Origin of the sequence: Acidovorax sp. Root219, from assembly GCF_001428665.1 — a bacterium.
In the GTDB taxonomy this organism is placed as follows: Bacteria; Pseudomonadota; Gammaproteobacteria; order Burkholderiales; family Burkholderiaceae_C; genus Acidovorax.
Genome location: NZ_LMIJ01000030.1, coordinates 1 through 55,808, shown reverse-complemented (window position 1 = coordinate 55,808; position 55,808 = coordinate 1). Strand labels below are relative to the sequence as shown.

General features: G+C 68.7%; 51 protein-coding genes and 1 tRNA gene (1 of these 52 running past the window's edge). 31 read left to right on the top strand and 21 right to left on the bottom strand.

Features of this window, described 5'->3' with window-relative positions; genetic code table 11:
• On the bottom strand, window positions 1-1,165 hold the 5' portion of the coding sequence (locus ASE28_RS25555; RefSeq protein ID WP_057269013.1) for a deoxyribodipyrimidine photo-lyase. Its footprint begins 308 nt before the window's first position; 1,165 of the gene's 1,473 nt are visible here — the first part of the coding sequence; its start codon is at window positions 1,163-1,165; its stop codon lies off the left edge, out of view.
• A gap of 23 nt (window positions 1,166-1,188) precedes the next feature.
• On the opposite strand from ASE28_RS25555, the gene ASE28_RS25550 reads away from it, so the two are divergent.
• The 10 genes from ASE28_RS25550 (at window position 1,189) to ASE28_RS25510 (ending at window position 8,750) form a co-directional block, all read left to right on the top strand.
• Window positions 1,189-1,788, top strand: coding sequence for a YqgE/AlgH family protein (locus tag ASE28_RS25550; RefSeq protein WP_057201751.1), 600 nt, complete (start codon window positions 1,189-1,191; stop codon window positions 1,786-1,788).
• Entirely contained in the window at window positions 1,785-2,204 is a 420-nt protein-coding gene (gene ruvX / locus ASE28_RS25545) for a Holliday junction resolvase RuvX (RefSeq protein WP_057269012.1), read from the top strand. The genes ASE28_RS25550 and ruvX overlap by 4 nt, the downstream gene beginning before the upstream one ends.
• The gene (pyrR, locus tag ASE28_RS25540) at window positions 2,201-2,752 is read left to right on the top strand and encodes a bifunctional pyr operon transcriptional regulator/uracil phosphoribosyltransferase PyrR (protein ID WP_057201753.1); all 552 of its coding nucleotides are present in this window, start codon (window positions 2,201-2,203) and stop codon (window positions 2,750-2,752) included. The genes ruvX and pyrR overlap by 4 nt, the downstream gene beginning before the upstream one ends.
• A gap of 2 nt (window positions 2,753-2,754) precedes the next feature.
• Complete coding sequence (locus ASE28_RS25535; protein ID WP_057201754.1) at window positions 2,755-3,717, top strand: aspartate carbamoyltransferase catalytic subunit; 963 nt, start codon at window positions 2,755-2,757, stop codon at window positions 3,715-3,717.
• On the top strand, window positions 3,714-5,012 hold the full coding sequence (locus ASE28_RS25530; RefSeq protein ID WP_057269011.1) for a dihydroorotase: 1,299 nt from the start codon (window positions 3,714-3,716) through the stop codon (window positions 5,010-5,012). The genes ASE28_RS25535 and ASE28_RS25530 overlap by 4 nt, the downstream gene beginning before the upstream one ends.
• Window positions 5,013-5,049: 37 nt before the next feature.
• Window positions 5,050-5,787, top strand: a complete 738-nt coding sequence (locus ASE28_RS25525) for a 1-acyl-sn-glycerol-3-phosphate acyltransferase (RefSeq protein WP_057269010.1) — start codon at window positions 5,050-5,052, stop codon at window positions 5,785-5,787.
• 82 nt (window positions 5,788-5,869) lie between these two features.
• Window positions 5,870-6,154, top strand: coding sequence for a hypothetical protein (locus tag ASE28_RS32325; RefSeq protein ID WP_157422129.1), 285 nt, complete (start codon window positions 5,870-5,872; stop codon window positions 6,152-6,154).
• A 242-nt stretch (window positions 6,155-6,396) separates the two neighbouring features.
• Window positions 6,397-7,629, top strand: coding sequence for a Yip1 family protein (locus ASE28_RS25520; protein ID WP_057269009.1), 1,233 nt, complete (start codon window positions 6,397-6,399; stop codon window positions 7,627-7,629).
• Between the two features lie 115 nt (window positions 7,630-7,744).
• Complete coding sequence (locus ASE28_RS25515) at window positions 7,745-8,323, top strand: DUF4166 domain-containing protein (protein WP_057269178.1); 579 nt, start codon at window positions 7,745-7,747, stop codon at window positions 8,321-8,323.
• 25 nt (window positions 8,324-8,348) lie between these two features.
• A complete protein-coding gene (locus tag ASE28_RS25510) occupies window positions 8,349-8,750 on the top strand; it encodes a thiol-disulfide oxidoreductase DCC family protein (RefSeq protein ID WP_057201760.1) in 402 nt (133 codons plus the stop codon).
• 16 nt (window positions 8,751-8,766) lie between these two features.
• On the opposite strand, the gene ASE28_RS25505 is transcribed toward ASE28_RS25510, so the two are convergent.
• On the bottom strand, window positions 8,767-9,387 hold the full coding sequence (locus ASE28_RS25505; protein WP_057269008.1) for a DUF6272 family protein: 621 nt from the start codon (window positions 9,385-9,387) through the stop codon (window positions 8,767-8,769).
• 193 nt (window positions 9,388-9,580) lie between these two features.
• Complete coding sequence (locus tag ASE28_RS25500) at window positions 9,581-10,663, bottom strand: ABC transporter ATP-binding protein (protein ID WP_057269007.1); 1,083 nt, start codon at window positions 10,661-10,663, stop codon at window positions 9,581-9,583.
• Between the two features lie 119 nt (window positions 10,664-10,782).
• On the opposite strand from ASE28_RS25500, the gene ASE28_RS25495 reads away from it, so the two are divergent.
• From ASE28_RS25495 to ASE28_RS25480, 4 genes are all read left to right on the top strand, one after another.
• Window positions 10,783-12,414 (top strand): iron ABC transporter permease, encoded by a 1,632-nt coding sequence (locus tag ASE28_RS25495; protein ID WP_057269006.1) that lies wholly within the window; start codon window positions 10,783-10,785, stop codon window positions 12,412-12,414.
• A gap of 163 nt (window positions 12,415-12,577) precedes the next feature.
• Window positions 12,578-13,486, top strand: coding sequence for a LysR family transcriptional regulator (locus ASE28_RS25490; protein ID WP_057269177.1), 909 nt, complete (start codon window positions 12,578-12,580; stop codon window positions 13,484-13,486).
• Window positions 13,487-13,609: 123 nt separating this feature from the next.
• Window positions 13,610-15,001 (top strand): 8-oxoguanine deaminase, encoded by a 1,392-nt coding sequence (locus ASE28_RS25485; RefSeq protein ID WP_057269005.1) that lies wholly within the window; start codon window positions 13,610-13,612, stop codon window positions 14,999-15,001.
• A gap of 181 nt (window positions 15,002-15,182) precedes the next feature.
• A complete protein-coding gene (locus ASE28_RS25480; RefSeq protein WP_057269004.1) occupies window positions 15,183-16,505 on the top strand; it encodes a uracil-xanthine permease family protein in 1,323 nt (440 codons plus the stop codon).
• A gap of 10 nt (window positions 16,506-16,515) precedes the next feature.
• Here ASE28_RS25480 and ASE28_RS25475 read toward each other — a convergent pair whose 3' ends face one another.
• Entirely contained in the window at window positions 16,516-17,322 is an 807-nt protein-coding gene (locus ASE28_RS25475) for a helix-turn-helix domain-containing protein (protein ID WP_157422133.1), read from the bottom strand.
• A 157-nt stretch (window positions 17,323-17,479) separates the two neighbouring features.
• Between ASE28_RS25475 and ASE28_RS25470 the strand changes: the two genes are divergently transcribed.
• Window positions 17,480-18,907: an MFS transporter gene (locus ASE28_RS25470; RefSeq protein WP_057269003.1), complete on the top strand. Its 1,428-nt coding sequence runs from the start codon at window positions 17,480-17,482 to the stop codon at window positions 18,905-18,907.
• 128 nt (window positions 18,908-19,035) lie between these two features.
• Here the strand turns inward: ASE28_RS25470 and ASE28_RS25465 are convergent, their stop codons facing one another.
• From ASE28_RS25465 to ASE28_RS25435, 7 genes are all read right to left on the bottom strand, one after another.
• A complete protein-coding gene (locus tag ASE28_RS25465; RefSeq protein ID WP_057201766.1) occupies window positions 19,036-19,356 on the bottom strand; it encodes a hypothetical protein in 321 nt (106 codons plus the stop codon).
• A 123-nt stretch (window positions 19,357-19,479) separates the two neighbouring features.
• Window positions 19,480-21,015 carry a PepSY-associated TM helix domain-containing protein gene (locus ASE28_RS25460; protein WP_057269002.1) on the bottom strand — a complete coding sequence of 512 codons (1,536 nt, stop codon included), beginning with the start codon at window positions 21,013-21,015 and terminating at the stop codon, window positions 19,480-19,482.
• Between the two features lie 13 nt (window positions 21,016-21,028).
• A complete protein-coding gene (locus ASE28_RS25455) occupies window positions 21,029-23,227 on the bottom strand; it encodes a TonB-dependent siderophore receptor (protein ID WP_057269001.1) in 2,199 nt (732 codons plus the stop codon).
• A 131-nt stretch (window positions 23,228-23,358) separates the two neighbouring features.
• A complete protein-coding gene (locus ASE28_RS25450) occupies window positions 23,359-23,715 on the bottom strand; it encodes a DUF2946 family protein (protein WP_057269000.1) in 357 nt (118 codons plus the stop codon).
• Between the two features lie 108 nt (window positions 23,716-23,823).
• Window positions 23,824-25,263 carry an aldehyde dehydrogenase family protein gene (locus ASE28_RS25445; protein ID WP_057269175.1) on the bottom strand — a complete coding sequence of 480 codons (1,440 nt, stop codon included), beginning with the start codon at window positions 25,261-25,263 and terminating at the stop codon, window positions 23,824-23,826.
• Between the two features lie 151 nt (window positions 25,264-25,414).
• Window positions 25,415-26,515: a porin gene (locus tag ASE28_RS25440; protein WP_057268999.1), complete on the bottom strand. Its 1,101-nt coding sequence runs from the start codon at window positions 26,513-26,515 to the stop codon at window positions 25,415-25,417.
• 519 nt (window positions 26,516-27,034) lie between these two features.
• The gene (locus tag ASE28_RS25435; protein ID WP_007853081.1) at window positions 27,035-27,760 is read right to left on the bottom strand and encodes a FadR/GntR family transcriptional regulator; all 726 of its coding nucleotides are present in this window, start codon (window positions 27,758-27,760) and stop codon (window positions 27,035-27,037) included.
• Window positions 27,761-27,882: 122 nt separating this feature from the next.
• Here ASE28_RS25435 and ASE28_RS25430 point away from each other — a divergent pair, with 122 nt between their 5' ends.
• The 12 genes from ASE28_RS25430 (at window position 27,883) to ASE28_RS32320 (ending at window position 40,548) form a co-directional block, all read left to right on the top strand.
• On the top strand, window positions 27,883-28,701 hold the full coding sequence (locus ASE28_RS25430) for an NAD(P)-dependent oxidoreductase (RefSeq protein WP_057268998.1): 819 nt from the start codon (window positions 27,883-27,885) through the stop codon (window positions 28,699-28,701).
• 11 nt (window positions 28,702-28,712) lie between these two features.
• Complete coding sequence (locus ASE28_RS25425) at window positions 28,713-29,594, top strand: SMP-30/gluconolactonase/LRE family protein (protein WP_057268997.1); 882 nt, start codon at window positions 28,713-28,715, stop codon at window positions 29,592-29,594.
• Window positions 29,595-29,635: 41 nt separating this feature from the next.
• Window positions 29,636-30,613 (top strand): TRAP transporter substrate-binding protein, encoded by a 978-nt coding sequence (locus tag ASE28_RS25420; RefSeq protein ID WP_057268996.1) that lies wholly within the window; start codon window positions 29,636-29,638, stop codon window positions 30,611-30,613.
• A gap of 82 nt (window positions 30,614-30,695) precedes the next feature.
• Window positions 30,696-31,184 (top strand): TRAP transporter small permease, encoded by a 489-nt coding sequence (locus ASE28_RS25415; protein WP_007853074.1) that lies wholly within the window; start codon window positions 30,696-30,698, stop codon window positions 31,182-31,184.
• Window positions 31,185-31,246: 62 nt separating this feature from the next.
• Window positions 31,247-32,539: a TRAP transporter large permease gene (locus tag ASE28_RS25410; RefSeq protein WP_057268995.1), complete on the top strand. Its 1,293-nt coding sequence runs from the start codon at window positions 31,247-31,249 to the stop codon at window positions 32,537-32,539.
• 149 nt (window positions 32,540-32,688) lie between these two features.
• Window positions 32,689-33,624: a DMT family transporter gene (locus ASE28_RS25405; RefSeq protein ID WP_057268994.1), complete on the top strand. Its 936-nt coding sequence runs from the start codon at window positions 32,689-32,691 to the stop codon at window positions 33,622-33,624.
• Between the two features lie 9 nt (window positions 33,625-33,633).
• On the top strand, window positions 33,634-34,743 hold the full coding sequence (locus tag ASE28_RS25400; RefSeq protein WP_057268993.1) for an aldose epimerase family protein: 1,110 nt from the start codon (window positions 33,634-33,636) through the stop codon (window positions 34,741-34,743).
• A 107-nt stretch (window positions 34,744-34,850) separates the two neighbouring features.
• Window positions 34,851-36,386 (top strand): DegQ family serine endoprotease, encoded by a 1,536-nt coding sequence (locus ASE28_RS25395; protein ID WP_057268992.1) that lies wholly within the window; start codon window positions 34,851-34,853, stop codon window positions 36,384-36,386.
• A 174-nt stretch (window positions 36,387-36,560) separates the two neighbouring features.
• The gene (locus ASE28_RS25390; protein ID WP_057269174.1) at window positions 36,561-37,220 is read left to right on the top strand and encodes a response regulator transcription factor; all 660 of its coding nucleotides are present in this window, start codon (window positions 36,561-36,563) and stop codon (window positions 37,218-37,220) included.
• Window positions 37,217-38,605, top strand: coding sequence for an ATP-binding protein (locus ASE28_RS25385; RefSeq protein WP_057268991.1), 1,389 nt, complete (start codon window positions 37,217-37,219; stop codon window positions 38,603-38,605). Before ASE28_RS25390 ends, ASE28_RS25385 begins: the two co-directional genes overlap by 4 nt.
• Before the next feature lie 61 nt (window positions 38,606-38,666).
• The gene (locus ASE28_RS25380; RefSeq protein WP_057269173.1) at window positions 38,667-39,662 is read left to right on the top strand and encodes a 2-dehydropantoate 2-reductase; all 996 of its coding nucleotides are present in this window, start codon (window positions 38,667-38,669) and stop codon (window positions 39,660-39,662) included.
• A 94-nt stretch (window positions 39,663-39,756) separates the two neighbouring features.
• On the top strand, window positions 39,757-40,548 hold the full coding sequence (locus tag ASE28_RS32320) for a hypothetical protein (protein ID WP_157422128.1): 792 nt from the start codon (window positions 39,757-39,759) through the stop codon (window positions 40,546-40,548).
• 16 nt (window positions 40,549-40,564) lie between these two features.
• On the opposite strand, the gene ASE28_RS33245 is transcribed toward ASE28_RS32320, so the two are convergent.
• Window positions 40,565-40,846, bottom strand: a complete 282-nt coding sequence (locus ASE28_RS33245; protein WP_235516217.1) for a hypothetical protein — start codon at window positions 40,844-40,846, stop codon at window positions 40,565-40,567.
• A gap of 497 nt (window positions 40,847-41,343) precedes the next feature.
• Between ASE28_RS33245 and ASE28_RS25365 the strand changes: the two genes are divergently transcribed.
• A complete protein-coding gene (locus ASE28_RS25365; RefSeq protein ID WP_057268989.1) occupies window positions 41,344-41,574 on the top strand; it encodes a DUF4287 domain-containing protein in 231 nt (76 codons plus the stop codon).
• Window positions 41,575-41,933: 359 nt separating this feature from the next.
• Entirely contained in the window at window positions 41,934-42,539 is a 606-nt protein-coding gene (locus tag ASE28_RS25360) for a hypothetical protein (protein WP_057268988.1), read from the top strand.
• Between the two features lie 199 nt (window positions 42,540-42,738).
• On the opposite strand, the gene ASE28_RS25355 is transcribed toward ASE28_RS25360, so the two are convergent.
• The 3 genes from ASE28_RS25355 to ASE28_RS25345 all read right to left on the bottom strand — a co-directional run bounded on the left by ASE28_RS25355 (window position 42,739) and on the right by ASE28_RS25345 (window position 44,337).
• Window positions 42,739-43,125 carry a hypothetical protein gene (locus ASE28_RS25355; RefSeq protein WP_057201785.1) on the bottom strand — a complete coding sequence of 129 codons (387 nt, stop codon included), beginning with the start codon at window positions 43,123-43,125 and terminating at the stop codon, window positions 42,739-42,741.
• 121 nt (window positions 43,126-43,246) lie between these two features.
• Entirely contained in the window at window positions 43,247-43,684 is a 438-nt protein-coding gene (locus ASE28_RS25350; RefSeq protein ID WP_057268987.1) for a zinc-ribbon domain containing protein, read from the bottom strand.
• 158 nt (window positions 43,685-43,842) lie between these two features.
• Window positions 43,843-44,337, bottom strand: a complete 495-nt coding sequence (locus ASE28_RS25345; RefSeq protein ID WP_057268986.1) for an Lrp/AsnC family transcriptional regulator — start codon at window positions 44,335-44,337, stop codon at window positions 43,843-43,845.
• A 94-nt stretch (window positions 44,338-44,431) separates the two neighbouring features.
• Here ASE28_RS25345 and ASE28_RS25340 point away from each other — a divergent pair, with 94 nt between their 5' ends.
• Window positions 44,432-45,319, top strand: coding sequence for a DMT family transporter (locus ASE28_RS25340; RefSeq protein WP_057268985.1), 888 nt, complete (start codon window positions 44,432-44,434; stop codon window positions 45,317-45,319).
• A 510-nt stretch (window positions 45,320-45,829) separates the two neighbouring features.
• Here ASE28_RS25340 and ASE28_RS25335 read toward each other — a convergent pair.
• The 6 genes from ASE28_RS25335 to ASE28_RS25310 all read right to left on the bottom strand — a co-directional run bounded on the left by ASE28_RS25335 (window position 45,830) and on the right by ASE28_RS25310 (window position 54,718).
• Window positions 45,830-45,904: transfer RNA gene (locus tag ASE28_RS25335), tRNA-Arg, on the bottom strand.
• Between the two features lie 182 nt (window positions 45,905-46,086).
• Window positions 46,087-50,559, bottom strand: a complete 4,473-nt coding sequence (locus tag ASE28_RS25330) for a translocation/assembly module TamB domain-containing protein (RefSeq protein WP_057268984.1) — start codon at window positions 50,557-50,559, stop codon at window positions 46,087-46,089.
• 59 nt (window positions 50,560-50,618) lie between these two features.
• Window positions 50,619-52,541 (bottom strand): autotransporter assembly complex family protein, encoded by a 1,923-nt coding sequence (locus ASE28_RS25325; protein ID WP_057268983.1) that lies wholly within the window; start codon window positions 52,539-52,541, stop codon window positions 50,619-50,621.
• A 277-nt stretch (window positions 52,542-52,818) separates the two neighbouring features.
• Entirely contained in the window at window positions 52,819-53,412 is a 594-nt protein-coding gene (locus ASE28_RS25320) for a hypothetical protein (RefSeq protein ID WP_057268982.1), read from the bottom strand.
• A gap of 139 nt (window positions 53,413-53,551) precedes the next feature.
• The gene (locus ASE28_RS25315; RefSeq protein ID WP_235516216.1) at window positions 53,552-54,097 is read right to left on the bottom strand and encodes a 2OG-Fe(II) oxygenase; all 546 of its coding nucleotides are present in this window, start codon (window positions 54,095-54,097) and stop codon (window positions 53,552-53,554) included.
• 84 nt (window positions 54,098-54,181) lie between these two features.
• Entirely contained in the window at window positions 54,182-54,718 is a 537-nt protein-coding gene (locus tag ASE28_RS25310; protein ID WP_057268981.1) for a hypothetical protein, read from the bottom strand.
• A gap of 264 nt (window positions 54,719-54,982) precedes the next feature.
• Here ASE28_RS25310 and ASE28_RS25305 point away from each other — a divergent pair, with 264 nt between their 5' ends.
• Entirely contained in the window at window positions 54,983-55,540 is a 558-nt protein-coding gene (locus ASE28_RS25305; protein ID WP_057268980.1) for a dihydrofolate reductase family protein, read from the top strand.
• Window positions 55,541-55,808: the final 268 nt, after the last annotated feature.

Here is a 55,808-nt window from a genome sequence, read left to right as displayed (position 1 = left end):
CCGCCAGGTCGAAGTCGTTGAGGTGGGTGGCAAAGTAGCCCTCGCCCCAGCGCCAGTCGATGCCCAGGTCCTTCACCAGAAAGCTGGCCACCACCATGCGCAGGCGGTTGTGCATGTAGCCCGTCTGGTTGATCTGGGCCATGGCCGCATCCACCAGCGGGTAGCCGGTGCGGCCCTCGCACCATGCGGCAAAAAGTTCTTTGGCCTCCGGGCCGCTCTCCCAGCGAATAGCGTCATAGGCCGGCTTGAAGCTGTGCTCCACCACCTGCGGGTGGTGCGCCAGGATCTGGTGGTAGAAGTCGCGCCAGATCAGCTCGCTGAGCCACGTCGCGGCGCCCTGGTTGCCCTGCACCATCAGCGCATGGGCCGTGCGGGCCAGCAGGCGCGGGGAGATGGTGCCAAAGCGCAGGTGCACGCTCAGGTAGCTCGGCCCCTTGACGGCCGGAAAGTTGCGTGTGTCCTCATAGCGCGCGACGCGCTGGCGAAAATCCTCGAACAGGCGCTGCGCGCCGCTGGCCCCCGCAGGCAGGGCCAGTTGCGACAGCCCTGCCGGCTCGAATCCCAGGGCCTGCAAACCGGGTACCGCCCTGCGGTGTGCCTCGGGCCGGGGTGCCAGGCGGCCCGCATGGCGTTCCACGGGGTAGCTCTTCAGGTAGAAGGCGTCGATCTTGCGGAGCCAGGCGTTCTTGTAGGGCGTGAACACGCTGTAGGGCTTGCCGGTCTGGGTGAGCACCTCGCTGCGCTCGAACAGCGTGTGGTCCTTGTAGGTGTGAAACGCCCGCCCGGCCGCCGCCAGCCGGGTGCGCACCCGGCTGTCGCGTGCCAGGGCCTGGGGCTCGTCATCGTGGTTGGTGTAGACGGCATCCACCTTCAGTTCCTCGGCCAGGGCGGGCAGGGCATCGCTGGCCACCGCGTGCAGCACGATCAGTCCCCCGCTGGAGTGGCCCGACAGGGTGCGCAGGTGTTCGTCCAGCTCCACCAGCGACTCGCGGATGAACTCCACGCGCCGGTCCTTTCTGGGCAGGGGGTCGAGGATTTCCGTGTCGAAAACGAAGGCGCAGTGCACCTTCTGGCATGCGGTCAGGGCGTGGTAGAGGGCGGCGTGATCGGTCGCTCGCAGGTCGCGGCGGAACCAGACGAGTCCGGTGGAATAAGAGGGCTCCATGTTCACCGTTAAAATTGGCACATATGTCTATCGATTCTGCGCCCATCAACCTGACGCATCACTTCCTGATCGCGATGCCCGGTCTGGAGGATGAGTCTTTCGCGCGCAGTGTGGTCTACCTGTGCGAGCACAGCGAGCGTGGCGCGCTGGGGCTCATCATCAACAAGCCCACCGACATCACCCTCAAGGGCCTGTTCGACAAGGTCGACCTGTCCCTGCGCCGGGAAGACCTGCGCACGGCGCCCGTCTTCTCCGGCGGCCCGGTGCAGACCGAGCGCGGCTTCGTGCTGCACGAACCCATGCTCATGGACCGGGCAGAGACCGACGAATCGGCCTACGCCTCCACCATGACCATTCCCGGCGGCCTGGAGATGACCACCTCCAAGGACGTGCTCGAAGCCCTGTCCACGGGCGCAGGCCCGCGCCGGGTGCTCATCACCCTGGGCTATTCGTCCTGGGGAGAAGGGCAGCTCGAGTCCGAATTGGGCGAAAACGCCTGGCTCACCGTGGCGGCCGACCTGTCGGTGATTTTCGATACCCCCGTGGCCGAGCGTTACGACCGTGCACTGGCCCTGCTGGGCCTGCAGGCCTGGATGCTCTCGCCCGAGGCGGGGCACGCATGACCGGCTTGCCCGCCCAGCCGGCCGTGCCTGCGCATTTCCAGACCTTTCTAGCTTTCGATTTTGGCCTCAAGCGCACGGGCGTGGCCACTGGCAACCGCCTGCTGCGCAGCGCCAGCCCGCAAGAGACCATCAAGGCCGAGGGCGACGCCCGCTTTGTGCAGGTGGCCCAGCGCATCAAGGAGTGGCAGCCCGACGCCCTGGTGATCGGCGTGCCCTTCCACCCCGACGGCGCCAGCCACGATAACACCGAGCGTGCCCTCAAGTTCGGGCGCCAGCTGCGCGGCCGCTTTGGCTTGCAGGTGTTCGAGGTGGACGAGCGCTATAGCACCACCGAAGCCCTTGCCGGCGGCGCCAAGGATGCCGATGCCGCCTCTGCCTGCATCATCCTGGAACAGTTTTTGAGGAATCTTCCATGACGACGACGACCCCCTCATCGGGCGCACCTGCCGCATCCGGCGGCAGCTTGGTGCTCGACGCCGAGGCCTTGTACCGCGAGCTGCTGCGCGGCGTGCGCAGCATGATGAGCCCCGGCAGCACGCGCCTGGCGGGCATCGCCTCGGGCGGCGCCTGGCTGGCCGAGCGCCTGCAGAAAGACCTGGGCCTCGAAGGCGCCCCCGGCGTGCTCTCGTCGGTGATGCATCGCGACGATTTTGCCCAGCGCGGCCTGTCGGCCGGCGCGCAGACCACACTGCCCTTCGACGTCAACGGCGCCGACATCATCGTGCTCGACGACGTGCTGTACACCGGCCGCACCATCCGCGCCGTGCTCAACGAGCTGTTCGACTACGGCCGCCCCGCCAGTGTGCGCCTGGCCGTGCTGGTCGACCGCGGCGGGCGCGAGCTGCCGGTGCATGCCGAGTTTGCCGCCGCCCGCGTGGCGCTGCCGGCCACCCAATCGCTGGCCTTGGCGCGCGACGAGCAGGGTGTCTTCCAATTCCAAGTCCATCCCGTCCAAGAGGCCTGACCGTGCTGCACAAGCGCAACCCCCAACTCAACGGCCACGGCGAACTCGTCCACCTGCTGTCCATTGAAGGCCTGCCGCGCGACATCGTCACGCACATCCTCGACACCGCCGCCAACTTCGTGAGCGTCAACGACCGCGAGGTCAAGAAGGTGCCCCTCTTGCGCGGCAAGAGCGTGTTCAACCTGTTCTTCGAGAACAGCACGCGCACACGCACCACCTTCGAGATCGCGGCCAAGCGCCTGTCGGCCGACGTGATCAACCTCGACATCGCGCGCAGCTCCGCCAGCAAGGGCGAATCGCTGCTCGACACCATCGCCAACCTCTCGGCCATGGCGGCCGATCTGTTCGTGGTGCGGCACAGCGAATCGGGTGCACCCTACCTCATCGCCCAGCACGTGGCCCCCCACGTGCACGTGATCAACGCAGGCGACGGCCGGCATGCCCACCCCACGCAAGGGCTGCTGGACATGTACACCATCCGCCATTACAAGAAGGACTTCAGCAACCTCACGGTGGCCATCGTGGGCGATGTGCTGCACTCGCGCGTGGCGCGCTCCGACATCCACGGCCTGACCACCCTGGGCTGCGCCGAGGTGCGCGTGGTGGGCCCGCGCACCCTGGTGCCGTCCGACATGTCGCAGATGGGGGTGCGCGTGTGCCACACCCTCGAAGAAGGCATCAAGGACGCCGACGTGGTCATCACCCTGCGCCTGCAGAACGAGCGCATGAGCGGCGCGCTGCTGCCATCGAGCCAGGAGTATTTCAAGAGCTTCGGCCTCACGCAGGAAAAGCTGCAGCTGGCCAAGCCCGACGCCATCGTCATGCACCCCGGCCCCATCAACCGCGGCGTGGAGATCGACTCTGCCGTGGTCGACGGCCAGCAGAGCGTGATCCTGCCGCAGGTGACCTTCGGCATTGCAGTGCGCATGGCCGTCATGTCCATCGTTGCAGGAAATGAAGCATGAAGATACTGATCCAGAACGGTCGGGTGATCGACCCCGCATCCGGTTTTGACCAGACCTGCAGCATCGCCCTGGCGGCAGGCCGCATCGTTGGCATCAACCGCGTGCCGCCTGACTTTGCGCCCAACCGCGTGATCGATGCCGCCGGCTGCTACGTGCTGCCCGGCCTGGTGGACCTGGCCGCGCGCCTGCGAGAGCCTGGCCATGAGCACGAAGGCATGCTCGAATCCGAGATGGCCGCCGCCGTGGCCGGTGGCGTGACCAGCCTGGTCTGCCCGCCCGACACCGACCCTGTGCTCGACGAGCCCGGCCTGGTGGAGATGCTCAAGTTCCGCGCCGAAAAACTGCACCAAAGCCGCCTGTTCCCCCTGGGCGCGCTCACCCGCAACCTGGCCGGCGAGGTGCTGACCGAAATGGCCGAACTCACCGAGTCCGGCTGCGTCGGCTTCAGCCAGGCCGAGGTGCCGCTGGCCAGCACCCAGGTCACGCAGCGCGCGCTGCAGTACGCCGCCACCTTCGGCTACACCGTGTGGCTGCGCCCGCAAGAGCTGCACCTGGGCAAGGGCGTGGCCGCCAGCGGCCCGCTGGCCACGCGCCTGGGCCTGTCGGGCGTGCCCGTGGCGGCCGAGACCATTGCCCTGCACACTATCTTCGAGCTGCAGCGCAGCACCGGTGCGCACGTGCACCTGTGCCGCATCAGCAGTGCCGCCGGCGTGGAGCTGATCCGCCGCGCCAAGGCCGATGGCCTGAAGGTCACGGCCGACGTCAGCATCAACTCGCTGCACCTCACCGACGTGGACATCGGCTTCTTCGACAGCCGCGCCCGCCTGTCGCCCCCGCTGCGCCAGCAGCGCGACCGCGACGCGCTCAGCGCCGCGCTGGCCGACGGCACCATCGACGTGCTGGTGTCCGACCACACCCCCGTGGACGAAGACGCCAAGACCCTGCCATTCGCCGAGGCCGAGCCTGGCGCCACCGGCCTGGAGCTGCTGCTGAGCCTGGCCTTCAAGTGGTCGCAAGACAGCGGCATTCCCCTGCGCCGCGCCCTCTCGGCCGTCACGGCCGACCCGGCCCGCGTGCTGGGCAGTGCCCTGGGTACGCTGCAGGCCAGCGTGGGCCAGATCGTCGAAGGCGGCGTGGGCGACCTGTGCATCTTCGACCCCGCCGCCGCGTGGACGGTGCATGGCGACGCACTGCGCAGCCAGGGCAAGCACACCCCCTTCCTTGGCTACGAGCTGCCGGGTCGTGTGCGCACCACCCTGGTCGGCGGGCAGGTCGCCTTCGACCGCGGCGGCTGAGCGGTCCGGTCGGTACCATGCTGTTCACAACCGCGCGATGAAGGCCCTGCGCGCCCTGTGGCGCCTTCTGCGCATGCTGGGCCACATCGCCAAGGGCCTGGCCATCGTGGCGCTGCGCTTTCCCGCGCTCTCGCCCGACCAGCAGCACGCCCGTGTGCAGGCCTGGTCCATGGAGCTGCTGGCCAAGATCGGCATCTCGCTGCGCTTGCAGGGCCAGCCCCCCGTGGCCGGCCCGGTCATGCTGGTGGCCAACCACATCTCCTGGCTCGACATCCCCGTGATGCACGCGGCCCGCCACTGCCGCTTCGTTTCCAAGTCCGACGTCAAGGCCTGGCCTGTCATCGGCGGCCTGGCCACTGCTGCCGGCACCCTGTACATCGAGCGCGCCTCCCGCCGCGACGCCCTGCGCATGGTGCGCACCATGCAGGAGTCGCTCGAGCGCGGCGAGGTGCTCGCCGTCTTCCCTGAAGGCACCACCGGCGATGGGCGCGACATCCTGCCCTTCCACGCCAATCTCATCCAGGCCGCGATCGCCGCCAACGCCCCCGTGCAACCCGTGGGCCTGCGCTTCGTCGACCGCACCACCGGCGACCTGAGCTTCGCCCCCAGCTACATCGGCGACGAAACCCTGGTCGGCTCCATCTGGCGCACCCTGAGCGCCCCGGCCATCGAGGCCGTGGTGCACTATGGCGAGCCGGAGCTGCCTGCGGGGCGGGATCGGCGGGTGTTTACGCAGGATTTGCAGGGGGTAGTGGATCGGTTGCGGCGAAGCTAGGCAGCCGATTGGGCAGTTGTCCGACTTGGCGCCCAGGCGGCACGCGCGATACTGGCCTCTATCCTTGATGGAGGCAGCAGCTATGCGATTCATTCAACAGCTCAGCGTGTGGATGGTTCTGGTCTTCAGTTCCATGGCCGCCGTGGCACAGGGCGTCAACACGCCCGCCATTGTGCCCGGGCTACGGCCGGCCATGCCAGCATCGTCCCCGTACCAGCCCCCTGTGCCCACGACCAGCAGTACGCCGCAGCAGACCCCTGCGCCAGCGCCCAGCCTGACCCCGGCCCAGACGCCAGAGCCACCGCCTTCCCAGTCACCCTCCGAGACACCGCGCGAGCCGGTTGCCGCGCCGCCCGTGCAGGGCTGAGCGCATACCCGCCGGGGGGGGCATCCCGGCATCAACCTTTCCCGTTCACGTTGCCTGCTGCACGACAGCCGGAGTAGCCTGCCCGCCCGAAACCGTGCATATTCCACATTTGCGGCGCCACGGGCTTTTGCACCTGCGTGCAAGTGCTCCCAATTGCCTTATCGTCCGCACCAGTTGACAACAGGCCTGCATCCCATGTCGGGGGCGCAGGGCTCCATTCACACTGCCGGGAGGGCACCGCCATGAACCTGATCGAACGCGTCAAGAGCATTCTTCTCAAACCCAAGGAGACCTGGGTCACCATCGAGTCCGAGCCGGCCGATGTGGCGGGGCTCTACACCCAGTACCTGATGATCCTCGCGATCATCCCGGCGGTCTGTGGTTTCATCGGCATGTCGCTGATCGGCTTTGGCGGCTTTGGCTTCACCATGCGGGTGCCCATCTTCTCGGGCCTGATCAACATGGTGGTCTCGTACGTGCTGAGCCTGGTGGGCGTGTTCGTGCTGGGCCTCATCATCGATGCGCTGGCGCCCACCTTTGGCGGGCAGAAGAATTCCATCCAGGCGCTCAAGGTCGCGGTCTACGGCAGCACGGCGGCCCTGCTGGGCGGCATCTTCAGCCTGCTGCCGGCCCTGGCCATGCTGGGCTTGGTCGCAGCCCTGTACTCCATCTACCTGGTCTACCTGGGCCTGCCGGTGCTGATGCGCAGCAACCCCGAAAAGTCCATCGCCTACACGGCCGTGGTGATCGTCGCGGGCATCGTGGTGGGCGTCATCATCGGCGCCGTGAGTTCGCTCTTCATGCCCCGTGGCGGCGCCATGTTCAGCGGTGCCGATGCCCCTGCGATCTCGGTGAACACCCCCGGCGGCAAGGTCACCATCGACACTGCGGGCCTTGAAGCCGCCAGCAAGAAGATGGAAGAGGCTGCACGCCAGATGGAAAAGGCCCAGAAGAGCCAGGACCCCGCCGCCATTGCTGCGGCCAACAGCGGTGCCGTGGCGGCAGCCGCCGGCATGATGGGGGGCGGGCAGGCCGTGGCGGCCCAGTCGCTCAAGGCCGCGCTGCCCGAGCAGCTCGGCGGCATGCCACGCACGGGCTTCGATGTGCAGGACGGCGCGGCCCTGGGCCTGCCCACCAGCCAGGCCAGCGCCTCTTACGGCAGCGGCGACAAGCGCGTGCGCATCGAGATCATCGACATCGGCGGTCTGGGCCAGATGGCGGCCCTGGCCATGGGCATGGGCCAGGGCGAGAAGGAAGACCAGAGCAGCGCCGAAAAGACCTGGCAGGAAAACGGCCGCACCCTGCACCAGAGCTACCAGAAGGACGGCAGCCGCGCCGAGTTCAAGACCGTGCTCAAGAACGGACTGGTGGTCGGCATCGAAGGCGACCGTGTGGGCGTGCAGGACCTGCGTGGCATGCTCTCGCAGGTGGACCTCAATGCCCTGGAAGGCTTGCAGCGCAAGCCCAAGGGCTGAGATCGTTCACCTGGTTTAGGTGCGGGCCACGGCCCGCTTTTTTTGCCCGCTGCAACGGCCCGGGTAGACTGGCCGCATGCTGGCTTTTGCCCATCTCTGCCTGACGCACCGCTCCATGACCTCCACCGCATCCCCTGCTGCCACACCCGCCACGCTGTACCAGCGTGTGATGGGGGTGGACTTCGACCGCCTGGCGTCGCCGGTGGCGCGTTTTCACCGCCTGGCGGGGGCGCAGGTGCTGCATGGCCAGGTGCAGGTGCAGGCCCCCGCATCGCTGCTGGGCCGGGTGCTGGCCTGGGGGCTTGGAGCGCCGCAGCAGGCGGGGCAGGGCGCCATCCGCTTCGAGCTCGATGCCACGCCGGGTGCCGAGGTCTGGACGCGCATCTTCCCCACCCGCACCATGCGCTCCACCCTGCGCGAGGCGCCGGGCTTTGTCGAGGAGCACATGGGTGCGGCGCGGCTGCTTTTTGGCCTCACGGCGGTCGAGGGCGGCCGGCTGGAGATGCGCCTGGTGCGCATGCGTTTTCTGGGCATCCCCTGCCCGCGCTGGCTGCAGCCCGCCATCGTGGCGCGCGAGACGGGGCAGGGCGATGACCAACTGCACTTCGACGTGCAGGCCACCGTGCCCTGGATCGGCCGGGTGGTGGCCTACCGGGGGCATCTGCAGGTGCCTGCCGACGCCAAGTGCGCATGATCGTCGTCTTGGACGCGCGGACACCATGATTGTCGTCTTCGACGCCAAGTGCCTGTTGTGCAATGGCTGGGTGCAGTTTCTGTTGCGCCATGACCGCGCGGGGCGCATCCGCTTTGCCTCCATCCAGGGGCAAGAGGGCCTGCGCCTGCTGCACGAGGCGGGCCTTCAGGTCGATGGCCTGCAGACGCTGCTGGTGGTGGAGGACAAGGAAGACGGTGGCCGCACCTGGCAGCACACCGCCGCCATCCTGCGCATCCTGCACGCGCTGGGCTGGCCCTGGCGGCTGGCCTGGGTGGGCTGGTTGGTGCCGGCACCGCTGCGCGATGCGCTGTACCGGCTGGTGGCACGCAACCGTTATCGCATCTGGGGGCGGTCGGAGACCTGCATGCTCCCCGCGCCCGAACACGCGGGGCGGTTTCTCGATTAGGACGTGCCGGACGCGCTCAAATCCGCGCTTTGACGTGGAACAGCGCTGTGCGCCCTTCGGTATCGGGGCTGGGCGCAAAGCTGTATTCCAGCGGCGCACTGGCATCGCGCGCAATGGTCAACAGGCCCAGGCCGGCGCCCTTGCTCAGCGTGTCGGTGGTGTTGTGGTCGGGGTTGCGCAGTTGCTCCCGGTAGCTTTGCTTGATCTCCTCCAGGCTCATGGCGCGCAGGGCGTCGAGCTTGTCGGTAAGCCGGGGCACGTGGGCGATGTCCACGGCGTTGCTGCAGACGATCCAGTACTGGGGTGGTCCATCGCCCTCCAGCGCGGCGGCAGGCAGGTCCTTGCCCACGCCGATGGCGCCCTTGGGGGCGGGCGCTGCGGGCACATCAGCCGCTGCCGTTGTCTGCGCGTCGTCGTCGGGCGGCACCGCATAGTGCAGGATGTTGTGCGCCATCTCCACGAAGGTGGAGAACAGCTTGCGCTTGGCCGGGCCCGAGGCATCCTCGGTGGCCAGGCGCTGCTTGAGCGAGTCGGCCGCTGCGGCCACCACGGCAGGCGTGAACTCACCGGCGTAGTAGAACAACACGCCGCAGTCCTGCGCGTTGGCCTGAAAGCGTTCGAAATCGGGGCCGTTCATGCGCCGGCTCCGGCTGGGTCCACAAGGGAAAAGGGCCGTGCCGTCTGGACGAAGGCGCCAGCGGCCAGGCGACTGGCGAGAAATGACATGCAGGAAGAACCGGTGATGCTGCGAATTGCCACCGATTCTTGCCGCCTTGCATGACGGCGCCGTGACGCTTGCGTGAAGGGGCGCCTGCTCCTGCGAACCCCTATCAGGCCGTGCCGGCCTCGGCCTCGCGGGGAAAGGTCACCACATGGTCGGCTTCGGCGCGTATGCCGATCCACTCGCCCACGGCATGGTCGTGGTGGCTGGGCACATGCGCCAGCACGCTCTGGCCGCTGGCCAGGCGCAGGGTGTACAGGAACTCCGAGCCGCGGAACGACTTGCGCACGATCTGCGCCTGCACCGGGGATGCGTCGTCGTGCACGATGTCATCGGCGCGCAGCAGCACATCGCATTCGCCGCCGGGGTAGCTGGCGGGCAGGGGGCATTCGGCCAGGTCGGTGAGCTCGCCCACCGGCGTCTGCGCCACCACGTTGTCGCCGCGCTGCACCAGGGTGGCGGGGGCGAACACGCCGTGGCCGATGAAGTCCGCCACGAAGCGCGTGGCCGGGCGGTGGTACAGGGTGTAGGCATCGTCCCACTGGTGCAGCCGGCCTTCGTGCATGACGCCGATCACGTCGCCAATGGCAAAGGCCTCCAACTGGTCGTGCGTGACGAACAGGGCCGTGGCACCCGCCGCCTTGAGGATGCCGCGCACCTCGTGCGCCAGGCGCTCGCGCAGGTCCACGTCGAGGTTCGAAAACGGCTCGTCCAGCAGCATCAGCTGCGGGCGCGGCGCCAGCGCGCGCGCCAGCGCCACGCGCTGCTGCTGCCCGCCCGACAATTCATGCGGAAAGCGCTGCTCGCTGCCTTCGAGCCCCACCAGCGCCAGCACCTCGGCCACGCGCGCCGCCTGCGCGGCGCGCGGCAGGTGGTGGATGCCGAAGGCCACGTTGCGCCCCACCGACAGGTGCGGAAACAGCGCATAGTCCTGGAACACCATGCCGATGCGCCGCTGCTCGGGCGGCACGCTCACGCTGGCGCTGCTGACCACCTGCTGCGTCAGGCTGATCTGCCCGCCAAAGACAGGTTCGAGCCCCGCCACGGCGCGCAGCAAGGTCGTCTTGCCGCAGCCCGAGGGGCCGATGAGCACGCCGATATCGCCTGCGCGCAGGCCCAGGGACACGTTCTGCACGGCGGCGCGGGGGCGGCCTGCATAGCGCACTTCAAGTTGGGAGACCTCTAGGAACATGGCCCCATTTTAGGTGGATGGGCTCGAATGCTTAAAATTCGCATTTGCATTTCCGAACTTCCCTGCTGCCCCGGGCGCGGGGCCGGCGTGCCCTGACCCCTTTGCCGAGCCCTTTTGCCTTGCGCCGCACACCGTTTCGCTTCCTCCACACCCTTCCCCTGGTCCTGCTCGCCGGCATCCTGGTCCTGCCCGTGCTGGCGGTGCTGGCCTCGTGGCTGCCGTTTGGGCAGACCGATGCGCTGGCTGGCCCCATCCTGCGCGAGATGGCTGCCACCGTGCTGCCCGGCTATGTGTGGACCACGCTGTGGCTGAGCGTGCTGGTGGCGCTGGGCGCGGCCATCGTGGGCACGGGGGCGGCGGCGGCCGTGACGCTGTTCGATTTCCCCGGCCGGCGCACCTTCGAGTGGCTGCTGCTGCTGCCGCTGGCCATGCCGGCCTATGTCACGGCCTATGCCTACACCGACTTCCTGCAGTTCAGCGGCCCGCTGCAGGTGGGGTTGCGCGCCACCTTCGGGCTCGAAGGCCGGCTGCTGCCCGAGGTGCGCAGCCTGGGCGGCGCGGTCTGGGTGTTCATCTTCTCGCTGTACCCCTATGTCTACCTGCTGGCGCGCACGGCGCTGGGCGAGCGCGCCGCGCACCTGATGGAGGCCGCGCGCCTGCTCGGTGCACCGCTGCCCCGGCGCATCCGCGCCGTGGCCCTGCCGCTGGCGCGCCCGGCCGTGGCCGCCGGCGTGGCCCTGGTGCTGATGGAGACGCTGGCCGACTTCGGCGTGGCCAGCTACTTCGGCATCCAGACCTTCACCACCGGCATCTACAAGGCCTGGCTGTCCATGGACAACCGGCTGGCCGCCGCACAGCTGGCCACCATGCTGCTGGTGGTGGTGATGGCCCTGCTGCACCTGGAGCAGCGGGCACAGAAGCGCATGCGCTTTGCCGGCGGCCTGGGCCGCGCCGGCTCGGCCGAGGCCCAGCCCCTGGCGCTGCGCGGCGGGCGCCGCCTGCTGGCCTGGGCCGTGTGCGGCCTGCCGGTGCTCATGGGCTTTGTCGCGCCCGTGGTCTTCATGCTGCGCCCGCTGGCGGCCGACTGGTCGGTGCTGCCCTGGACTCGTTTCATCGAGTGGGCCGGCAACAGCGTGCGCCTGGGCGCCATCACCGCCGTGCTGGCTGTCATCGTGGCGTTGGCGCTGGCCTTTGCGGTGCGCCGCAGCGCCGATGCCGTGACCCGCGGCGTGGTGCAGCTGGTGAGCCTGGGCTACGCCGTGCCCGGCGCCGTCATCGTGGTCGGCCTGCTGCTGCCCGTGGGCTGGCTGCAGGCGGCCGTGCCACAGTGGGGCGTGGGTGCCTTGGTCACGGCCACGGCCGTGGGCATCGTCTGGGCCTACCTGGTGCGCTTTTGCGCCGTGGCGCTGCAGTCCATGCAAAGCGGCTATGCGCGCATTCCGCAAAGCCTGGACGACTCGGCGCGCATGCTGGGCACGGGCAGCGCCGGCCTGCTGGCGCGTGTGCACTGGCCCCTGCTCAAGCGCTCCACCGCCGCCGCCGCGCTGCTGGTCTTCGTGGACGTGATGAAAGAGCTGCCCGCCACCATGGTGCTGCGCCCCTTCAACAGCGACACCCTGGCCGTGGTGGCCTACCAGCTGGCTCGCGACGAGCGCCTGGGCGAGGCGGCGCTGCCCTCGCTGGCCCTGGTAGCGGTGGGGCTGGTGCCGGTGATATTGCTCAGCCGCACCTTGCGCTCCGCCAAGCGCTGAGCGCGGCTCAAAAAACTCTTCTGGCGTCGTTGCCGAGTCTTGTCGTACTACCCGTACTGCCTGCGACGCGACGCCTAGCCAGAACCGCTTCGCTGAGTTTTGTGAGCCGCTTGAAGCCGTGCCGGACGCAGCATCGCCCGGCAAACCGGGTAACCTGCGCGCCATGCATGCCCGAGTTCTCCGCTACCTCGACGAAGTGGTCCGCCGCGGTTCCATCCGCAAGGCGGCCGAGCACCTGCACGTGGCGCCCACGGCGGTCAACCGGCAGATCCTCGACCTGGAGGCGGAGCTGGGTGCCCCTCTGTTCGACCGCATCCACAACCGGCTGCGCCTGACGCCATTGGGCGAGATGGTGCTGGCCCATGTGCGCAGCACCCTGCGCGAGCATGCCGCGCTGCGCGAGCGCATTGCCGAGTTCAAGGACGAGCGCCGGGGCGAGATCACGGTGGCCACCACGGCGGGCCTGGCCGGCTCGTTGATGCCCTCGCTGGTGCACGATTTTCGCCAGCGCTACCCCGGCATCGCGGTGCGCATCATCGACCTGCCGATGGCCGAAATACCGGCCGCCGTGGAGCGCGGCGATGCCGAACTGGGCCTGGGCTATGACCTGTCGCTGAAAGCCGCCCTGCGCACCCTGTCGGCCAGCGAATGGCCCATCGGTGCCGTGGTGCCACCCAAACATGCGCTGGCGCGCATGGCCTCGGTGCTGCTCAGCGACTGCATCGGCCACGCGCTGATCCTGCCGGCGCCGCAGCTGACCATCCGCACCCTGCTCGACGAGGCCTTCGAGCGCAACGCCATCAAGGTCACGCCCGTGGCCGAATCGACCTCAATGGCGCTGATCCTGCGCCTGGTGGCGCTGGGCGAGGGCATCGCCCTGCTCAACCCGCTGGACGTGATGGAAGAGCGCGCCCGCAACGCCCTGGTCTTCGTGCCGCTGCGCGATGCCCACCTTGCGCGCCAGACCCTGGTGCTGGCGGCGCGCGCCAAGGGGCAACTGAGCGCCGCGGCCGAGCTGATGGCGGCCAACATCGGCGACGCACTGGCGCGGCTCTTCGCCACGGCAAGGTAGCCAGGGGAGCCCCCTGAGTGTCCACATTTTGTGGACACCCCAAGCGCAATTCGGCGCTATCGCGGATGTACCGCCGTTCCTAGACTGGCGCCATCTAATCTGCGAAAAACGAGAAGCCGCCCCATGACCACCCTGATAGCCCTGAACGCCGATGTCCTCGTCACCATGGACGCGCAACGCCGCGAGATCCAAGGTGGCGCCCTGGTGGCCGATGGCCCCGCCGTGCAGTGGGTGGGCCCCACGGCCGAGCTGCCGCTGCACTACCGCCGCATGGTCGACGAGGGCACGGCCCGTGTGCTCGACATGCGCGGGCGCGTGGTGTTGCCGGGCCTGGTCAACACCCACCACCACATGTACCAGAGCCTCACGCGCGCCGTGCCTGCGGCGCAGGATGCGGAGCTGTTCTCGTGGCTCACCAACCTCTACATGCTGTGGTCGCACCTCACGCCCGAAATGGTGCATGTGTCCACCCAGACGGCCATGGCCGAGCTCATGCTGTCGGGCTGCACCACCACCAGCGACCACCTGTACCTGTACCCCAACGGTGCGCGGCTGGACGACGCCATCGCCGCCGCGCAGCAGATGGGCATGCGCTTTCATGCCGCGCGTGGCTCCATGAGCCTGGGGAAGAGCAAGGGCGGCCTGCCGCCCGACGCGGTGGTGGAGGAGGAAGAGGCCATCCTGCGCGACAGCCTGCGCCTCATACAGCAGTACCACGACGCCTCGCGCCACGCCATGCTGCGCGTGGTGCTGGCGCCGTGCTCGCCGTTTTCGGTGACGCGCAAGCTGATGCGCGAATCGGCCTTGCTGGCGCGCGCCCACGGCGTGTCGCTGCACACCCACCTGGCCGAGAACGACAACGACGTGGCCTTCTCGCGCGAGAAGTTCGGCCTCACCCCCGCGCAGTACGCCGAGAGCCTGGGCTGGGTAGGCCCTGACGTGTGGCATGCGCACTGCGTCAAGCTCGACCCCGAGGGCATTGCCCTGTTCGCGCGCACTGGCACAGGCGTGGCGCACTGCCCCTGCTCCAACATGCGCCTGGCCTCGGGCATTGCGCCCGTGCGCAGCATGCGCGATGCCGGCGTGCCCGTGGGCCTGGGGGTGGACGGCAGCGCGTCGAACGACGGCGCCCACATGCTGGGCGAGGCGCGCCAGGCCCTGCTGCTGCAGCGCGTGGGCCACGGCCCGGCGGCCATGGGCGCGCGCGAGGCGCTGGAGATCGCCACCCTGGGCGGCGCCCGCGTGCTCAACCGCGACGACATCGGCGCGCTCGCGCCCGGCATGTCGGCCGACTTCGTGGCCTTCGACATGTCCGCCGTCGGCTTCGCCGGTGCGGGCCACGACCCGGTGGCGGCCCTGGTGTTCTGCACGCCGGCCAACGCCGACACCAGCGTCATCAACGGCCGCGTGGTGATCGAGCACGGCCGCCTGCTCACGGCCGACCTGCCCGTGGTGCTGGGGCGGCACAACGCATTGGCAAAGACGCTGTTCGAGCAGGCCGCTGCAGGCCACTGATCCCGCCATCCATCCACCACCCGGCTGCCCCTTCAGGGGCGGGCCAGGTTCGCCCTGGGCGCATGCCGCCCGCCACCGCACGCTAGGAGCCCCGACCCGCCATCCCCACCCCCGCCATCGCATTCCCTCACATGACGACAAGTGCCTTCGAAAAGGCCGAGCGAACAAGGAGACAAAGAGAATGGAACAACAACTGCTTTACAAGGTGGAAGACCGTCCACCCCTGCTGGCCACGGCGGTGCTGCTGTCGCTGCAGCACCTGCTGGCGGCGCTGGGCGGCATCATCGCCGTGCCGCTGGTGATCGGCGGCGCGCTCAAGCTGCCGGCCGACCAGATCGTGGCGCTGGTAAATGCCGCGCTGCTGGGCTCGGGCGTCGTCACGATCATTCAATGCAGGGGTGTAGGGCCGGTAGGTATACGCCTGCCCTGTGTGATGGGCACCAGCTTCGCCTTCGTCGGTGCGGCCATCAGCGTGGGCCTGGAGCATGGCGTGGCCGGCATTCTGGGCTCCTCGCTGCTGGGTTCGCTGGTGATGATCGTGGGCAGCTTCTTCATGCCGGTGATCCGCCGGTTCTTTCCGCACACCGTGACCAGCGTGGTGGTCACCATGATCGGCCTGTCGCTCACCCCCGTGGCCGTGGACTGGGCCGCTGGCGGGGTGGGCGCCAGCGACTATGGCGCCGCCGGCAACCTGGCCATCGCAGGCTTGGTGCTGGCGCTGGTGATCGGCTTCGTGCAGTGGGGCAAGGGCATTGTCTCGGCCAGCGCCGTGGTGCTGGGCATCGCCACCGGGTACGTGCTGTGCCTGGCGCTGGGGCTCATCGACTTCACCCAGGTGCGCGAGGCGCCGGTGTTCGCCATACCGCAGCCGCTGCACTTCGGCATGTCCTTTCCGGTCGCGGGCATCCTCGCCATGTCGATCGCCTTTTTGGTCACCATCGTCGAGACCACGGGCACCTTCATGGCGCTGGGCGCGGCCACGCAGACGCCCATCCCCAACAAACGCCTGGCCAGCGGCATCTTGTGCGACGGCGTGGGCTCGGCTTTTGCGGCGGTGATGTCCAGCCCGCCGCTGTCCACCTTCGCGCAGAACGTGGGCGTGGTTTCGCTCACGGGGGTGGCCAGCCGGCATGTGGTGATGCTCACGGGCGTCATGCTGCTGCTGGCCGGCCTTTTCCCGGTGCTGGGCGCGCTGGTGGTGACCATTCCGCAGCCGGTGCTCGGCGGTGCGGGGCTGATGATGTTCGCGATGATCGTCTCGGCCGGCATCCGCATGCTCGCCAGCAGCGCGCCCTCACGCCGCAACAGCGTGATCATCGCCGTCTCGCTGGGCTGCGGCCTGGCGGTCACGGTGCGGCCCGACCTGCTGGTGCGCATGCCGGCCTTCGTGCGCGAAGTGTTCGGCTCGGGCATCACCGTCGGGGCGCTGGTGGCCGTTATGCTGAACCTGGTGCTGCCGGGGCGTGAGCGCCAGGAAGGCGAGCCCGAACACGAGCCTGCCTGAGGGGACGGGCTCAGTCCTCCCCGGCTTCCCGCGCGCTCCGCTGCGCGAAGTAGCGCGCGGGCGACGTGCCGAATGCGCGGCGGAACATGGCGATGAAATTGCTCGGCGTGGCATAGCCCAGCGCGTCGGACACCTGGGCCACCGACTCCCCGCGCGCCAGGGCTTCCAGCGCATGCACCAGCCCGGCCTGCTGACGCCACTGGGCAAAGCTGGAGCCGAGCTGCGCCTGGCACAGCCGGCTGAGCGTGCGCGGCGACAGGCCGGCCCAGTCGGCCCACTGCTCCAGGGTGCGCGCGTCGCCAGGGTTGGCCAGCACGGCGTTGGCGATGCGCAGCAGGCGCCGGTCGGCCGGCATGGGCAGGTGCAGTGGCTCGTGGGGCGCGCTCTTCATCTCGTCGAGCAGCACGGCGGCCATGCGGCGCTGGCCGGCATCCAGTCCGTCCTGGTGGGGCCAGGCCACGGCCCGGCGCACCAGGGCGCGCATCAGCTCGCTCACACCGAAGACGCAGGGCACCTCTGGCAAGCCGCGCGCCGCAGCGGGCGTGATGACCACGTTCCAGGCGCTGGTCACGCCGCTGATGCTGGCCGTGTGCGCCTGCCCCGGGGGAATCCACCCCGCGCGGTGCGGCGGCATGAGCCACGAGCCCTGCTCCGTGCGCACGTGGATCAGCCCGTTCTCGATGCAAAAGAGCTGGCCGCGCAGGTGGCTGTGCCAGCCCGTCTCGCGCGTGCCCAGCTGGAAATCGCTTTCGGGCTGGTGCGTGCCCCACACCGCGATCAGCGCCGGCCCATCGGCGCGCTCGCTCATCTCGCGCATCGCCGCATTCACGGTGGGGTGGGAGCCGGGGATGGGCAAGGGTGCCGGGATGGTCATGGCCGGATTTCATTGTTTTCAGTCTCCATGACGTTATCACCATCGGCCGGCGCCAGTCGAGACTTGGGGCTTCTTTCGTTCATTCCACTGGAGCCCTGTGATGTCCGCTGTCCCCCTTGCCGCTTCCCCGCCCGCGCTGCTGCGCCCCCACCTGCCGACTTGGCTGGTCGTGGCCATGGCCTGCATCGCATCGTTCATGGTCGTCATGGACGGCTCTATCGTCAACGTGGCGCTGCCCGCCATCGAGCGCGACCTCGGCCTGTCGCATGCAGCGCTGCAGTGGGTGATCGACGCCTACCTGCTGGCCTTTGGCGGCTGCATGCTGCTGGCCGCGCGGGTCGGCGACCTGTATGGCCGCCGGCCGGTGCTGCAGGCCGGGCTGGCCCTCTTCACCCTGGCCAGCCTGGCCGCCGGCCTGGCCACCAGCGCCCCGTGGCTGCTGGCCGCGCGCGCTGTGCAGGGGGTGGGCGCGGCGGTGCTCGCCACCTCGTCGATGACGCTGGTGATGGCCGCCACCCACCACGACAAGGCAGCGCGCACGCGGGCCCTGTCGCTGTGGGCCGCGCTCAACTCCGCGGGCTTCGCCTTCGGCGTGGTGGTCGGCGGCGTGCTTACCGACGCGGCCGGCTGGCGCTGGGTGATGTTCGTCAATGTGCCCGTGGGCCTGGCGCTCATGGCCGGTGTGGCCACCAGCCTGCTGGCCCCGCCGGCCCGCAGTGCTCGCCCGCAGCTGGACCTGCCCGGCGCGCTCGTCTCCACCCTGGCCAGCACTGCGCTGGTGTACGGCATCACGCAGTCCACCGGGCAAGGTTGGGCCTCGCCCGGCGTGCTCGGTGCCCTGCTGGCGGCAGCCGTGCTGTGGCCGCTGTTCGTGGCCATCGAGGCGCGCAGCGCCAGCCCGCTGGTGCGCCTGTCCATCTTTGCGTTGCCCAACCTGCGCGTGGGCAACGTGCTCATGCTGTGCCTGGGGGCCACGCTCACGGCCTCGGTGTTCCTGGTCTCGGCCATCTTGCAGCATGGCGGCGGCTACAGCGCGCGCGAGACCGGCCTGGCCATGCTGCCCATGGGCGTGGCACTGGCGGCCGCACGGCTGCTGTTCGCCGCCCACCTGGCCCGCCAAGGCGCGGCGCGCCTGCCGCTGTGGGGCGCCCTGGTGGCGGCCGCCGGCCTGGCGTGGCTGGCGGCCATGCCCGCCGAGGCGCACTTCCTCACCCAGGTGCTGGGCCCCACACTGCTGGTGGGCGGCGGGCTGGGCCTGGTGATCCTGGCGGCCACGCATGCCGTGACGGCGGGCGTGCCGGTGCAGGATGCGGGGCTCGCCTCGGGCCTGGCCAACACGGCGCGCCAGTTGGGCGGCGCCATCGGCGTGGCCGCGCTGGCCACGCTGGCGGGCGCCGTGGCGCAGGGCGCCGAGGGAGCAGCACCACAGGCCGCGCAGCTGGCCGGCTACCAAGCCGCCCTGCTGGCCGCAGCGGGGCTCAGTGCGGTGTGCGGCCTGGTCTCGCTGGCGCTGCGCCGCACGGACTGATGGCACGCGCCGGCCGCGCCCACGAAAAAGCCGCCCGAAGGCGGCTGGCTGGGTGGGGGATGCTGCGCGCAGCGTGCCCCCGTGCCATTGGCCTTCAGCCTACTTCAGCCGGTTGAAGGCGAATCGGCTCACTCGCTCCAGTCGGAGTGCTTCTCGCAGAGCTTGTTCGTCTCCTTGCCCTTGCGGGTCTCGCCAAAGGTCACGAGGTTGCCTTTGAAGTCGTCAGGCGTCTCGTTCCACATGCAGGTGCACCAGGCCTGGGCCTTGGTCTGGCCCTTGATGGGGCTCTTTTCGTCGCCGCCCTCGTACAGCTTGGCGGCGTAGCCCAGGCATTGCCGGTACTGGGCGTCGCCTGCGGGGGGCTTGTTGTAGTCGGTGGCGGCCAGGGCGGACGTGCCTGCAGCCAGGACGAGAAGGGCGCCGGTGAGCGCGGTACGGATCGATTGCATGGGGGACCTCTGCCAGGTGGTTTTTGGTGTTGAAGACGGCGGGGCCCGGGTACGAACGGCAAGGCCGCTGCGTAGCACCCGGGTGTTACGCAGTGTAGCTTTGTGAAACTAAAAGTTTCAGTACTATTTTGCACCCTGCCTGGCGGCCTGCCCTGTGCCCCGCCACGGCCGCACCAGCCGTCGCCACCCCACCACCACGCCCGTGAGGCTCAGCACCGCCCCGCCCAGGCTCAGCACGATGAGCACCCCATCCCACAGCGGCCGGCGCGCCAGCAGCGGTCCCCAGTCCCAGCTGTGCAGCAGGGCGAACAGCCAGCGGCTGGCGCGGCGGTGGGTGTCGCTCTTGTCCAGCACGGCGCCGGTGTGCGGGTCGATGTGCACCCAGGTGGCGTGGGTGTCGGCAAACACCACGCGCAGCACCGGCAGGGGCTTGTCGCCGCCGCCGGTCATGGTGTGCGCGGCGCGGCTGTAGTAGTGCAGGTCGTAGTCGTGCAGCAGCTCGGTGCGCGCCACCGGGTCGGGCAGCAGCCGTGCCGCGGCGGCTTGCAGCGCTTCTGGGTCCATGGCGTGGGGCCGGGCGGTGGCGGCATCGAGCAGGACCGGCGCGCCCGTGGGGCTGCCTGCCTGCACCAGCGTGTGGCCGGCCGTGCGCACCCAGCGCAGCTCCCGGGTGTTGGGCGAGGCGGCAGCCAGCAGAGCCTGCACACTGGCGGGCTGCGCGGGCAGCAGCAGTGGGCCGCCGTGCATGGCCTCTGTGCGCAAGGCCGGGGCGCCGCTGTAGAAGACCTTCCACGGGTTCATGGACATCAGGCCGCTGAAGATCCAGGTCAGCGTGACCGCTGCGAACAGCAGGCCAAAGACATGGTGCCAGCGCATCATGAAGCCCCGGTAGGGCGAGCGCGAGCCGCTCTTGTAGCGCCGTGTGAAGCGCCAGCGCATGATGCCCACCACGGTGCCGGTGATGGTCAGCACGATGCCGGCGATGGACAGCCAGTTCACGATGTCGGCCCACCAGGCATCGAAGGCATTGCCGCGAAACGGGTAGAGCCAGTGGATCCAGGCGCCCACGTAGTTCCAGCCGCGTTCCGTGCGCGTGGCGTCTCGCACCACCTCGCCGGTGGTGCCCGAGACGTAGACCTCGGTGTCCGCCGCGTCGCCCAGTGCCAGGCGGTGCAGGGGGCGGTGCGCATCGAGGGCGCGCGAGTGGGTGAAGGCGTCCTCGTCCAGGCTGCCCAGGTAGCGCGGGGCGCTGCCGGGCGCACCGGCAAAGGCCTGGGCCGATGCCGTGGCCCAGGCCGCGTCCACCCCGCTCAGCACCTGGCCGGTGCTGGCATCGACCACGGTGGCGGGACCGCGCCTGGGTGCGCCCTCCGGCAGCACCAGGTAGACCGCCCGCCCGCCGCTGGCCACGGCCAGCCGCAGGTCCGACAGGGGCTTGCTGTCGATACCCGCCGCGCGCAGGGCCTGCGCGGGCTCCATCGCGATGGCGGCCGTGCGCAGCGGTGCCATGTGCTCCAGCCGCTCGGTGGCCGTGAGCTTGGGGTAGCCCACGTACATCATCACCACGCCCGAGACAAACCACATGGCGAAGAAGGCGCACAGCACCACCCCCGCCCAGCGGTGCACGAGGTAGAGCCAGCGCTTGGCGTGCGGCAGCATGCTTGGCCCCTGCTCAGAACGCGACGTGCAAGGTGACGTCCGCCGTGCGCGCGGCGCCCAGGTAGACCTGCGTGCTGCGCGACTCCACCGCGTGGATACGGTCGGTGGCGTTGCGGATGCGGCCGGTGAGCGTGGTGGACCGGTTCAGCTTCCACGCCAGGCCCAGGTCCAGCAGTGTGTACGCGGGCCAGTACTGCGTGTTGGCGGCATCGGCGTACACCTTGCCCACATGGCGCACGCCGGCGCTGGTCGTGAGGGCCGGGGTGAGGGCGTACGACACCCAGAGGTTGGCCACTGTTTCCGGCGTGTTGATGGGCGTTCTGCCGGCCAGCGAGATGCCGCCTTGCGCATAGTTCTCGTAGCGCGCCCGGGTCCGGGTGAGGTTGGCCTGCACCTGCCACTGGCTGGTCGGGCGCACACCCACCGCCAACTCGATGCCCCGGGCCGACTGCTCGCCCACCAGCACGGTCAGCGTGGGGTTGTTCGGGTCCTGCGAGGCGATGTTCTTGCGCGTGATCTGGAAGGCCGCCGCCGTGGCCGTGCCCTTGCCGTCCCAAAAGTCAAACTTGCTGCCCACCTCGGCCTGTCGGCCGGTGGTCAGCGCGCTGTTGTTGGCGACGTCGGCAAACGACGCGGTGGCCAAGGAGCCCGATGGCGGGTCGGCAGCGGTCGATGCCTGGGCATACAGGTTGGCGTTGGGCGCGAAGTCCCACACCACGCCCAGGCGGCCGGTGGTGGGGTGGTAGCTGCGGCTGAAGCTGGCCGGGCTGGCAGCCGTGACGGTGCGGCGGTTGGTCAGGTCCAGGTCGATGCGCTCGTGCCGCAGGCCGGTGATGAGGTGCACGCTGGGGGCAAGCGCCGTGCGGTTTTCCAGGTACAGCGCGGTGGTGGTGGTCTTGTTGTCGCGGTCGGGGTTGAAGCCTGGCGCCATGCCCGGGATGTCGAAGAAGCGCTCGGTGGTGAACTGGTAGGGGTTCACCGTGCTCACGGTGCTGGTCAGGCTGTTGGGAAAGCGCGTCTGCCGGTTCACGCTGGCATCGAGGCCAAAGGCCCAGTCGCTCTTGCGGCCGGCCAGCGTGCCCTGCCAGGTGGCCTCGATGCGGTCGCCCAGCACCTCGTGGTCGTGGCGCTGCAAAAAGGGCGAGGTGCGCGCCACCTGGGTGTTGGCGGCGTTGAAGCGGTAGGTCTCCACGTTGCGGTAGTCGCGCAGCGCATCGTAGGCATACAGGGTGTTGCGCAGTTGCAGCGCGTCCGAAACCCGCCACTGCGCCACCGAGCGCAGCCACTGCACGCGCTGCTGGTAGATGCCATCGGCACTGTTGTAGTTCTTGAAGCGCGTGGCCGGGTCCACGCGCAGCGCGCCCAGGTTGGGGTTGAGCACAGGCGTGCCCCAGTAGGGGCGGTCCACGTCGTCCTTCTGGTACTCGTAGGCCAGCAGGTGGGTGAAGCCGCCGCCCAGGTCCGTCAGCAGCGAGGCGGCCAACTGGGTGGAACGCGAGTGCACACCCTCGACCCAGTTGCCCGCATCGCGGTGGTTCAGGTCGATGCGGGTAAAGTTCGCCGCGCCAGCGCCACCACCATCGCCGGACAGGCGCCGGTTCAGGCCCACCGACACCTCCTTGAGGTCGTTCGCGCCCAGGCGCAACTGCGCCTCGCCGAAGTTGCTGCGCTCGGGCGTCTTGGTGATGTAGTTGAGCGAGCCGCCCACCGCGCCCGAGCCGTAGAGGAAGCTCGATGCACCGCCCACGGCCTCGACCCGGTCGTAGATCCAGCTGTCCACCGCGCGCGTGGCACTGCCGTACTGCACGGTGATGCCGTTGTACATCTGGCTCACCGAGTTGCCGCTGAAGCCCCGGTAGCTGGCGGCCATGGAGCCCGGCGCGTTGTGCGCCGTGACGCCGGGGATAGCGCGCAATATCTCCTGCGTGTCCTGCGCGCCGCGCGCGTCGATGGTGGCGCGGTCCACCAGCGTGACCGATGCCGGCGTCTCGCGCGGTGTCAGCCCCAGGCGGCTGCCGGTGCCCACCGGCGTGTCGAGCTGCAGGCGGCCATTGGGCTGCGGCGCTGCGTCGGTCACCTCGACGGCCTGCAGGGTGGGGGCGGGCTGCGCCTGGGCGGCCGCGCACAGCGGCACCAGGGCGAGGATGGCCGCATGCAGCGGCGATGGGGCGAAGAAGGCCGGCGTGCAAGCAGGCGAAGGGGAACGGGACATGGCTCAACTCTCTGGCAGGCAGCGCGGCGCTGAGCGCAGGCTGGGCCTGCAGGCGCGCGCTGCCCGCGACATCACGGACAGGAAGGCCGCGCAGCCCTGGCGTTCAGGGGCCTGCACGAGCGGCGGTCAGGTCAGAGAGAAGCGGGCGGCCCGCGCGCGGGCAGCGGCGCCGCCGTGATGGCGGCAATGCGTGCCGCCTGAACCGGCTGCACGGCGTGCGCCAGCGGTTGCGGCAGGGGAAGGAAGGCGCATGGAACGGCAGGCGGGGCGCCTGCGATGCTGCACAGCGGGCAGTCCATGCCCATGCTGCCCATCTCGACGGTACCGTCGTCGGTCTGCACCAGCAGCTTGATGGTGCCGGCCCCCGAGCAGATCACCTCGATGGACTGGGGGTTCACCAGCGGCGAGGCGATGGCCACGCCCATGGACGCCACGAACCAGGCCAGCACCCAGAGGCGCAGGACGGAGAAGGTTCGCAGGGCGTACATGGGGCGCGATTATGCATCGCCGCCGCAAAAAAGCATCGGGCGCCGAGGGCGCCCGATGCTTTGCACCAAGCCTGGATGGACCAGGTCTGGTGGATCACGCGTGCGGAATCAGGCCTGCGTGTACGCCGTCTTCACCGTGGTGTAGAACTCGGCGGCGTAGCGCCCCTGCTCGCGCGGACCGTAGCTGCTGCTCTTGCGGCCGCCGAACGGCACGTGGTAGTCCACACCGGCGGTTGGCAGGTTCACCATCACCATGCCGGCCTGGGCGTGGCGCTTGAAGTGCGTGGCGTGCTTGAGGCTGGTGGTGGCGATGCCACTGGCCAGGCCGAAGGGGGTGTCGTTGGCCAGGGCCAGCGCTTCGTCGTAGTTCTTCACGCGCTGCACGCTCACCACGGGGCCGAAGATCTCTTCGCGGTTGATGCGCATGCCGGGCGTGGTCTCGGTGAACAGGGCCGGGCGCAGGTAGAAGCCGGGCGCGCCATCGGCGTTTTTCTCCAGTGCCTCGCCGCCGTAGGCGAGCTTGGCACCTTCCTGCTGGCCGATGCCGATGTACTCCAGGTCCTGCGCCAGCTGGCGGTCGTCGACCACGGGGCCGATGTCGGTGCCGGCCTTGCGCGCGTCGTCCACCTTCAGAGTCTTCATCTTCTCGATCACGGCGGCCACGAAGCGGTCGTGGATGCCATCGGTCACGATCACGCGGCTGCTGGCCGTGCAGCGCTGGCCGGTGGAGAAGAAGCCACTGTTCACCGCGGCGCCCACGGCCACGGCCAGATCGGCGTCATCGAGCACCACAAAGGGGTTCTTGCCGCCCATCTCCAGCTGCACCTTGGCACCGCGCGGCACGCAGGCCGCCGCCACGCGCTGGCCCGTGCCCACCGATCCGGTGAAGCTCACGCCGGCGATGCGCTCGTCTTCGAGCAGCACCTGGCCGACGTCCGAGCCGCGGCCCATCACCAGGTTGAACACGCCGGCCGGCAGGCCCGCGCGGTGCAGGATGTCGGCCAGCGCCCAGGCGGAGCCAGGCACGACTTCGGCGGGCTTGAACACCACGCAGTTGCCATAGGCCAGGGCCGGGGCGATCTTCCAGGCCGGGATGGCGATGGGGAAGTTCCACGGCGTGATGATGCCGATGATGCCCAGGGGCTCGCGCGTGATCTCGATGCCCACGCCGGGGCGCACCGAGGGCACCAGTTCACCACCGGGGCGCAGTGCCTCGCCGGCAAAGAACTTGAAAATGGCGGCCGCGCGGCCCACTTCGCCAATCGCTTCAGGCAGGGTCTTGCCCTCTTCGCGGGCCAGCAGGTCACCCAGCTCGGCCTTGCGCGCGATGATTTCGTTGCCCACGGCGTCCAGCACGTCAAAGCGCTGCTGGGGCGTGGAAAGGCTCCACGCCGGGAATGCGGCCTGGGCAGCCGCCACAGCGTCCAGCGCCTGCTCGCGGCTGGCCACGGCGTAGTCGCCGATCACATCGCGGGTGTCCGAGGGGTTGGTGTTGCGGTAGCCGCGGACGCCTTCGGTCCAGGTTCCGCCAATCAGGTTTGCATGCATGGTGTGGTGCGGGTAGTGGGAAAGTGGTGGCAACAGTGCCGAACAGGCCGCCGGCGCACCGCGCAGGCCCGGCCACTGCACAGCGCCTGCGCGGGGCAGTGCATTGTGCAGCGGTCGGTGCGCGGTGGCTGGTGGCCCATTCTGGCGTGCCTTAAAAAGCCGTGCGCACGCCGATCTGCGTGACGCCCTTCTGGCTGACGAAATCCTTGAGTCCGCCGGTGGCTTGCGACGCCGACGCATACAGGAAGGTGTTCTTGGACAGCGCATAGCGCGCACCCACGGCGACCTTGCCCAGGGTGTCATTCTGGCCTGCCGCGTTGGCGTACTTCACGCGGGTGTAGTTGGCGCCCAGCAGCACGAAGGAGCCCACGGGCACTTCCACGCCGATGGTGGTGCCGTCGCTGTGGTCCATGGCGAAGGTATTGGTGCCGGTCACGGTCAGGTTGTTGCCCGTGAAGGCGCCGTTGACCGAGGTGGTGGCCAGGTCGCGGTTGCGCTGCACGCCGCCGAGCACTTTGACCACGCCGAAGTTGTAGTTGGCCGCCACCGTGAGCGACTTGTTCACGTTGTCACCCGTGGTGCGCGAGCGGTTCCATTCGTACGACAGCGCGCTGTTGAACGGGCCCTGGCCGTAGCTCAGCTTGACGCCATAGAAGCGGTCGGCCGTGCCTTCGCCGGGCGCCACCTGGGCGGCGGCCTGGAAGCCGCTGTAGTTGATGGTCTGCACCTGCAGCACGTTGTCGGCACGCGGGGCGTTGAGCCACAGGGGCAGGGCCTTGCCGGCGTTGGTCACGCCGGTGCCGGGGTTCAGCGTGAGGGCGTTGGTGAACGGGTTGCTCAGGCCCATGACCGAGTCTTCCAGGATGTACTGGCGGCCCAGGCGCAACTCACCCACCGTGGACGACGACAGCCACACGAAGGCCTGGCGCCCGAAGGCCCGGCCGCCCTGGCCGAAGGTGCCGTTGTCGGCGTTGAACCCGTTTTCCAGTAGCACACCGGCCTTGAGGCCGCCCCCCAGGTCCTCCACGGTGCGGATGCCCCAGCGCGAGCCGTTCAGGCCGTTGGTCGTGCCGTCGTTCATGGCCGTCATGCTGCCAGCGCCCGAGCGCGAGCCCGCGCTGTAGTGGCTGACGTTGACGTCGACCAGGGTGAACAGCGTCACGCTCGACTGGGCCTGGGCTGCGGGCGCAGCGGCCAGCAGCGCCGCGCAGGCGGCCAGGGACAGGTTGGAAATTTGCGTCGTCTTCTTCATGGTTTTTTGTCTCTCTCTCGTTCTCGGCTCTTGTTTTCTTCAGGGTTGATGAAAGCGGGGATGGAATGGAATGGGCGGTGGGGCTCCTCAGGGGTGGATGGGCAGGGCAGGGCTGCGCGCCGGCTCGGCGCGGTCAGGGGCTGTCGTTGTTGTGCAGGGGGCGGCCCGGGGCCGCAGGGTGCCGAAGTGCTCAGCGCTCGGTGGCTGCTGCCATCGGGGCGGGCAGATGTCTGACCTCACAAGGTCCCATGCCGGTCGGCGGCGCGCATTTTGGTGAGGTCATGGACGAAAGCTCCCAGGCAATGAGGCATGCGCTGGCGTGTGCCGGTGCTTTCGGGGCAGGGCAGCAGCCTCAACGCGGCGATTTGTTGTATGTCATCGTACAACAAAATGCGGTGGTGTGGCTCCGGGTTATTACTGACATGCCCGGTCCCGTGGGGCGGTGCACGCAGGCGGCATGCAGCCTGCGGAGAAGGCTGGGAGTTGGGGGGTAGGGTGGGGGCTTAGGGCCCCCGGGCGTCAGCCCGCCTCGGCCTGGGCGCGGCGGCGCCGCTCGCGGCTGTTGGCCAGGTGGGTGCGCATGGCGGCGCGCGCGCCATCGGGGTCCTGGCCGACGATGGCGTCGTAGATGCTTTCGTGCTCGCCGTTCACGCGCCGCAGGTACTGGCGCAGGTCGCTCTGGCTGTCGCCGGCTTCGAGCCGCGCACGCGGAATGATCATGCTGCCCAGCGTGCCCATCAGCTCCGCGAAATGGCTGTTCTGTGTGGCGCGCGCAATCTCCAGGTGGAACTGGAAATCCGACGCCACCGCGTCGCGCCCTTCGTCCACCGCCTTGGTCACGGCGTCCAGCGCCACGCGCATGGCGGCGATGTTGGCGTCGGTGCGGCGCTGCGCGGCCAGCGCGGCTGCCTCGGTCTCCACGCCGATGCGCAGCTCCAGCACGGCGATCACGTCGCGCAGGGTGCTGAACTGGTCGGGCGTGATCTTGAAGCCCGGCGCCTGGCCCAGCCCCAGCACGAAGGTGCCGATGCCGTGGCGCGTTTCCACCAGGCCCGAGGCCTGCAGCTTGGAAATCGCCTCGCGCACCACGGTGCGGCTGACCTCGAACTCCGCCATGATCGCCGCCTCTGTGGGCAGCTTGTCGCCCAGCGCCAGGCGCCCGTCGCGGATGCGGTCGCCCAGGGATTCAACCAGCTCCAGGGCCAGGGTGCGGGGCTTGCGGCGAAGGGCGATGGCGGTGTTCATTTCTCGGTGTTATCCCTATGTGACGGTGGGGCTCTTGGGAGTACATTGCATTCGCGTTGTACGACAACTGATGACGTGCAACGAAGCATACCGCCACTGTACCAAGAACCTCCCCGATTTCCATGCCTTGTCACCCGACACCGATCCGATTCAACCGCCTGCTGCTCACCGGTGCCGCCGGCGGTCTGGGCCGTGAGCTGCGCACCCGCCTGAAGGCCTATTGCACCAGCCTGCGCCTGTCCGACATCGCCGACCTGGGTGCCGAGGCCGCAGGCGAGGAAGTGCGCCCCGCCAGGCTGGAAGACGCCGCCGCCATCCATGAATTGCTGGCCGGTGTGGACGCCGTGGTGCACCTGGGTGGCGTGTCGACCGAGCAGCCTTGGGACGCCATCCTGCCGGCCAACATCGTCGGTGTGTACAACCTGTACGAGGCAGCCCGCAAGCAGGGCGTCAAGCGCGTGGTGTTCGCCAGCAGCAACCACGTCACCGGCTTCTACCGCCAGGACGAGGTCGTGGGCCTCAAGGACCCGGCCCGGCCCGACGGCCTGTACGGCCTGTCCAAGGCCTTCGGCGAAGACCTCTCGCGCTTTTACTTCGACCGCTACGGCATCGAGACCGTGTGTCTGCGCATCGGCTCCTCCTTCCCCGAGCCGCGCAACCGCCGCATGCTCGCCACCTGGATGAGCTACGACGACCTGGAGCGCCTGGTCATCGCCAGCCTCACCGCACCCGTGGTCGGCCACAGCACCATTTACGGCATGGGCGACAACACCACCACCTGGTGGGACAACACGCTGGCGCGCCACATCGGCTACCGGCCGCAGGACAGCTCCGAGCCCTTCCGCGCCAAGGTGGAGGCGGCCGACCCCACGCCCGACATGAGCGACCCCGCCGTCATCTACCAGGGCGGCCCCTTCGTGCGCACCGGCCCGTTCGAGTGAGCGATAGCGCCATGGAATTGCTGCTGCCCGACCACCAGGACCAGGTGGGCGAGAGCCCGCTGTGGTCTGCCACCGAACAAGCCCTGTACTGGGTGGACATCGAAGGCCGCGCGCTGCGCCGCCTGCGTTGGGCCGACCGCCAGTTGACCAGCTGGGCCACGCCCGAGCGCCTGGCCTGCATCGCGCTGCATGCCGATGGCGGCCTGATCGCCGGCATGGATACGGGCCTTTTCCACCTGCGCCCGGCCGATGACGGCACGCTGGCCTGCACCCTGGTGTCTGCCGTGCAGCACCCGCAAGAGGGCATGCGTTTCAACGATGGCCGCTGCGACCGCCAGGGGCGCTTCTGGGCAGGCACCATGGTGCGCGACATGTCGCTCGCCCAGCCGGCGGGCGGCCTGTACCGCCAGGATGCGCACGGCCTGTCCGTGCCCCAGGTCGAAGGCCTGGTCACGCAGAACGGCCTGGCGTTCAGCCCCGATGGCGCCACCATGTACCTGAGCGACAGCCACCCCAGCGTGCAGAAGGTCTGGACGCTGGACCTGCACGACGACGGCAGCCTGGGCCCGAGGCGCCTGTTCGTGGACATGCGCGAGCTGCCCGGCCGGCCCGATGGCGGCGCTATCGACACTGACGGCTGCTACTGGATCTGCGGCAACGACGCCGGCGTGGTGCACCGCTTCACGCCCGACGGCGTGCTCGACCGCTCGATCAGCGTGCCAGTGAGCAAGCCCTCGATGTGCAGCTTCGGCGGGCCCGACCTCGACCTGCTGTTCATCACCTCCATCCGCCCCGGCCAGCCCCAGGGCAACGACGTCTTGCACGGCGGCGCGGTCTTCGTGACCCGCCCCGGCACCCAGGGGCTCGCAGAAGCCCCGTACCGGGCTGCCTGAGCGCAGCCCCCGCCCCCATTTCAACCCAGGAGACAACCACCATGAACGTTCCACATCTCATCGGCCGCGTGGCGCTGGCCGCCGGCATGCTGATCGGCAGCCTGGCCGCGCAGGCCACCGAATTCCGCTCGTCCGACATCCACCCTGAGGACTACCCCACCGTGCTGGCCGTGCGCCACATGGGCGAGACGCTGTCCAAGGCCACTGGCGGCAAGCACAGCATCAAGGTCTACGCCAAGGGCTCTCTGGGTATCGAGAAGGACACGATCGAGCAGACCAAGCTGGGCGCCATCGCCATGACGCGCGTCAACGTCGCGCCCATGAACAACATCTGCCCCGCCACCATGGTGCCCACCATGCCCTTCCTGTTCCGCGACAAGGAACACATGCGCAAGGTGCTCGACGGCTCCATCGGCGACGAGATCCTGAAGGACTGCGAATCGCAGGGCTTTGTGGGCCTGGCCTTCTACGACAGCGGCGCACGCTCGATCTACACCGTCAAGAAGCCCGTCAAGACCCTGGCCGACGTCAAGGGCCTGAAGGTGCGCGTGCAGCAGAGCGACCTGTGGGTCTCGCTGCTAGAAGCCATGGGCGCCAACGCCACCCCCATGCCCTTCGGCGAGGTCTATACCGCGCTCAAGACCGGCCTGGTGGATGCTGCTGAAAACAACTACCCCAGCTACGAGAGCTCGCGCCACTTCGAAGTGGCCAAGTACTTCAACAAGACCGAGCACTCCATGGCGCCCGAGATCCTGCTGTTCAGCAAGCGAATCTGGGACACCCTGAGCGCCGATGAGCAAAAGGCCATCCGTGCCGCAGCCAAGGAGTCGGTGGGCTTCATGCGCAAGATCTGGGACGAGCGCGAAGAGAAATCCCTGGCCACCGTGAAGGCCGGCGGCGCGCAGATCGTCGAGATCGACAAGGCTGCGTTCAAGACCGCCATGAAGCCGGTGTACGACAAGTTCCTCAAGGACCCCAAGCTGCAGGACATGGTCAAGCGCATCGACGCAGTGCAGTAAGAGAAAGCCAGAGTCTCCAGGGCAGGCGGCACAGGGAGCTGCCCGCCGCCTGCCCACTTCCAGTTGTTATTGAATGTCCACTATGTACACGCGACTCTGCGCTTTCATTGCGCGCACCTGCCTTCAACTCGGGGTGGGAGGGCTCGTCCTGCTGGTTTGCGCCGTGCTCTACCAGGTCATCGGCCGCTATGTGTTCAACGACACGCCCACCTGGGCCGAGAGCGGCGCGGTGCTGCTTGTGCTCTACGTGACCATGCTCGGCATGGCGGTGGGAGTGCGCGACGCGGGCCACATCGGCCTCGAATCCTTTCTGGTGCTGGCGCCCGACTGGCTGCGCACCAAGCTCGAACTGCTGATCCACGCGCTGGTGCTGCTGTTCGGCGTCGTCATGGCCTGGAACTGCGGTGTGCTGGCCGAGTCGGTCGCGCCCTACAAGATCCCCACGCTCGGTATCTCCGAAGCCTTCAAGTACGTGCCGCCCGCCATGGCCGGCGTGCTGGTGGCCATGTTCTCTCTGGAGCACATCATCGCCATCCTGCGTGGCGTCGAAGTCGAGCCGGCCTGGCATTGAACGCTGCTGCGCCCACCTGACTTCTGCACCCTAACGTCCGTCCCTACAAAGATTCCACCACCATGGCGTTGACCATTCTCTGCGTGACCTTCACGCTCCTGCTGCTGCTGGGCGTGCCCGTGGCCTTTTCGATCGGCCTGTCCTCGCTGGCCACCATCCTGTACGAAGGCCTGCCGCTGGCCGTGGGCTTCCAGCAGATGATTTCGGGAATGAACCCGTTCTCGTTCCTGGCGATTCCGTTCTTCATCTTTGCCGGCGAGATCATGATGTACGGTGGCATTGCCGATCGCATCGTCAACTTCGCCAAGAGCGTGGCCGGCCACGTGCGCGGCGGCCTGGGCATGAGCAACGTGCTGGCCTGCACGCTGTTCGGCGGCGTCTCGGGCTCGCCGGTGGCCGACGTCTCGGCCATGGGTGCCGTGCTCATCCCGCAGATGAAGAAAGAGGGCTACCACGCCGACTACGCGGTGAACGTGACCACCCACGCCTCGCTGGTGGGCGCGCTCATGCCCACCTCGCACAACCTCATCATCTTCACGCTGGCCGCTGGCGGCAAGGTCAGCATTGCCGCGCTGATCCTCGCCGGCATCGTGCCTGCACTGCTGCTCACGGTCTGCAACCTGGCGGCCGCCTACCTCGTGGCCGTCAAGCGCGGCTACCCCGCCGGCACCTTCCCCGGCTGGGAGATCGTGTGGATCTCGTTCCGCGCCTCCGTCCCCGGCCTTGCCGTGGTGGTCATCATCATCGCGGGCATCCTGTCAGGGGCTTTCACGGCCACCGAGTCAGCGTCCGTCGCGGTGCTGTGGGCGCTTTTGCTCTCGGTCTTCGTCTACAAGAAGCTCACACGCGAGCAGTTCCTCAAGGCCGCCTCCAAGGCCGTCAAGACTACGGGCACCGTGCTGCTGCTGATCGGCATCTCGTCGATGTTCGGCTACCTGATCGGCCTGTATGGCGTGGCCGAGCTCACCGGCGAGGCACTCAAGTCGATGAGCACCTCGCCCTGGGTCATCTTCCTGAGCGTGAACATCATCCTGTTCATCCTGGGCACCTTTCTGGACATGGCGGCCACCATCCTCATCTGCACGCCGATCTTCTTGCCCATCTGCCAGCAGTTCGGCATGAGCACCGAGCAGTTCGGCATCGTGATCCTGATCAACTGCGCGCTGGGCCTGAACACGCCGCCCGTGGGCACCACGCAGTTCATCGGCTGCACCATCGGCGGCATCTCCGTGGGCGAGGTGATGAAGACCATCTGGCCGTTCTACAGCGCGCTCATCGTGGCGCTGATGCTCGTGACCTACGTGCCGCAGTTCTCCATGTGGCTGCCGGACTTGGTTCTCAAGGGTGGTGGGTGAAGCGCAGGGGGCCCGGCGGCGAGGCCGGGTCTCCTGCGTTTTTTTGTCCTGCACTGACCGATAGCATCCACGAGGCGCCTCCGGGCGCCTCTTGCCTTTTTGGGCGCCCCTGGGCGCCTCGTTTCCCTTTTTGACTGAGAGATTTCCGCATGGGGGCAGTTTCCCGATTTTCCGACCGCAGGGTGGTCGTGGCCGTGGCACTACTGTGCTGCCTGCTCTGGGGCAGCTCCTACCCCGCCATCAAGACCGGCTACGCCTGGTTCGGCATCGCCAAGAGCGACGTGCCCACCCAGCTCGTCTTTGCGGGCTGGCGCTTCGTCGGCGCGGGCCTGGTGCTGCTGGCCTGGGCCCTGGCCAGCGGCCGCAAGGTGTGGGCCCTGGGCCCGGGCTCGGCGCGCCAGCTGGTGGTGCTGGGCTTGGCGCAGACCGCGCTGCAGTACGTGTTCTTCTACGTGGGCGTGGCGCACACCACGGGGGTCAAGGCTTCCATCATGAACGCCACCGGCACGTTCTTCAGCGTGCTGCTGGCGCACTGGGTCTATCACAACGACCGCCTGAGCCATGCCAAGCTCTGGGGCTGCCTGGTGGGCTTTGCCGGCGTGATGGTGGTCAACCTGGGCCGAGGCACGCTCGACCTCGACTTCACCCTGCTCGGTGAAGGCTTCGTGGTGCTCGCCGCCCTGGTGCTGGCCGCCGCCAGCATCTACGGCAAGCAGCTCTCGCAGCGCATGGACTCGGTCGTCATGACTGGCTGGCAACTGGCCATAGGCGGCACGGCCCTGCTCGCCATGGGCTGGGGCGCGGGCGGCTCGCTCACCGGCTTCACCCCCGCATCCACCACCTTGCTGGTCTACCTGGCCCTGCTGTCCTCGGCCGCGTTCTCGCTGTGGAGCCTGCTGCTCAAGCACAACCGCGTGAGCCAGGTCACCGTGTTCAACTTCACCGTGCCGGTGTTCGGCGCCGGCCTGTCGGCGGTGTTTCTGGGCGAGGCGCTGTGGGAGTGGAAGAATCTGGTGGCGCTGGTGCTGGTGTGCGTGGGCATCTGGCTGGTGACGCGCGATGCGCCTCCTGCCGGGAACAAATAGACTCGGCATATGGCCCACCTCTTTCACCGCGAAGCATTCCAGCAGACCCTGCACGGCCAGCGCACCGACCTGTTCATCCTGCGGGGCGAGGGCGGGCTGCAGGTCGCCATCAGCAACTACGGCGCGCGGCTGGTGCAGATTGTTGTGCCCGACGGGCAGGGCGGCCTGGTGGATGTGGCGCTGGGCTATGACAGCCTGCAGGGCTACCTGGACGGGCAGCTCTCCATGGGCGCGCTCATCGGCCGCTGGGCCGGGAGGCTGCGCGGCGGGCAACTGGCGCTTCCCGGCGGCACATTGACGCTGCAGCTGCCCACCAACAGCGGCCCGCACCACCACCATGGTGGGCCACGCGGCAGCCGCTTTCAGGTGTTTGCGGTGGACGAGGTGCAGGCCGACGCCATAGCGCTGAGCCATGTGTTCCGCACCGAGGACGATGGCGTGCCCGGCACCGTGCGGCTCACGGTGCGCATCGCCGTCACGCCCGACAACGCGTTGCAGATGACCTGGGCCGCCGAGGCGGCCGATGCACCCACTATCGTCAACATCACCGGCCATGCCTTCTTCAACCTGGCCGGCGCCGGCAGCACGCACCGCCACCAGCTGCAGGTGCCCGCCAGCCGCTACGTGCCGTTGGCGCTGGACCTGTGCCCGCTGGGTGAACTCGATGGCGTGCAGGGCACGGCGTTCGACTTTCGCGAGCTGCGCATGGTGGGCGAAGGCATTGCCCAGCACGGCGACCAACTGGCCCTGGCCGGCGGGCTCGACCACTACCTGGTGCTCGACAGCGGGGTTTCGGCCCGCGCGCCGTTCGCCCTGCCGGCCGGCAGCCCTGGCCTGCGCCTGGCCGCGCGCCTGCGCGAGCCGGTGAGTGGCCGCAGCATGCAGGTGTGGAGCACGGCGCCCGGCGTGCAGGTGTACGCGGGCCACGGCCTCAAGGCCGACCCGGCGCGCGACCTGGGGCGCGGCAACAGCCCGGGCGGCTGGCTTTGGCAGCCCGGCGACGGCATCTGCCTGGAGCCCATGGAGTATCCCGACGCGCCCAACCACCCGGCCTTTCCCATGCGTTGGCTGGCGCCGGGCGTGGTGGAGCATGGGGCTATCGTGTACCGGTTTCTTTGAAGCGTGGGGCGGCGAAGACCGTGCTGCCCGCCTAAGTTTCGCCTAAGTGTCGGTGCTGACACTGCCTTCCATCACAGCAACTCTCTTGCTAGGAAAGGCAGACCACCATGAACACCTCCAGCTTTGTCGCATCCACCCCGCGCCGCCTGATCGCCGCCTTGGTCGCCGCAGGGGCCCTGGGCGCCACGGGCGCCGGGCTCATCAGCGGTCACACGGCGCGGGCCTCGTCCCCGGTGCCGGCACCCCTGGTGGCGCAACAGACCGCCTTGCCCGCAGGCACGCCCCTGCCCAGCTTTGCGCAGATCACCGCGCAGAACGGCCCGGCTGTGGTCAACATCAGCGTGACGGGCAGCACCCGCGGTGCCCAGGCCGGCGGCGATGACGACGACGAGCGCCCCACCGCGCGCCAGCAGCGCCAGGCGCCCGGCATCGACCCCGATGACCCGTTCTACGAATTCTTCCGCCGCTTCGGCGTGCCCGGTGCGGGTGGCGGTGGCGCGCAGCCCAATGTGCCCACGCACGGCCAGGGCTCGGGCTTCATCGTCAGCCCCGACGGGCTGGTGCTGACCAACGCCCATGTGGTCAAGGGCGCAAGCGACGTCACCGTGAAGCTCACCGACCGGCGCGAGTTCCGTGCCAAGGTGCTGGGCTCGGACCCCAAGACCGACGTGGCCGTGCTCAAGATCGAGGCCAAGAACCTGCCCACGGTGCGCCTGGGCAGCACGCGTGACCTGCAGGTGGGCGAATGGGTGCTGGCCATCGGCTCGCCCTTCGGCTTCGAGAACAGCGTGACCGCCGGCGTGGTCAGCGCCAAGGGCCGCTCGCTGCCCGACGACAGCCTGGTGCCCTTCATCCAGACCGACGTGGCCGTCAACCCCGGCAACTCGGGCGGCCCGCTGTTCAACGGGCGTGGCGAGGTGGTGGGCATCAACTCGCAGATCTACAGCCGCTCGGGGGGCTACCAGGGCGTGTCGTTCGCCATCCCGATCGAGCTGGCCGACAAGATCAAGGAGCAGATCGTGGCCACCGGCAAGGTGCGCCATGCGCAGTTGGGTGTGGCGGTGCAGGAGGTGAACCAGGCGTTTGCCGAATCCTTCCAGCTCGACAAGCCCGAGGGCGCGCTGGTGGCCAGCGTCACCAAGGACAGTCCGGCCGACAAGGCCGGCCTGCAGGCGGGCGACGTGATCCGCCAGGTGGACGGCCAGCCCATCGTGGCGTCGGGCGACCTGCCGGCCTGGGTGGGCCAGGCGCAGCCGGGGCAGAAGGCACGCCTGTCGGTGTGGCGCCAGGGCAAGCCGGTGGAGCTGACCGCCACCTTGGGCGACGCCAGCGACAAGGGCAAGAACGCCCAGGCCAAGGCCGACGAGGCTGTGGGCAAGGGCCAACTGGGCCTGTCGCTGCGCCCGCTGGACGCCGATGAGCGCCGCGAGGTAGGTGTGAGCGCTGGCCTGGTGGTCGAGCAGGCGCGCGGCCCGGCCGCCGCCGCGGGTGTGCAGGCGGGCGACGTGCTGCTGGCCATCAACGGCGCGCCGGCCAAGGACATCGAGCAGGTGCGTGCGGCCATGGCCAAGGCGGGCAAGTCGGTCGCCTTGCTGATTGAGCGCAACGGAGACAAGATTTTCGTACCGGTGCGACTGGGGTAAGCGGCCCAAAAAGCGCTCCTGGCGTGGTTGTTCTGTCTTGCCGTACCTTCAGTACTGTCTGCGACGGAACGCCTGGCCAGGACCGCTGCGCTGAGCTTTGTGGTCCGTTTGGCAACTTCCCGTCAAAGGGCCGCTTCGGCGGCCCTTTCCCATTCATTGGCTATGCTTGTCACCATGCGCCTGCTCCTCGTTGAAGACGACCCCATGATCGGCGAAGCCGTGCAGGACCTGCTGCGCGCCGAGCACTACGCCGTGGACTGGGTGCGCGATGGCGATGCTGCCGACACGGCCCTGCGCGCCAACGCCTATGACCTGGTGATGCTGGACCTGGGCCTGCCCAAGCGCGACGGCATCACCGTGCTGCGCGACCTGCGCACGCGCAAGGACCGCACGCCCGTGCTGGTGGCCACCGCGCGCGATGCCGTGGCCCAGCGCATCGAGGGGCTCGACGCCGGGGCCGACGACTACGTGCTCAAGCCCTACGACCTGGACGAACTGCTGGCGCGCATCCGCGCGCTGCTGCGCCGCGCCTCGGGCCGGGCCGAGCCGGTGTACGAACACAAGGGCGTGAGCATCAACCCCAGCACGCGCGAGGCCAGCGTCAACGGCCTGCCCGTCGTCCTTTCGGGCCGCGAATGGGCCGTGCTGGAGCCCCTGCTCGCGCGCCCCGGCCTGGTGCTGTCGCGCCAGCAGCTCGAAGACAAGCTCTACGGCTGGGGTGACGAGGTCAGCAGCAATGCGGTGGAGGTTTATATCCACGGCCTGCGCAAGAAGCTCGGCCCCGACATTCTTTTGAACGTGCGCGGCGTCGGCTATCTCGTACCCAAAGCATGACGACAACGCAGCCCAAGTCCTGGCGCACCGCAGTGCAATCGCTGCTGCCGCGATCGCTGCGCGCGCAGTTGCTCATTTTCCTGCTCGCCGCCATTCTGCTCGCAGGGGCCGTGCAGGGCGTGCTGGCCTACCGCAGCGCGCTGGACGAGGCCGACTCGCTGTTCGACTACCACATGCAGCAGACCGCGCTGGCACTGCGCTCGGGCCTGCCGCCCGATGCGCGCGACCTGGGCCAGGGCCTCTCGGGCGAGGACGAGAACCACGAATTCATCGTGCAGGTGTGGACCAACGAGGGCCTGCGCATCTTCGAATCCGCCGTGGGCGCGGCGCTGCCGCAGATCGCGGTGCTGGGCTTTGCCAACGTGCAGGCGCGCGGCGGCACCTACCGCGTGTTCTCGCTGCAGACACGCTCGCAGGTCATCCAGGTGGCGCAGAACATGGCCGTGCGCAGCGGCATGGCGCGCACCCTGGCGCTGCGCACGCTGGCGCCGCTGGGGGTGATGGCGCCGCTGCTGGTGCTGGCCGTGTGGTGGGGCGTGAGCCGCTCGCTGGCCCCGGTGGAGCGCGTGCGCCGCCAGCTCGCGCGCCGCGAGGCCGACGACCTCTCGCCCGTGAGCGATGCCGCCTTGCCCGACGAGGTCCAGCCCCTGGTGACCGAGCTCAACCTGCTGTTCGAGCGCGTGCAGGGCGCCTTTGCCGCGCAGCAGCACTTCGTGGCCGATGCAGCGCACGAACTGCGCTCGCCCCTGGCCGCGCTGCGCCTGCAGCTGCAGGGCCTGCAGCGCGCCAGCGACGATGGTGCCCGCGCTGTCGCGGTGGAGCGCCTGTCCGCCGGCATCGACCGCGCCACGCGCCTGGTCGAGCAGTTGCTCACCCTGGCCCGGCAAGAGGCCAGCGCCGCCGGCCCCACCCCCACCGAGGCCGTGGACCTGCGCGCCGTGGCCCAGCTCGCCCTGGCCGACGTGGCACCTGCTGCGCAGGCCCGCGGCATGGACATGGGCCTGCTCGAATCCGACCCTGCCCCCGTGCCCGGCCGCCCCGAGGCCCTGCGCATGCTGGTGCGCAACCTGCTCGACAACGCCGTGAAATACACGCCCCCAGGCGGCCAGGTGGACCTGCAGCTGCGCCATGCCGATGGCGGGCAGGTCGAGCTGGTGGTGGAAGACAGCGGCCCCGGTATCGCCCCCGAGCACCGCGATCGCGTGATGCAGCGCTTCGTGCGCGAGACGGCCGACAACGCCCCCGGCAGCGGCCTGGGCCTGGCCATCGTGCAGGCCATCGCCCAGGCGCATGGCGCCAGCGTGGGGCTCGATGCATCGCCTCGGCTGGGCGGGCTGCGGGTGACGGTGCGGTTTCCTGGAGTGGCGGTGACCCCGGTCGCATAGGCAGCACCTGCGGCGGCATCCTGGCCGCACAATGCGCCTCAACATCAAGGGGCTGCATCGTATGAACTTCATCGTGTTGGGCGCAGGTGCCATCGGCTGCTACGTGGGCGGGCGCCTGGCCGCGCAGGGGCAAAGCGTCTGCCTGGTCGGCCGCCCCCACGCCATGGAGCCCCTGGCGCGTGAGGGCCTCACCGTCACCGACCTCGACGGCTACCGCGCCCATGTGCCCGCCGCGCACCTGCGCCTGGCTGGCACGCTGGCAGAGGCTGCGCCGGGCCCAGATACGGTGGTGCTGCTCTGCGTGAAAAGCGGCGCCACCGAAAGCGCCGCGCGCGAGCTGGCTGCTGCGTGCGCGCCTGGCATACCCGTCATCTCGCTGCAGAACGGCGTGGACAACGTGGCCCGTATAAAGGCACAGGCCCCCAGCCTCAAGGCCCTGGCCGGTATGGTGCCTTACAACGTAATACTGCGCGGCGCCCAGGTGCACCGCGCAACGGCCGGCGCCATCCAGCTGCAGCGCGATGCCGCCACCGAGCCCGTGGCCGCAGTCTTCAACACCGCCGGCCTGGCCACCGTTCTGCCTGAGGACATCCGCGCCGTGCAGTGGGGCAAACTGCTGCTCAACCTGAACAACCCTGTCAACGCCCTGTCCAACCTGCCCCTGCGCGACGAACTGCTCGACCGCGACTGCCGTTACGTCTTTGCCGCCCTGCAGACCGAGGCCCTGGGCGTGATGGAGCGCGCCGGCATCACCCCCGCCCAGGTCACCGCCGTATCGCCCCGCATGCTGCCCAGGGTCATGCGCCTGCCCAACTGGCTGTTCACCCGCCTGGCCAAGCGCATGCTGCAGATCGACGCGAGTGCCCGTTCCTCCATGTGGGACGACCTGGAGGCCGGCCGCGTGACCGAGATCGATGCGATCTGCGGCGCGGTGGTGCGGCTGGCGGTGCAGCATGGGGCGCAGGCGCCGCTGAGTGGGCGGATGTGTGAGCTGCTCAGTGGGCCGCGGTTGCGGTTGACAGGGGTGGAGATGAAGAGGGCGGTGGGGTTGGGGTGACCTGTGTCCGGCGGGCGATGGGGCTCGCCTGCCGAACTCCGCTCCAGTACAACCTTGTGCTGAAATTCGTCTTGCCAGACAGCCCATTTCGACCATGTATCAATCAATACTCTTTGCAGCCATGCTGCTTGCGTCATCGTTACCCGCCTTTGCCGCACCGCCGCGTATGGACACGCTGGCGATCAGCCCATCCGAAAACGGGGCGGCGCTCGGGTGTGCACCGGACAAGCTCTGTGTCGAAATCGCCCCAGCGCAATCCGGCTGCGAAGGACAGGCGTGCGCTACCGACGTGAGCCTGCAGCTGCCTGGCGGCCAGCGTGATCCGGCCCAAACGTCCTATCGGATAGCAGGGCTGCCATCCGCAGGCCAAGATGCGTCGATGGAGCTGTGGCCGGTGCTGGTCCGCTTCGACGGCGGTCTCCTGGCAGGCGTGCAAGCGCAGGAGCGGACCATGTATTCCGGCGGTGGGGCCAGTGCCACTACCCTGCACCTCATCGCGTTTGTGCCCGGTCAACCGCCGTTCGAGGTGCTGAGCGTTGCGCAAAGCGGCAGCGCGACGATCCGCGCGTGTTTCAGCGAGCATCACATGAAGCAGCGTGCCGGGGCTTGCCACGACGAATACGGCTTCGACGCCAGCCTTGCACTGACTGGAGCATCTGCAGGAGGCATGCCGGTGCTGCGCTACCGCAGCAAGGCGACCTCTTTTCCGGGGCGAGTGTCGCGCTCCAAAGACTCGCTGGCGGGGCCGCCTCTTCGGCAACGCGACCTGGTCACCGTGAGCGATCCCCAATGCAGTTACCAGCGGTTGTACCGCTTTGCCCCGCAAGCCCGCGCTTACGTACCGGATACCCCCGTGCCCGACTGCTCGAACTACACTGTGCCCTGACGCCCTGTGCGCGCCTTCACTGGCGGCTTCCGGGCCTGACTGCCAGGGCCACGATGGCGATACCGCCAGCGATGATCAACGCGTCCTCGATCAGGCCGCTCTTCGTCTGGCCGATTTGTTTCATGGCGCTCTTTCTGGCATCCAGGGTGATGTAGGCCAGAGGCACTGCGGTGGCCACCGCTACCAGCGCACCGGCTTGCTCGCGGCCACGCGGGGCCAGTGCCGCACCGGCAATGCCGGCGCTCATGACCCGCGCCAAAAGGCCCAGGGCCACCGTCCTGTCAGGGGCCGTCTTCATCTTGTCGCCTGCCAACTCCCCAGCCCCATTGCGAGCGCACCGTACTTGAACAAAGGGCGGTCCAGCAGTGCGAGCCTGCCAGGCGTGGAGTGGCCCAGCAGCCTCGCTGCCGACAGCGTGGCCATCGGTGTCATGGAGCGGGCGCTGGCAACCGCCCCAATGAGCGCGGACCAGAGCAGACTAGGCGTTTTCATGTGTTTCCCATCGGTGATGCAGATGGGCAATCGTCGGGGGTAACCGGCATTCCTGGGATTGCTTGAACTCGCTGACAGGCGTAGGACAGTCTCGCGCGTCGCTCTACGGCTGCCCACAAAAGCTACGATGGCGGCGAGAGGCCGACAGCATCCAACCAATCCATCCAAATTTTTGGCAACGGCTTGTCGATACCCAACCCCTTCGTTCGTCGTAGCAACAGGAGGCCGCAGAAACAGGGGCGCATGGCACGCACCGTGTGCCCCGTCTGCCCCCCCCCAGCCCATCCACCAAGGAGCCAGCCCATGCCCGAGTCCAGCACCAACGCCAGCACCACCCCTGTCAAAGGTCCCGCCTCGTACTTCCCCTCCATCGAGGCCAAGTACGGCCAGCCCATCAGCCACTGGATGGACCTGCTACGCGCGGCGGGCGCGCCAAAGCACATGGAGTATGTGGCCCTGCTCAAGACCGACCACGGCCTGGGCCATGGGCATGCCAATGCGCTGGTGGCGGCGTACCTAGCGCGGGGCAAGTAGCGGGCCGCCAGGGAGGCTGGCTGCGCGCCTCCTTCGGCCATGCGCCGACGTGGTGGCCAGTGGTATGCATCGGCCCACTGTCGGGCCACGTGCGCAGCTTGGACGGGCCCTGCCCGCCGGCTGCCTTCTGCGCGGCGCGCACCGGCGGCCGCGCGCGCCGCAGCGGCAATGGACTGGACAGAATGTCCACTGCCAAGAGGCCGCGATTGCCTACCATCGGACCGGCTCCAGCGCGAAGCCCCGTTGCCTGCTTGATTGATGATTGATCTCTCTTGCATTCTGCGGGCCTGGGATGCGCCACCGTACCGGCCTTCCAGATGCTGGCCGCCACACACACCCGTCAATACGCGAAGAAACCCATGTCCATTTCCCTCTACCTGCTCATGCCCCTCAGCAAGCAGGCGTTCGAGAACCCGGCCAACACCCGGCGAGCCATCGATCTGCTGGTGCAGCAGGGCCTGGTGTCCCCTGACCAGACCACCGATGTCTGGAGCTATCCCTACGACAGCGAGGAAGATGAGCACGGCGAGGAGCAGCTGCCGCACGCCACGCTGGGGGCGCTGCGCGATGCGCTCGACGGTATCCGCACCGATGAGATCAACTTCGATGCTGGTTTCAGCCAGTACAGCTCGGAGCACAAGGACGGCGAGGGCCAGGGCAGGTTGCCGGGCATCAACGCGCTGACGCAGCAGCTGCAGGACCACATGGCCGCGTTCTGCGAGCAAAACGACATCGACTACACCCTGGACGTGTACGGGCACGTGAGCATCGGCTTCATGAGCGCAGAGGGCGAAGACGGCCTGGGCGAGATCCGCGGCATCGGCGTGTTCTGCGACGGCAATGTCGCGCCCTTCATGGAAGATGCCGGCTACCTCGAAGCCGCCAAGACGCTGGAGATCTATGCCTTGTTCGAGAAGCTCGCGGCCATCTATGGTGAAGCGCCGACCCTGCAGTTCCGGGGCTGATTCAAAGAACAAGGGTGCAGTGCGGTTACCGTCGAGTTCAGTGCAACGCCGAACCAGCCAAGGGCCTCACGCGCGCAAGTGCTGCTTTGCTCAAGACCGACAGTGGCTTGGCTAAAGGCAATTGGCCTGCGGCCCTGGGTGGCCGGGATGCGATGGAGGCCACTGGCGGATTCGCTGTCGATGCACAGGTCCCTCGTGCCTAAGTGGGTGTATCGCTGAAGGGCTCCGCTGCTACCTGGTGCTCGTCCTCGTAGACGATGTAGCCGGGCCGCTTGGTCTTTAGGACATCCACCGGCACATCATGCTCGGCAAGCAAAGCGGACATGCGCCGCATCTGGCGAATATGCTCCACCGCAGAGTCCTTGAACCAACTCAAGGCCACCTTCTTGGCGTGTGGCCGGGCAGCCCGCGCGAAGCTGCTTGGCTGCTTCAGGTGGTGGCGGAACCAGTCCCGCAACTCCATGTAGATGTCCTGATGATGGCCTTGCAGGCGGCCTTCGGACTCCAGATCTGCCAGAGCCTGGAACAGGCCCTGGCGTCTTCCAGAGTCGTCATCATTTTTGTGAACTACAAAACGCGTGAACATCGTTGCGCGATTGTGCGTTCGGCCGAAGTCGGTGCCCGGCCAAAGGCCGAAGTCGGATAAGCAACCGGGTGCCGCAAAGCGGGGTCTGCCGTGCTCTCCATGCCAGGCGTCCCCGTCCGCATCAGCATTCGCGCCCCCGCAACAGGGCCACCAACATGTGGGTGTTGCCTTCGTCCCGGCTCCCTCCATAGTCCACATGCTGCTGCAGAAGGCCGTGCCAGCGCCGTAGGAACGGGGTGTCGGCATTGCATTCGGCCCGGGCGGTCTGCCAGCGGTGTGCGCATCCCAGCAGTTCGGCTTCAATCTGCATCCGGGTGGCGAAGCACTCCGCGCACAGCACCCGGGCCTGCCAGATGTAGGCCTTTCGCACTTCGTAAGCCTCTCGCTGCTCCTGGCCCGTAAACACCGCCGCTTTCCTGCAGTGCCGGCAGGTGTAGTGGCGGTCGGTGTACTCGCGAGGGGGCGACTGGTAGGCATACGACTGCTTGCTGCTGTCGGACCAGTGTTCGGGTGAGGTGGGCACCGCCAAGATGTGCGGCGGTTGCTCTTTCTTTTCCATCAGATGGTGCTTCTATTTCTTTGGTTCAGGGCAGGTTAGCAGCTACAGCCCATTGCCCAAAGCCCTGTTGCGCGCCTACGCGCCTAGCTGCACCTCCAACGCGACAACTGCGCTGGTCAGCGCACAAGGGCTTAGATGTCGACAGCCCGGGCCGCCACTCAGGCGGCGCCTCCCTCACCCGTGCCCAACGGCACCTGCAACCCCGCCTTCAAACACCCCAGCGAGACCGAGGTGCGAAACCGCCGCACATTGTCGTCGCCCTCAAACAGGCGCCGCGTCAGCGCGTCGTAGTCCGCCATCGACGCAACGGTCACCACCAGCAGGTAGTCGGCTTCGCCGGTCACGCAGTAGCACTGCTGCACGGCGGCCTCGGTGGCGATGCGGGCGCGCAGCGGGGCGGTGCGGTCGGGGCGCTCGTTTTCCAGATGCACCTCGACCATGATGGTCAGGGGCAGGCCCACCTTCTCGGGGTCGATCACGGCCACGTTGGCGCGGATCACGCCGGTTTGCTCCAGCCGCTGGATGCGCCGCTGCACGGCGGGCGCCGACAAGTGCACGGCCTGCGCGATGGCGCGCTGGGGCGTGGTGTTGTCGCGCTGCAGGATGTCGAGGATGGCCAGGTCGAAGGCGTCGAGGGCGGGTGAGGCGGGCATGGCATTCCTTCCTGCGGCGTGGGTGAGCGAAAGTTGCGTGGCGAAGCCCTAATTCGAGTCAAAAGCAAACCGCACTCGCACTATATTTTCAACCATGTCCTCCCTGTTGATCCGCTACCAGCGTTTTGTTCCCTTTCTCGCCGTGCTCGGCGCCGTCACGGCCCTGGGCATCGGCACCTCGTGGGCCAAGCACTACCTGTTTCCCTTGGTGGGCGCACAGGGCACCACGGCCGTGCGCGTTGGCTTATCGGCGCTGCTGCTCTTGCTGCTGTGGCGGCCCTGGCGCTGGCAGCTGTCGCGCAAAGACCTGCGCGCCATCGTGCTCTACGGTGCCATGCTGGGCGCCACCAACCTCACGTTCTACATGTCGCTGCGAACGCTGCCTTTCGGGCTGGCCGTGGCCATCGAGTTCTCGGGCCCACTGCTCATGGCCGTGCTGTCCTCGCGCCGCGCCATCGACTTCGTCTGGGTGGCCCTGGCCGTGGTGGGCCTGGGCATGCTGCTGCCCCTGGGCATGAACGGCAGCACCCTCGACCCCACGGGCGTGGCCTATGCGCTGGCGGCCGCCACCTTCTGGGCCCTGTACATCGTGTTCGGCAAGCGCGTGGGGCATTTGCATGCCGGGCATTCCGTCTCGCTGGGCCTGCTCGCCGCAGCCGTGGTGGTGGTGCCCGTGGGCGTGGTGCATGCCGGCACTGCGCTGCTGTCGCCCTACGTGCTGTTGGTGGGCGTGGGCGTGGCGGCCGTGTCCAGCGCCATCCCCATCTCGCTGGAGATGATGGCCTTGAAGCGCCTGCCCAAGGAGGCCTTTGGCATCATGATCAGCATGGAACCCGCCGTGGCCGCCTTGCTGGCATTGGTGCTGCTGGGCGAGGTGCTGACCTTCAACCAGTGGCTGGCAATCTGCTTGATCATGTCGGCGTCGATGGGGACGGCCATGACGGCGCGGCGCGCCGAGCAGGGCAAGCTGCAGCCGGCGTAGTGGCGGGCCGGGTGACATCCTTTTCAGCCCTTCCGATTCTGCGGCCTGCCATACCCGTCACCCTGCGGCTTTTGGCCTACTTGGACTTCGCGCCATCCGTCCGGGTCGGTTCTCCGACAGGTGCCTGTAGGACAGCGGGGGCTGCAAGGCGTTGGCCTGCTGCCCCTCCCCGGGGCCCGTACTCCTACACCTTGCGCGCAAACATCTTGCCATAGTGGAGGTGCCGCTTTCATGGTGCGGTGCCACGTGGGCAGACGTGGCCGGATAGGCGCCCAGTATCTGCGGGGTACTCCAGCCGGCCTATCTTTTGCCCGCCCTTCGGGGCGGGCATTTTTTACCGGTTCGGCTGGCGGCTGTGGAGCCACGGCCTGCGGTTCAGATGCTGGGCGTGCTGCGAAGGCAGTCCGCAGCGAGGCGGGCAGGGGGAGACGTAGCCGACGGCGCCGTGCCTCCGGCATCTCCCCAGAGCCTGTGTCGCGCTTGCAAATTATTGATTTGCAAGGCCTGAGGTGGTCCCCTCGACAGGAATCGAACCTGTATCTAGCGCTTAGGAGGCACTCGTTCTATCCATTGAACTACGAGGAGGACGCAGCGGGCGATTGTAGGGGCTGCGCGGGTGCTCCTGCGGCAAGGCTGGGTTTTTGCGCTATGCACTGCCCCCGCATGCGGCTTTGTGTTTAGCCGCCTGGCTAGGCGGGAAGCCGCAGACAGTGCTGTAGCACGGCAAGGCGAACCAACGACGCCAGGTGGTTGAACGCAATGCCGCATCAGTCGTACTTCAGCGTATAGATGATGTCCACCGCACTCTGCGCCCCCGTCTGCCCGCGCAGGGTCAGGCGGCGCGACAGGTCATAAAAGATGTACAGCGTGCCCAGCGTGCCCGACAGGCTGCGCTCGTACGTCACATACAGGTCGGTGGACAGGCGCTTGCCGAAGGTCAGCGCCGCGCCGGTGGCGTCGTCGCCCGAACCCGGGCCCTTGAAGCCGATCTCGTCCAAGCCCAGGCGGCTGGCGACGTTGGCGGTGCCGCCGCCGCCCTTGCGGCCTAGCAGGGCCAGGGCGGCCTGCTGCAGCACGGCGGCTTCGGCGCCGCCGGCCGCGGCGTCGCGGCCCAGCACCACCCAGGATAGTTTTTCGGCGTCGGGCAGATCGGGGTCCGAATACAGGCGCACGCGCGGCGCCAGGGCCGAGCCGCTGACCTGCACGCCCGCGCGCACGCTGATGTTGGGGCGCAGCGCCAAAATGTCGAGCGAGGGGTTGTTGTACGGGCCGCTGAAGCGGATGAGCCCCGTCTCCACGTCCAGCACCTGGCCCCAGGCACGGTAGCGGCCCTGTTCAGTGCGCACCTCGCCGATCACGCGTGGGGGCGCGCCGGGCACCGAGCTGCTGCGCACCTCGAGCTCGCCCGTCAGGCGCGTGGTGATGCCCTGGCCCTGCAGCGCAAAGTCGCGCCCCAGGTTCAGGGTGATGGCGATGTCTGGCGGCTTGGCCGTGGTGGGCGTGGTGCCGGTGGCGGGCTGCGCGGCGGCCTGCGTGGCCTTGGCCACTGCCTGGGCCTTGGCCTGGGCCTCGCGGTCCTTGGCGGCGGACCGCACCACCACGTCGCTGCCCAGGCTGGGCGCGGTCTCGTCGGGCAGTATGATGGTGGCGCGGTCAGTGGTCAACTGCCCGCGCACGCTGAACTGGCCCTGCTGCAGCTGTGCCTGCACCTTGCCCGACACGCTGACCTGCCGGTCGGCCCGGCCCAGCACCTGCAGGGCCTTGGCCTCGGCCTGAAAACTCATGGCCAGGCCCGACATGCCACTGCTGTTGTTGGCTGCCGCATCGCCCCAGTTCACACGGCCCGTGCCGGTGAGGGTGCCGCCGTCTTGCGGCGCGGCCGTGCGGTTGCCGCTGTAGCCGGGGATGCGCGCCTTGCTGCCGCTGCCCCCGCGCAGGCGAAACTCCGTAATGTCCAGCTGGTTGCCATTGAGCGCCGCGCGCAGGCGCCCGCCCTGCAGGTCCACCCCGTCGAGGATGGAGCGCACGGCCAGCTCGTCGGCCCCCAGCGTGCCGGCCCAGCGCGGCGCGGCGCGGGTGCCCGACAGGGTGGCATTGGCATCGAGCGTGCCGCGCACGCGCCAGCCCGGCGGCGCCAGGGCCGACCATACGCCCACGTCGGGCAGGCGGGCGCGCAAGGTGCCGGCCAGCGGCGCGTCGGGCGCCAGCGTGGTCTGGGCCAGCGTGCTGCCCAGGGTGAGGCGGGTGCTGGCGGTGGCGTCCACCTCGCCAGCACGGTCGCTGGCCCACACCAGCTTGGCGCGCAGGGCATCGCCCTCCGCCTCCAGGCTCAGCTCGGCCTGGCGCACGCCGGCATTGCTGCCGCTGCCCGGCTCTTCGGTCACGGTGGCCTTGGGGCTGCCGGCGCCGGTGCCCTGGCCGCTGCTCTGCACGGTGGTGATGGCGGCCGAGTCCACGGCCAGAATGCGCAGGTCGCCCGAGGCGCGGCGCACGCTGGCGCTGGCGCGCAGGGGACCGTTGCTGGTGTCCACGTTCCACTGCCCGTCAAACACGATGTTGCCCGCCAGGCCCAGGCGGGCCAGCAGGGGCTGGGCGGGCTTGCCGGCGGCATCGCTGCCACCGCCAAACGCATCGACCCAGGCCATGGGCAGGCCCTGCAGGCTGCCCTGCGTCTGCAGGCGCAGCGGGCTGCCGCCGCCACCGGCGTAGGTGATGGGCTGCCAGCGCAGTGTGGCGGTGCCCGGCACCGGCCCGGTGATGCGCGCCTGGCCGGCCGTGGCCTGCACCGACAGGGCTGCACCGGGGCTGGCAGCGGTGGTGCCCGATGCCGCAGGGGCCGCGGCAGCAGGGGCCGCACCCATGCGCAGCTTCACGGTCACCGGCTCGGCCAGCTGCACGGCCCAGGGGCCGGGCAGTTGCGTGTCCTGCGCTTGCAGGCGCAGCTCGGTCACCTGGGCCTGCCACTCGTTGGCGCCGCCCATGCCGCCCGACAGGCGCGTGCGCACCGTGGCGCGCTGCGTGCCGGTGCGGGCCTCGCCATCCAGTGCCAGCGTGGCCTGGGCCAGCGAGCCTGCCACCTCGGCATTCACGCCGCGCAGCTGGATGGCGGACATGGGGCTCGCAACCCCTGTAGCGCCCTTGCCCGGTGGCAGCGCCACGTCGAGCTGCGGCGCATTTACGCGCGCCTGCAGGGTGAAGTTGCTCGCGGCGTCCTTGCCGCTTGCGGGCAGGGCCTTGCCGGCCGCCAGCGCCTCGATCTGGCGTTGGGCGGTCTGCCAGCCGCCCGTCCAGCGCGCATTGAGTTGTGCCTGGCCCTTGGCCGTGGCGCCCTTCATGGCATCGCCCAGGCCCGGCAGGCTGGCCAGCCAGGCCTGCGTGCGCTCGGCATCGCTCAGTTGCACCTGCAGTTCGCCCGCGCCCTTGGTAGGTGCGATCTGGCCATTGGCACTGGCCGTGGCGCCAGGCATGGTGGCGCGCAACTGCCCCTGGGCCGATTGTTCGCCAATGGCCACGCGCAGCTGCGTGGCCTCGACCTTGGCCTGCAGGGCGTCGAGCAGCAGGCGGTCCAACTGCACCGTGCCGCCACCCGTCTGCGCAAGGTATTGGCCCTGCGCTGTAAAGACGTTGATGCGCAGCAGCGGGGCGCTTTTCTTGCCCGCTGCCTGCACGAGGGCTTGCGCAGGGGCCGTGCCCGTGGCGCGGATGTCTGCCGTAAAGCGCACGGCCTGGTCGGCCTGGCCCTGGGCCGTGATGCGCCCGCCCAGCGGTGCTGCGGCCAGCGCGGTGTGCAGCGCGTCAGGCCGCAGGTTGCGCAGCTCTGCCTGGCCTTCGGCCGCACCGGTGGCGGGGGTGAACTGGCCCTTGAGGGCAATGGTGCCAGCCGCCTTGCCCGTGCCGATGGTGGCGGTGGCGGCGGGCACGTCCCAGCGCGCGCCGTCAAAGCCCGCGCGGGCCTGCAGTGCGGCCAGGGGCAGGTGCCTGGTGTCCCACGGGCCGGGCAGGTCGTTGCGCAGGTCGGCCTCGATGTTCCAGCCCGTGCCGGCGAGTGAGGGCGCCGCAGCGGGCGAGGTGGGTGTGGATGCCGGGGCCGAGGGGGCGGCAGGGGCGCCAGGGGCAGCAGCCGTGGCCGCCACCGGGTCCACCTTCACAGTGCCATGCAGCAGGGTGCGTGGCGCCTGGGGCCACAGGGCCGCCAGGTCCAACGCCTTGAGGGTGGCGGCAGCCTGCTTGAGCGGCTGGGGCACCCAGGGGAGGATGGTGGCCTGCACATCGGCCTGCATGGGCTCGGTGGGGGCGCTTGCCTTGGCGGGAGTTGCGGGCGCGTTCTTGCGCGGTGCAGCGGCGGGTGCCGATGCGGACGAGGCCGCCGCCTGCGCCGCCACCGCCACGGGCTGCAGCCGCGCGGCCAGCTCCAACTGCGCCGCCGCCGTAGCCAGCGTGCCCTGCACGGTGGCGTGCGCGCCCACCTGCAGCGGGTGGCCACCGCCCGGGGGCGTGGTCTGCACAGTTCCGTCCACCGTGGCGTCGATGGCCATGGGGGCCTGGGCCTGCAGCTTCACGCGGGCGCTGTAGCGGCCCTGGGCCAGCTCCACGTTGTCGATCTTCAGGTGGTGATCGGTGCCGTCATAGCGGTAGTCGCCAGCCAGGTTCTGGGCCTGCACGGCGGGTTGGCCGGCCAGGCTGATCTGCTGCTCGGGCGAGCCCGCCCACTCCAGGCTGTCCACCTTGAAGGGCACGGCCACCTGCACGGGCAGCACCAGCTGCGTGAGCGGTTTCAGAGGCTCGTTGCTGGCGGGCGCCGTGGCCTGGGGTGTGATGCGCAGGCGCGCGGCATGCACCTCGCCCAGCTCCACCTTGCGGCTGAGCAGCGGGGCCAGTTGCCAGCCGATGCGCGCGCCGTCCACCTCCACCACCATGGCCGGGCTGCTCCAGCGCAGCCAGCCAATGCTGCCGCCCGTGCGCAGCGATCCGCTCACGTCGCGGCTCTCCAGCTTCTGGTCCGCCGGCAGATACTGCGCCGCGCGTGCCAGCGCCTGGGCCAGCGATGTGTTGCTGCCCGCCCACCACCACACGGCGCCGGCGGCGGCCAGCACCAGCGCCAGCAGGCCCAGCACCAGCCAGGCCAGCAGCCGCAGCCAGGTGCGGCGCCGGCGTGGCGGTGGCGGCGGGGCCGACGACCCGGCGCTGAAATCGGGCGAGCGGTTGGCAGTGGCAGAGGAAGGCGGGTTGCGTGCGGACATCAATCAATCGGTCAGAGGATCAGGCGGGCGGTGATGGGTAAAAAAAGAGGAGGGTCCGGTCAGAAACTGAAGCCCAGCCGCAAGTGCAGCCGCAGCTCCTTGGCCTGCACGCCATAGGCCAGGTCGGCCTGCAGCGGGCCCACGGGGCTGCGCCAGCGCACACCGGCACCCACGCCCACGCGCGGGTCCAGGTCGCCCACCTTGTCGGCCACGGCGCCGGCATCCACGAACAGGGTGCTCTCCCAGTCCGTCATGCTGCCCTTGTAGACGATGGGGCGCTGCCACTCCAGGCTGCCCACGGCCATGTAGCGCCCGCCGTAGAGCTGGCCGTTGTCGGTGCGCGCACCGATCTTGCGGTAGCCATAGCCGCGCACCGTGGTGTCGCCACCGGTCAAAAAGAGCTGCGTCACCGGCAACTGCGCGCCCTCGCGTGCAAACACCGCCCCGCCCTCGGCCCGAACCGACAGCCGCGCTGCGCGCGATGCACCGTCGTCTGCCTCCACACGCCCCGCGGCGATGAAGCTCTGCCAGCGCAGCAGCGTGCGCACAAAGGGGTCGCGCTCGGGCGTCAGCGTGGTGCCCACGCCCAGCTCGGCCGCAATGCCGTGGCCGCGCGTGGGGGCGGTGTTGTTGTTGAAGTAGCGGCCCGTCCAGCCGTAGTTCACGCTCAGCGCCGTGCCCGAGGGCGGGGCGTTCAAGCCCTGGCTCTTGGCATAGTCGTACTGCAAAAAGTAATTGCGGTCGATGTTCTTGGTGCTCTTGCTGCGGCCACCGCGCAGGCGTGCGCTGTTGGTCTCGTAGTCACCCGTGTCCTCGCGCTGCACCTGGCCGCCGGCAAACCAGCGCCAGCCGTTCTCGCCGGGCAGGTCGGTCCACTCGGTGGAAAGCAGCTTGTTCTTGCGGTCGAGCGACAGTTTGCTCACCGCGCGCCAGCCCAGCAAGGGCATCTGGTTGTGGATGTGGTCGACGGTCAGGCGCGGCCCGCTGTCGGTCGACAGGCCTGCACCAAACACCACTTTTTGCAACTGCGCCTCGCGCACCTGGGCCACCACCGGCACGGCCAGCGGGTCGGTGCCCTCGGTGTCCAGCGTCAAGAACACCGCGTCGTAGTACCCGCTGCTGGCCAGGCGCAGTTGCGCATCCAGCAACTCCGTCTCGTCGTAAATGGCGCCCGTGGGCAGGCGCGCCAGGCGGCGCGCGCCATCAGGGTCGTAGCGCTGGTTGCCGTCCACGCGCAGCGGGCCAAAGCGGTACAGCGGGCCCGTGTCGTAGGCCACGCTCAGGTTGGCCTCGTGCTTGTCGGCGTCCACCTCGGCACGGCTGTTGGTGATGCGCGCCGTGGGGTAGCGGCGCACCTGCAACTGGCGCAGGCCATCGTTCTTGGCACCATCCCACGCCGACTGGGTGAAGGCCTTGCCCGGCGGCAGCCCCCAGCCGTTCTGCACCCGCCGCAGCTGGCGCGCGCGGCCCTCGCCGTCCTGCGCATTGCTCACCGCTTCGGCAAAGGTGATGTCTGCTTTGGCAATGTGCGTCTGCGGCCCCGGGTCCACCGTCACCACCACCGTGCGCGGCGCCAGTTTCGCATCGGGTGTTTCGGTCAGCTCCACCGTGATGGTGGGCGCAAAGTAGCCCAGCGTGCCCAGCAGCTCGCGCGCATTGGCATCGGCCGCGCCCAGCAGGCGCTGCAGCTCGCTGGCCTGCAGGTCGGGCAATTGGCGAAAGCGCTGCAACTCCAGGTGCCGCTCCAGCGTCTCGCGCACCGAGTCCGGCCCGCGCACCTCCACTGCAAACGAGGGGCTGCCGTCCGAGTCCGCCTCGATGGGGCTCGACGCCGCATCGCGCGGCGGCTCTTCACCCCCGCGCCCGGGCAGCAGGCTGCAGCCCTGCAGCAGCAACGACGAGGCGGCACTGAAAAGCAGCAACGCCGACCATCGGGCCGGCGTTGAAAAAAGGGCAGTGTGCGAGAGGGGGCTACGGGACACGGCAAACAGCTTCGGTTGGGATGGACGATGTCATGGTACGGCACGGTGCAGACACGACAGGCACAGCGGCACCAGGGGTGCGAGCGGCGCGCGAACAAGGTGTTATGGGCCTGCCAGCGATGCCACACTATCGCCGCAAAACCCGCGTTTCCTTGTAAGACAGCTTCCCGCAGCGTATCGGGGTGTGTCCGTTGCGAGGGTGACTCCTGGCCGACAGGGCATACGCGACGGTTGGGATTTCGGACACCCAACTCGGCTGCGTGATTTCCTTCCCAGGTCATGGGCTGGCAAACGCCGTGGTGATGGCCGCCCTCTCGCGGAGGTCCTGCGCCATGGGCGCGCCTTGCTGGCCCCGCGAACTGCACACCGTGGCCTGCCCAGGCCCCCAGTCCGGCGCGAAAACCCGGTACCCGAAATCCTGGTAGGTGACGACCACCTGCCCCAATCTTTCCTCGGTCACGGCGGCTGCATGCAGGGTCAGCCGCACTTCGTTGGGAACGTTCTGCAGGATGCGCTTAAACCGGTATTGAGCGGCCTTGCTCAGGTCCGCAGGAAAGGGCCGGAACCCCGCGTCCCACATATTCGCCTTCTCGGTGGTGCGCTTCAGATCCCACAGCTGCCCTGCCGCATCGGCGTAGCGCACGAAGTCAATCTGGGGGTAGGAAGCCAGGAGGATGCCCGCCTCATCGGGTTCAGCGCTCCAGCCTGCATGCACGGCCAGGGGGCGATCGACTTGCAAGCCGGCCCGTTGCGCGCAAATCTGCGTGAACCGGTAATAGCCCATGGCATTGCTCGCAAAGTAGATGGCCAGGGTCAATGCCAGGAAGGTGATGACCGAGAGGGATAGGATGATTTTCTGTCGTGTTTCCATAGTCAGTGCCTCTCGGAACAGGTTCTAAGAGCGGATAACAAAACTCAGCGAAGCGGTTCTGGCTAGGCGCAGCGTTGCAGGCAGTACGAGTAGTACGACAAGACGATGCAACGACGCCAGGAGAGTTTTGTTAGCCGCTCTAAAGATTGCGGTACATCACATCCGTGCGCAGCACATACTTCACCCCACCCGTCACCACCGAGCCCTGGTGCCGCAGCCGGTGCGGAAACACCAGTGCCGTGCCCTGCGCGGGCTGCACGCGCTCCCAGCCGAAGTCGGTGCTGCCGCCTTCAAAATCGGCGTTCAGGTAGACCATGAAGGTGAGCAGGCTCTCCTGGTCCAGCCCCAGCCGCACAGTACCGTCCTGGTGCCAGGTGAACTTCTGTTCCTTCTCATACCGGTAGTAGCGAAACCGCTCGTTGAGCCCGCTCAGCACCAAGCCCTTGAGCTCCGCCGGCAAGGCAGGTCGCGCGCGCTCGAACAGCTTGGCGGCCAGTTCACGCCGCTCGAAGATCACCCGGTCGTTGTTGCGCGCATCCTTGTACAGCAGCTCGCCATCGTCCGTGCGAATCGCGGCCTCCTCGTAGCCCAGGCCTTCGCTGTCGGCGATGTACTGGGCGCATTCCTGGGGCGACAGGAAGCCATCGATGGTGAAGACACCGGCACCGAGGGAGTTGACTTTCAAGGGGGCTGGTTGGCTCGACATGGCGGGCATCGTACCTGCAGCTTTTGAAGAGCGCGATCAATGATTGGCAGGTTGGCGGCTCGATCAAAACACCACCCACAGCGCCACCCCCACCACCGCCCCCATCAGCAAGGCCGGCGCGGCCACCGACCAGTCCTGCGTGGACGGCACGCTCGCTCCGAAGGCCGACGCCGCCAGCCAGGCATGCAGCCCGTACGCCACGCCCGACCCGGCACCCGGCATGAAGGTGGTGGCCCACCAGAAGCTCAAGGGCGCCAGCGCCACCGGTGCCAGCGCTATGGGCAGCGAGCGCAGGTACCCCGCCTGGAACCGCACCGACCCCAGCCGCCAGCCCCCATGCGTGCGCACCGGCACCAGGTTGGGCATGGTGGGCCGGGCGCCCAGCAACGCGGCCACGGTCCAATGCATGGCCTCATGCAGCGCAGTGCCCGGCAGCACCGCCAGGCAGTACGACCACATGCCGATGTGCACACACAGGCGCTGGAAGATGAGGATGCCCGCGAGGACGAGCCAGTCCCTGGAGCCCAGGGTTTGGGCGCGCGCGGTGGCCCAGGCCAGGGGGTGGGTGAGGGCTTCGGTAATCCATGCGGTGCTGTCCATGGGGGGTAATCAGCCAGTCATTGAAGAAGCGGGGGAGGAGCGCGTGCGCCAGGCGCTTGGAACACAGGGGCCATTGTCACGACGAAGCCCGGGATGCGCGTCAGACGGCATGCCTTGTTGGCCGGTATCGACCGGCTTGTCCCGCAGGTTCTGCGCCGTACATTAAGCCCTGGGCGGCATGGGATGGATGGGAACCGCGATGGTGCCCGCCCCCGGAGCCCGGCGGCGGGTTGTTCGTCGCGCATCTTGAACGGAAGAGACACCATGGGACTCTTGACTTTCAGCATCAACCTCACCCTCGACGGCTGCATCGACCACCAGGAAGGCATCGCCGACGACGAGACACACGCCTTCTTCACCCGCCTCATGGACGAAAGCGGAGCGATGCTGTGGGGCCGCGTCACCTACGAGATGATGGAGGGCTACTGGCCCGCGGTCGCCCGCGGCGAGGTGCCGGCACCGCCGGCGGTGCGCGAGTGGGCGGTCAAGCTCCAGGCCAAGCCCAAGTACGTGGTGTCCTCCACGCGAACGGACTTTCCGTGGGCCCACAGCCACGCCATCGCTGGCGACCTGCGCACGGGCGTGCAGCAGCTCAAGGACGCGACCCCGGGCGGCGTGCTTCTGGGCAGTGGCAAGCTCGCCACCGCACTCGACCGGCTGGACCTGATCGATGAGTACCAGCTGCTCGTTCACCCGCGCATTGCCGGCCATGGCCCGACCCTGTACGCGGGCGGGCTGCCCGGCACGCGGCGGCTGGAGTTGGTCTCGGCGAAGCCGTTGCGCTGCGGCGCGGTCGCGATGCACTACCGGCGCGCGCGCTGATTCGGAGATGGGCCATCCACTGGACAATTCGTCCAGTGCGGCGCGAAAGGCACCGCCTACCATCGCGCCATCGAATCCCGCCACCGCCGACCACAGGGAGCCAGGGTGGCGCTGCATCGATCATCACGCGCAGCAGCCACAGGCAATGCATCGCGGGCGACCTCGGCCATCACGACAGCAGTCAGACCTACACACAGACTTCATCCATGCAAGACGCTTCTTCATTCATCCAGCCCGGCACCTTCCGTATCCGCCAAGCCGACCAGCC

What these genes read in the sequence shown, in the direction of transcription:
- ASE28_RS25550 (WP_057201751.1), top strand. Translation starts at nt 1,189, where the DNA reads ATGTCTATCGATTCTGCGCCCATCAACCTGACGCATCACTTCCTGATC.
- ruvX (WP_057269012.1), top strand. Translation starts at nt 1,785, where the DNA reads ATGACCGGCTTGCCCGCCCAGCCGGCCGTGCCTGCGCATTTCCAGACC.
- pyrR (WP_057201753.1), top strand. Translation starts at nt 2,201, where the DNA reads ATGACGACGACGACCCCCTCATCGGGCGCACCTGCCGCATCCGGCGGC.
- ASE28_RS25530 (WP_057269011.1), top strand. Translation starts at nt 3,714, where the DNA reads ATGAAGATACTGATCCAGAACGGTCGGGTGATCGACCCCGCATCCGGT.
- ASE28_RS25525 (WP_057269010.1), top strand. Translation starts at nt 5,050, where the DNA reads ATGAAGGCCCTGCGCGCCCTGTGGCGCCTTCTGCGCATGCTGGGCCAC.
- ASE28_RS32325 (WP_157422129.1), top strand. Translation starts at nt 5,870, where the DNA reads ATGCGATTCATTCAACAGCTCAGCGTGTGGATGGTTCTGGTCTTCAGT.
- ASE28_RS25520 (WP_057269009.1), top strand. Translation starts at nt 6,397, where the DNA reads ATGAACCTGATCGAACGCGTCAAGAGCATTCTTCTCAAACCCAAGGAG.
- ASE28_RS25515 (WP_057269178.1), top strand. Translation starts at nt 7,745, where the DNA reads ATGACCTCCACCGCATCCCCTGCTGCCACACCCGCCACGCTGTACCAG.
- ASE28_RS25510 (WP_057201760.1), top strand. Translation starts at nt 8,349, where the DNA reads ATGATTGTCGTCTTCGACGCCAAGTGCCTGTTGTGCAATGGCTGGGTG.
- ASE28_RS25505 (WP_057269008.1), bottom strand. Translation starts at nt 9,387, where the DNA reads ATGAACGGCCCCGATTTCGAACGCTTTCAGGCCAACGCGCAGGACTGC.
- ASE28_RS25500 (WP_057269007.1), bottom strand. Translation starts at nt 10,663, where the DNA reads ATGTTCCTAGAGGTCTCCCAACTTGAAGTGCGCTATGCAGGCCGCCCC.
- ASE28_RS25490 (WP_057269177.1), top strand. Translation starts at nt 12,578, where the DNA reads ATGCATGCCCGAGTTCTCCGCTACCTCGACGAAGTGGTCCGCCGCGGT.
- ASE28_RS25485 (WP_057269005.1), top strand. Translation starts at nt 13,610, where the DNA reads ATGACCACCCTGATAGCCCTGAACGCCGATGTCCTCGTCACCATGGAC.
- ASE28_RS25480 (WP_057269004.1), top strand. Translation starts at nt 15,183, where the DNA reads ATGGAACAACAACTGCTTTACAAGGTGGAAGACCGTCCACCCCTGCTG.
- ASE28_RS25475 (WP_157422133.1), bottom strand. Translation starts at nt 17,322, where the DNA reads ATGCGCGAGATGAGCGAGCGCGCCGATGGGCCGGCGCTGATCGCGGTG.
- ASE28_RS25470 (WP_057269003.1), top strand. Translation starts at nt 17,480, where the DNA reads ATGTCCGCTGTCCCCCTTGCCGCTTCCCCGCCCGCGCTGCTGCGCCCC.
- ASE28_RS25465 (WP_057201766.1), bottom strand. Translation starts at nt 19,356, where the DNA reads ATGCAATCGATCCGTACCGCGCTCACCGGCGCCCTTCTCGTCCTGGCT.
- ASE28_RS25460 (WP_057269002.1), bottom strand. Translation starts at nt 21,015, where the DNA reads ATGCTGCCGCACGCCAAGCGCTGGCTCTACCTCGTGCACCGCTGGGCG.
- ASE28_RS25455 (WP_057269001.1), bottom strand. Translation starts at nt 23,227, where the DNA reads ATGTCCCGTTCCCCTTCGCCTGCTTGCACGCCGGCCTTCTTCGCCCCA.
- ASE28_RS25450 (WP_057269000.1), bottom strand. Translation starts at nt 23,715, where the DNA reads ATGTACGCCCTGCGAACCTTCTCCGTCCTGCGCCTCTGGGTGCTGGCC.
- ASE28_RS25445 (WP_057269175.1), bottom strand. Translation starts at nt 25,263, where the DNA reads ATGCATGCAAACCTGATTGGCGGAACCTGGACCGAAGGCGTCCGCGGC.
- ASE28_RS25440 (WP_057268999.1), bottom strand. Translation starts at nt 26,515, where the DNA reads ATGAAGAAGACGACGCAAATTTCCAACCTGTCCCTGGCCGCCTGCGCG.
- ASE28_RS25435 (WP_007853081.1), bottom strand. Translation starts at nt 27,760, where the DNA reads ATGAACACCGCCATCGCCCTTCGCCGCAAGCCCCGCACCCTGGCCCTG.
- ASE28_RS25430 (WP_057268998.1), top strand. Translation starts at nt 27,883, where the DNA reads ATGCCTTGTCACCCGACACCGATCCGATTCAACCGCCTGCTGCTCACC.
- ASE28_RS25425 (WP_057268997.1), top strand. Translation starts at nt 28,713, where the DNA reads ATGGAATTGCTGCTGCCCGACCACCAGGACCAGGTGGGCGAGAGCCCG.
- ASE28_RS25420 (WP_057268996.1), top strand. Translation starts at nt 29,636, where the DNA reads ATGAACGTTCCACATCTCATCGGCCGCGTGGCGCTGGCCGCCGGCATG.
- ASE28_RS25415 (WP_007853074.1), top strand. Translation starts at nt 30,696, where the DNA reads ATGTACACGCGACTCTGCGCTTTCATTGCGCGCACCTGCCTTCAACTC.
- ASE28_RS25410 (WP_057268995.1), top strand. Translation starts at nt 31,247, where the DNA reads ATGGCGTTGACCATTCTCTGCGTGACCTTCACGCTCCTGCTGCTGCTG.
- ASE28_RS25405 (WP_057268994.1), top strand. Translation starts at nt 32,689, where the DNA reads ATGGGGGCAGTTTCCCGATTTTCCGACCGCAGGGTGGTCGTGGCCGTG.
- ASE28_RS25400 (WP_057268993.1), top strand. Translation starts at nt 33,634, where the DNA reads ATGGCCCACCTCTTTCACCGCGAAGCATTCCAGCAGACCCTGCACGGC.
- ASE28_RS25395 (WP_057268992.1), top strand. Translation starts at nt 34,851, where the DNA reads ATGAACACCTCCAGCTTTGTCGCATCCACCCCGCGCCGCCTGATCGCC.
- ASE28_RS25390 (WP_057269174.1), top strand. Translation starts at nt 36,561, where the DNA reads ATGCGCCTGCTCCTCGTTGAAGACGACCCCATGATCGGCGAAGCCGTG.
- ASE28_RS25385 (WP_057268991.1), top strand. Translation starts at nt 37,217, where the DNA reads ATGACGACAACGCAGCCCAAGTCCTGGCGCACCGCAGTGCAATCGCTG.
- ASE28_RS25380 (WP_057269173.1), top strand. Translation starts at nt 38,667, where the DNA reads ATGAACTTCATCGTGTTGGGCGCAGGTGCCATCGGCTGCTACGTGGGC.
- ASE28_RS32320 (WP_157422128.1), top strand. Translation starts at nt 39,757, where the DNA reads ATGTATCAATCAATACTCTTTGCAGCCATGCTGCTTGCGTCATCGTTA.
- ASE28_RS33245 (WP_235516217.1), bottom strand. Translation starts at nt 40,846, where the DNA reads ATGAAGACGGCCCCTGACAGGACGGTGGCCCTGGGCCTTTTGGCGCGG.
- ASE28_RS25365 (WP_057268989.1), top strand. Translation starts at nt 41,344, where the DNA reads ATGCCCGAGTCCAGCACCAACGCCAGCACCACCCCTGTCAAAGGTCCC.
- ASE28_RS25360 (WP_057268988.1), top strand. Translation starts at nt 41,934, where the DNA reads ATGTCCATTTCCCTCTACCTGCTCATGCCCCTCAGCAAGCAGGCGTTC.
- ASE28_RS25355 (WP_057201785.1), bottom strand. Translation starts at nt 43,125, where the DNA reads ATGTTCACGCGTTTTGTAGTTCACAAAAATGATGACGACTCTGGAAGA.
- ASE28_RS25350 (WP_057268987.1), bottom strand. Translation starts at nt 43,684, where the DNA reads ATGGAAAAGAAAGAGCAACCGCCGCACATCTTGGCGGTGCCCACCTCA.
- ASE28_RS25345 (WP_057268986.1), bottom strand. Translation starts at nt 44,337, where the DNA reads ATGCCCGCCTCACCCGCCCTCGACGCCTTCGACCTGGCCATCCTCGAC.
- ASE28_RS25340 (WP_057268985.1), top strand. Translation starts at nt 44,432, where the DNA reads ATGTCCTCCCTGTTGATCCGCTACCAGCGTTTTGTTCCCTTTCTCGCC.
- ASE28_RS25330 (WP_057268984.1), bottom strand. Translation starts at nt 50,559, where the DNA reads ATGTCCGCACGCAACCCGCCTTCCTCTGCCACTGCCAACCGCTCGCCC.
- ASE28_RS25320 (WP_057268982.1), bottom strand. Translation starts at nt 53,412, where the DNA reads ATGGAAACACGACAGAAAATCATCCTATCCCTCTCGGTCATCACCTTC.
- ASE28_RS25310 (WP_057268981.1), bottom strand. Translation starts at nt 54,718, where the DNA reads ATGGACAGCACCGCATGGATTACCGAAGCCCTCACCCACCCCCTGGCC.
- ASE28_RS25305 (WP_057268980.1), top strand. Translation starts at nt 54,983, where the DNA reads ATGGGACTCTTGACTTTCAGCATCAACCTCACCCTCGACGGCTGCATC.